A 57,279-nucleotide genomic window follows, 5' to 3' on the forward strand; every position below is an offset into this window, starting at 1 on the left:
CCCATCAGCTGCTGATGATCGCCCAAGGCTATGGCGAAGTTGAGCAGGCGCGCCGCGTGCTGCAACTGCCCCAGGAGGATCTGGCGGCAATGCTGGGCCTGTCGCGCCAGACCATCAACAGTCTGCTCAAGGCGCTGGAGCAACAGGGCATTATCGGCTTGAGTTACGGCGCCATCGAGATACGCGACCTCAATGGGCTGCGGCTGGCCGCGGGCCTATGAACCGCGATAGGTGGAGAAGCCGTAAGGGCTGAGCAGCAGCGGGATGTGGTAGTGCTGGTCGGCCTGCTTGACCTGGAAAATCACCGGCACCTCGGGGAAGAACGTCTCGCGGTTCGCCTTCTTGTAGTAATCGCCGGTCTTGAACACCACGCGGTACTCGCCCGGCTGCATGCTGCGGTTGGCCGGGAACAGCTCGGCGATGCGGCCTTGCTGGTTGGTCACACCTTCAGACAGCGACTGCCATTTATCGCCCACGTGCTGTTCCAGGGTCACGTTGACACCGGCGCTTGGCAGGCCGTTTTCCAGGTTGAGTACGTGCACGCTCAGGGGGTTGCCGTCGGCCAGGGCCAGGTTGCACAGGCCGCTCAGGCTCAGTGCGGCAAGGGTCATGCTCAAGGTTTTCATCGCGAAGTCCTTTTGAAGGAAGTGGAATCAAGGGGTGATTTTCAAGCCCAGTTGCTCGGCGGCCTGCACGGCGCAGGCTTCATCCTGCGCGGCGCCACCGGCACCGGCGATGCCGAGGGCACCGACCAGTTCTGCGTCGGCAAACAGCGGCACGCCACCGCCGAGCAACAGCAACTCGGGCACGCTGTTGAGGTTGGCGGCCTCGGGGTTATTACGCGCCCGTTCGGCAAACAGCCGGGTCGGGGTTTTTGTCGACAGCGCCGTGTACGCCTTGCGTTGGCTGGCGAGGCTGTTGTGCGGGCCGACACCGTCAGCGCGCAGGCCCAGCAACAGGTTGCCACCGCGGTCGAGGACGGTCAGCGCCGCGGTGCAGTGGGCCAGGCTGGCGTCGGCCAGTTGGCGAGCGGTGTGCAGATCCAGCTCGGCATGGCGTGGTAATTGTGGTGCCGCCTGGGCGACGGTGGCCACGGCGAGGCTCAGGAACAAGGCAGTGCGGTACATAGTGAGGACTCCAGAAAGCAGGCCCACACGGTAACCAGCGGACGCGGACAAAAGCCGCACAATTGGATGACAGGTTTGTAATCAAACTCAGGAGTTTGTGGTGGTTGTACCGGCCTCATCGCAGCGATGCGGCGACCCGACAAGCCAGCTCCCACAGGAGAATGGGTCACATCATGTGGGAGCTGGCTTGCCTGCGATGAGGCCCTTACAGCAAACACCGTACAACTACTGCAACCCCTCGCGAAACAGCCCCGGCGTCATCCCCGTCCAGCGCTTGAACGCACGATTGAAACTGCTGGTATCGGCAAACCCCAGCAAATGGCTGATCTCGGCCAGTGAGCACTGCGGGTCACGCAGGTGCAATAACGCCAGGTTTTGCCGGCACTCATTGAGCAAGGCGTCGAATCGACAGCCTTCATCGGCCAGATGCCGCTGCAAGCTGCGCAAGCTCAAGTGCAGCGCTTGGGCAATACGTTCGGCGCTTGGCTCGCCGTCCGGCAATTGCGCCTCGATGGCGGCGCGCACCTTGCGTTCCCAGGTCAACGGTTGCAGTTGGGCGAGGGTGCGCTTGAGCACGGTTTCGTTGTGTTCGGCCAGCTCCGGGTTGGCGTCGTCCAGATGGCTGTCGAAATCGCTGGCGGCGAATTCCAGGCGGTCTTCGTCGGCGGCAAACCATACCGGCGCGCGAAATACCCTGTGCCACGGCTCGGGGTCGGCGGGTTCCGTGCGCCGCAGGTAAACGGCCAATGGCGCATAGTCGCGCCCCAGGCGGTTGCGGCAGGTGCGTACGTAGATCGCCGCAAAGGCATCGATCGCTTCCGGCGCAGGCGCGGGGCTGCCTGGGGGTTGGAGCAGGCGAAAACGGTAGATGTCGCCGTGGCGGCTCAGCTCCAGGTCCAGGGCATCACTGACCACCTGGTGATAGCGCACGATGCGCTCGAACACCTCGCGCAAGCTGCCGCTGGCCACCAATGCGTAACCCAGCGCATGAAAGGTGGTGGGGCTGACAAACCGCGACACCCGCAGCCCGATCGCAGGGTCGCCACTGGCCTGTACCGCCAGCGCCCATAGGCGCGTGGTGGCCGACAACCGATAGCGGGCGTTGGGGTCGTCCATCTGCTGCGGGTCCAGCCCGGCTTCGGCGCACAGGGCGGCGCTGTCGAGGCCCAGGGCGTCGAGCTGCTTGCGCAGGGCACGGGTCCAGCTGGCGAGGGAAGTGGGTTCGGTCATGGCAATTGGCGCTTGTGGTCAACAGATTGGCGTGCGCGGCTAGCGTCCTGCGCTAGGGTTAGGTGCAGGATTCAGGCATCACTTCACAAGAGAATGGAAGCATGGACGGTACTTCTGCAAGCCCCCAGCCGTTGAACGCGCAACAGCGTTCGGCGCATATCCGCGAGGTCGTGATGGCCGAAGGCGTGCGCTTGCGCCAGCGGCACCCCTGGTTGTTGCATCAGGACGCGCTGGGCGCGGGCATCCTGGCCTTTGCCCTGCTGGGCATGTTCGGCTCGGCAGCGCTTTATATCAGCGGTCATATGGCCTGGTGGGTGTGTCTGCTGCTCAATGCCTTTTTCGCCTCGCTCACTCATGAGTTGGAACACGACCTGATCCACAGCATGTACTTTCGCAAGCAACGCGTGCCCCACAACCTGATGATGGGCCTGGTATGGCTGGCGCGGCCAAGCACCATCAACCCATGGATACGCCGGCACCTGCACCTCAACCATCACAAGGTCTCGGGCACCGAGGCCGACATGGAAGAGCGCGCGATCACCAATGGCGAACCCTGGGGCATCGCGCGGTTGCTGATGGTGGGGGACAACATGATGTCGGCCTTGATCCGTCTGTTGCGCGCCAAGACCTGGCCGCACAGGTTCAGTATCCTCAAGCGCGTGCTGCTGGTGTACGCACCGCTGGCCTTGCTGCATTGGGGCGCGTGGTACGTCTTCCTGGGCTTTCATGCCGCCAATGGGATTGCCAGTTTGATGGGCGCGCCCATTCAGTGGTCAGCCGGTACCTTGCAGGTGATGCAGGTGATCGATATCGCTGCGGTGGTGATCATCGGCCCGAACGTGTTGCGCACCTTCTGCCTGCACTTTGTCAGCTCCAACATGCATTACTACGGCGATGTGGAACTGGGCAATGTGATTCAGCAAACCCAAGTGCTGAACCCTTGGTGGCTGTGGCCGTTGCAGGCGTTCTGCTTCAACTTCGGCAGCACCCACGGCATCCATCACTTTGTGGTGAAAGAACCGTTCTACATCCGCCAGATGACCGCCAAGGTGGCGCACAAGGTCATGGCCGAGATGGGGGTGCGCTTCAATGATTTGGGCACCTTTGCCCGCGCCAACCGCTTCGAACGACGTGAGCAGGCACACAGCGATTTAGCTCACCTCAGCAGGCAATAAACGCCAGGGGCAAATCGCGAATCTGTTCGCGCACGGGTGGTTGGTAGTGGTCATCGCTGATCAGTTCGTGCAGCAGTTCTTCGCGCAGTTGGCGGAATTCAAAGCTGCTGCGCTGGCGTGGATGGGGCAGGGCGATGTCGACTATTTGCTTGATGCGCCCGGGCCTGGGCTCCATCACCACCACGCGGTCGGCGAGGAAAATCGCCTCTTCCACGTCATGGGTGACCAGCACCGTGGTGATCCTGGCGCGGGCACGAATCGCCAGCAGTTCGTCCTGCATCTGCTGGCGCGTCAGTGCATCCAGGGCGCCGAAGGGTTCGTCCAGCAACAGGATGCGCGGGCTGGCCACCAGGCCGCGGGCAATCGCCACCCGTTGCGCCATGCCGCCGGAGAGTTGGTGGGGGTAGGCGCGGGTGAAGTCAGTCAGGCCCACCAGCTCGATAAAATCACCGATGCGCCGCGTGCGTTCGGCTTCGCTCAGCGGCTCGTTGACCAGGCCCAGGCCGATGTTTTGCGCCACGGTCAGCCACGGGAACAGGCGGTGCTCCTGGAACACAATACCGCGTTCGCCGCCGATCCCGCTGACGGCGTTACCATCCACCTGGATCTCGCCGCGATACTGCGTATCGAGCCCCACCAGCAGGCGCAGCAGGGTGGACTTGCCGCAACCGCTGGCGCCGACAATCGCGACGAATTCCCCTTCGGCCACCTCCAGGTTGAATTCGCGGATGGCTTCCAGTTCGAAGCCATCGACGTCGAAGGACTTGCCCACGTGGTTGAAGCTGACAATTGGTGCGTTCATGCGTGTCTCCAGCGAGTGGCGCGGGTTTCGAGGCGTTGGCCGAACAGGTTGAGGGTGGCGCCGGTGAGGCCGACCAGCAGCATGCCGCTCATGATCAGGTCCATGCGCAGCAGCTGTTGGGCGCCGATCATCAGGCTGCCGATGCCGCCATTGGAGGGCATGAAATATTCGGCGCCGAGGGTGCCCATCCACGCGTAGATCAGGCTCAGGCGCAGGCCGGCGAAAATCCCCGACGCGGCACCCGGCAGCACCAGGCGGCGCAGGCGTTGCCAGAGGTTCAGCCGCAGCACCTGCGCGGCTTCGCGCAGCTGGGGTGACAGGTTGAGCACGCTGCGCTGGGTGGCAATAAACAACGGGAAGAAGGCGGCGAGGGCGATAAACACCCACTTGGCCAACTCACCCAGGCCGAACCAGGCGGTCAACAGTGGCACCCAGGCGAAAATGGCAATCTGGCGCAACGCGGACAAGGTTGGGCCGAGCAGTCGTTCACTGCGCCGCGACAACCCCAGCCACAAGCCCACGGCAAAGCCCAGGCTGCCGCCGAGCAACAAGCCGCCCAGGGCCCGTCCCAGGCTTTTGCCCAGGGCGGTGGTCAAGCTGCCATCCAGCACGCCGGCCAGGATGGTTTGCAGCACGGCCCAGGGGCTGACCAGAATGTTCGGGTCTACCCAGCCCTGTTGCGTCGCGGCCTGCCACAGCGCCAACAACAGCAAAGGTAACAACCAGGGCTGCAGGCGTTGCCAGCCTTCATAGCGTGGCCCGCGGCGGATCTGCGCGGTGGCGGGGTGGGGCCAGTGCACCCACTGGCGATCCAGCCAGCCGATGCCGCGGTCCATCACCACACCCAGCACGCCAATGACCACGATGCACACGAAGACGATATCGAGCATGAACAACTGGCGCGCCCACACCATCAGGTAGCCGATGCCTTCGCTGGAGGCCAGCAGCTCCACGGCCAGCAGGGAGGTCCAGCCGGCGGCCAGGGCCAGGCGTACGCCGGCCATAAACGCAGGCAGTGCGGCGGGCAGGACCAGGCGGCGGATCAGCAAGTGGCCAGGCAGGCGCAGCACCCGGGCAGCTTCGCGCAGGTTGGGCTGGGCATCGCGCACGCCCACCAGGGTATGCAGGGTCACGGGCACCACGATGGCCTTGACCAGCACCACCAGCTTGAGGGTTTCGCCAATGCCGAAAAACACCATGAACAGCGGGATCCAGGCCAGGGTCGGCACTTGCGCCAGCGCGCTGAACGTCGGGAACACCAAGCGCTCGGCGCGCGCACTGAAACCCAGGGACGCGCCGAGTATCGCGCCGGCACTGACACCGGCCAGCAGGCCCCAGAACAAGCGCTGCAAGCTGATCGCCAGATGGCTCCATAACTCGCCAGCGGCCAACTCCACCGCGCTGTTCCACACCAGGGCGGGGGTGGGCAGAATCTGCTCGCTCATCCAATGATTGCGGCTGGCCAGCCACCATAAGGCAAACAGCGTGAGCGGCAGCAGCCACGGCAATAAACGCTGGCCCAGCTGCGCCCAGCGCGGCGCGATGCCTTTAGACGGGGCCGCCAGCGGCAGGCTCAGAAGTGAAATCCGGGCCATGGAAGACCTCCGAATGCGTTATGTGATTTCGATCTTACAAAAGCGTGATCAAGATGATTGTGAGATAAGAAAAGTCATTTAAAGCCTCACGCCGCCACGCATCCAATGCATTCGAAGAATATTTTCGATGCTGTTTATGCATATGCCTCTGGAGGCTGCGGGTTAGCTTGCATATTTCTAAATGCTATTAAATTGTGAATTTATAGTATTTAAAGTTTTGTTCAGTCTATGCCTACTTTTTGCTCCCCAGGCGACCGTCGCCCACCAGGAGCTGCGCTTATGAAACTGCCCTTTAAACGTCTGATCAGCCTGTTCGCCGGCACCGCCCTGGCCGGGTTGGTGCATGCCGCCGACCTCAAGGAAATCCGCATCGCAGTGCCCGACCTCAGTGCCGGCAGCCAGCACAGCGGCGGTGGCATCACCGACGTGTTGCGTGAACAGCAGATCTTTGAAAAAGCCTTTGCCGACCAAGGCATCAAGATCCAGTGGAATTACTTCAAGGGCGCCGGTCCGGTGATCAATGAAGCGTTCGCCAACGGCCAGGTGGACCTGGCCTATCTGGGCGACCTGGCAGCGATCATCGGCCGCTCCAATGGCCTGGATACGCGGCTGCTCAGCGCCTCTGCACGGGGAGTGAAACACTACCTCGGCGTGGTGCCGGGCTCCGGCATCAAGACCTTGCAAGACCTCAAGGGCAAGCGCGTGGCGGTGTTCCGAGGCACGGCCAGCCAGTTGTCGTTCGACAGCGCATTGGCCAGCCAGGGCTTGAGCGAGAAGGACCTTAAGGTGATCAACCTGGACTTCAACGCGGCCGCTGCCGCCCTGGCCGCCAAGCAGATTGACGCCACCTGGGGCGGGTCCACCCTGACGGCGTTGCAGGCCAAAGGTTTGGCAGAAATACCGCTGACCACCAAGGACCTGGGCGATGCCGGCAGCATCCAGGCCGTGCTGGTGGGCAGCTCCAAATTCGTCGATGAACACCCAGACGCCGTGGCCACGTTGCTCAAGGCCCAGCAGCAAGCGGTGCAGTGGTTGACCGATGACAACAACAAACAGGCGTACATCGCACTGGTGTCAGGGCTGGCCAGTTACCCGCCGGTGATCCTCACCAATGATTTGAAAGACCAGAAACTCAGCGAAGTTTTCCCCTCCACGCTGGACCCGGTGTTCCTTGGCAAATTGCAGGATGCGGTGGACTTGGCGTCCAGGGAGAAGTTGATTCGCAAGTCGTTTCAGGTGAGTGATTGGGTGGCGCCTGGGCTGGTGGCGGCAGGGCTCTGAGCTTGTCGGTGCCTGGGCTATCGCTATCGCAGGCAAGCCAGCTCCCACACTTGAATGTGTTCAACGCTCAAATGTGGGAGCGGGCTTGCCTGCGATGAGGCCCTTCAAACCGCCACACTGACCTGCTGGCTATCCACCTCCACCAAGGTCTCGATCATCGCCTTCGCCGCCGGCGACAACCGCGACCCCGTGCGGCTGACGATCCCGCAGCGTGCGCTCAGGGTGTCCATGTGCTGCGGCAAGTTGCGCCAGTGCAGCAGCACCAGCGCCCCCCTGGCAATGTCCTCGGCAAAGGCTTCTTCAGTGCCGACGCCGATGGCATTGGTTTGCAGCACGATGCTCACCAGTGCCGGGAAGTGCTCGGTCTGAATACTGGGTGAAAAATCCATACGCCCACTCAGGTTCGCCAGCAGTTTGCGAATGCCTTGGGAGATCAGCGGCGCCGCCAGCGGGTAGTCGAACATATCGTTGGTGGACAGGCTGTCCTTGGCCAGCAAAGGGTGGCCGGGTCGGCAGAAAAACACCCCGCGTTTGGGGGTGAGTGCGCGGGTCTGGAAATTCGGGTCGGCCTCGAACTGACGGATGTCAGCGATAAAAAATTCGATCTCTTCACGGCTCAGGCGGCGGCTGAGGGTTTCCCAGTTATCCACCTGAAACGTGGTACGGATTTTCGGGTGGGCGTTGATAAACCGCGCCACGGCATCCGGCACCAGTTTCACCGCGGGCGCCGGACCGCAGCCGAAACGCAGGTCGCCGGCGTCCAGCTTGGTCATGCGCGTCACTTCACTGCTCAGCAGCGCTGCGCCATGCACCAGGCTCAGGGCGTGCTGCAACACCACCTGGCCTTCCGGCGTGGGGCGCAAGTCCTTGTGGCCACGGTCTACGAGCACGCAACCGAACTCCTGCTCCAGCCCCTGGATGCTGCGGCTGAACGCTGGTTGGGTGATGCCCATGGCGTCCGCGGCACGCACGAAACTGCGGTGTTCGTTGAGGGCGATGAAGTAGCGCAGTTGGCGAAGATCCATATGCTTTCCCGGCATTTTAAAAATAGGTCGAAGGCATTTGCGACCGAGCAAGCTGAGGTTTTAAATGCAAGCTCTTATTCCGTCAACGAAGAATTCATTCATTTGCTAGACCTAAATTGCATATGAATAGAGCGTTGCTGGAAGCGTCCCCCACCATTTCGCAGGCACATGAGGGTCATCACAATGAGCAACGCCGCATTAGCCGTTCAACCCATCGCCCACGCACTCGATATTCACCCGGTGGCCGGGCGAATCGGTGCCGAGATCCGTGGCATCAAACTGTCCGGTGAGCTGGATGCCGCCACCGTCGAAGCCATTCAGCAGGCGCTGGTGCAGTACAAGGTGATCTTCTTCCGCGAACAAACCCATCTTGATGACCAGAGCCAGGAAGCCTTTGCTCACCTGCTCGGCGAGCCGATTGCCCACCCGACGGTGCCGGTGCGGGACGGCACGCGGTTCTTGATGGAGTTGGATGGCACCCGTGGCCAGCGCGCCAATTCCTGGCACACCGACGTGACCTTTGTGGATGCCTACCCTAAGGCCTCGATCCTGCGTTCGGTGCTGGCGCCTGCTTCCGGCGGCGATACCGTATGGGCCAACACAGCCGCTGCCTACAACGACCTCAGCGTGGAGCTGCGCGCATTGGCTGACCACCTCTGGGCGGTGCACAGCAACGAATACGACTACGCCGCACGCAAGCCGGATGTGGCGGTTGAGAAGCTGGAGGAATACCGCAAGGTCTTCACCTCCACAGTGTATGAAACCGAACACCCGGTGGTGCGCGTGCACCCGGTCAGCGGTGAGAAAACGCTGCTGTTGGGGCACTTCGTCAAACGCCTGAAAGGCTACTCCCAGGCAGAGTCGGCGCAGCTGTTCAACCTGCTGCAAGGCCACGTCACCCGCCTGGAAAACACCGTGCGCTGGCGCTGGAACACCGGTGACGTGGCGATCTGGGATAACCGCGCCACCCAGCATTACGCGGTGGACGACTACGGCACCCAGGAGCGCATCGTGCGCCGGGTTACGCTCAAGGGGGATGTGCCGGTGGGGGTGCAGGGGCAATCAAGCAAAACCACTAAAGGTCTTTAATCTGAGTGAAGATTAAAAAATGTGGGAGCGGGCTTGCCCGCGAATGCGCAGTGTCAGTCGACGTATTCATCAACTGACCCACTGCATTCGCGAGCAAGCCCGCTCCCACATTTGGATTCGTGGTGTTTACCAGACTCCGATCTTCACCACTTTCTCTGCCTCTGGCTCACCATAACGAAACCATTGCCCACGCAGTTCAACCTCCGTGTGGCTGATGGTGGTGCGCCGCTTCAAACCGCGCAGCCAGTCGAACAGATAACCCAGGTGCGTCTCGCGTACCTCGGCATAGGCGGGATCGCTGCCCAGGTCGTGCAGTTCTTGCGGGTCGTTTTCCAGGTCGAACAGTTGCGGGCGAAAGCCGTCGTAGGCCAGGTACTTCCAGCGCTCGCTGCGCACCATGGTCATGCGGCAACGGTCGATGGGTTGCTCCAGGCGCTCACGAGCGGGAGCCTGGAAGGCGTAGTCGTATTCGGCAATGGCGTAGCGGCGCCAGCTGGGTTGCTCGCCCTGCAGCAATGGAATCAATGAGCGGCCTTCCAGGCGATGGTCGGCGGCGGGCAAGCCCAAGGCGTCGAGGAAGGTGGGCAGGGCGTCGATGGTTTCCACCAGGCGCTCGTCTACGGTGCCGCGGCTGATATCGGCGCTGGCACGCGGGTCGCGCACGATCAGCGGTACACCCACCGCAGGCTCCAGCAAGAATTCTTTTTCACCGAGGAAATGATCGCCGAGGAAGTCGCCGTGGTCGCTGGTGAACACGATCAGCGTGTCGTCCCAGCGGCCAGTGCTTTGCAGAAAATCGAACAGCCGCCCGAGTTGATCGTCGATCTGTTTGATCAGGCCCATGTAGGTCGGAATCACCGTGAGGCGCACCTCGTCACGGGAAAAATTCTGGCTCTCCTGGTGTTGGCGGAATGCCTGGTACACCGGGTGATCGCTGGTGTGCTCAGGTTGAATCGGTGCCTGTACATGCTCGGTACGGTACAGCGCGTGATAAGGCGCCGGCGCGATGTAGGGCCAGTGCGGCTTGATATACGACAGGTGCAGGCACCAGGGCTGTTCACCTTGTTCGTCGATAAAGTCGATGGCGCGGTCGGTGGTGTAGACGGTCTCCGAATGTTCTTCGGCCACACGTGCGGGTTTGCCGGCGTTGCGCATGTGCCAGCCGCTGAGCACTTCGCCGTTCTCACCTTCGGCGGCGTTGGCCCATTCATGCCAGGGGTTGCGGCCGCTGTAGCCGTGATCGCGCAAGTATTGGGTGTAGGGCGCGGACTCGCGCTTATCGTCGAAAAGCGGGCTGTCGGGGTAGATGCCGTCGTGACGCAGATACGCGTCGAAACCAACCTCATTGAGCGGCTCGGCCTGGGCACTGTCGGGGTTGATCTGCAGGCGCTGCAAGGCCTCAAGGTTCGGCGTGGCGTGGGTCTTGCCCACCAGTGCGGTGCGGATGCCGTGGGGGCGCAGGTAGTCGCCGATCGTCAGTTCTTCCAGGGGCAGCGGCACTGCGTTCCAGGCCACTTGATGGCTGCTGACATAACGCCCGGTGTAGGCCGACATGCGCGACGGGCCGCAGATGGTGCCTTGTGTATAGGCCCGACTGAAACGCACGCCGGCGGCGGCCAGGCGGTCGATATTCGGCGTGTGCAGATGGGCATGGCCGTAGCAGGACAGGTAGTCGCGGCGCAGTTGGTCGCACATGATGTAGAGCACGTTGCGCACGGGTTTGGCGTCAGACATAGGAATTTACCGAACGGAGGACAGGTGGGTTTTTTCGCCGTTCGAGGGGCGCTCTGGCAAGTGCATTTGGGGACTGGGTTCTATGCATTGAGTGCATGGGTGTGGCTGCTGGCGTCATCGCAGGCAAGCCAGCTCCCACAGTTGAAATGCATTCCCCTGTGGGAGCTGGCTTGCCTGCGATGACGGCCTGACAGCAGACCCATATCTACCTGGCACCCCGCGATCAAATGGTGGGAGCAGGCTTACCCGGCGAAGGACCTGATGTGAGCGGCCAGTTCTGCCAGCGCTTTATCATCTGCCCTCGCCGCGTCATGGGAGGAGACATAGCCTTCATAACGCTCAAAATATTTGTCCTGGGTCGAACTGATTTTTTTGAAGGCGCTATCTTCCCCGGTCCCGTGCATCGGGAATAATTTGGCGTGCAGATGATCGACGCCATAACCCTCCAGAATCATGCCTGTTCTAGCCACACCTTTTAGTGCTTTGTCCAAAAGCTTCGCCGTCTTTTTGGCTGCGATGACCAAGTCACACAGCACGGCGTCCGGTTCGGCAAACGCATAGCTGCCGTGATGGGTTTTGGGGATAACGACACTGAACCCCGGGGTGTTGGGAAATATGGAGAGAAAGGCCATGTGGGTCTGGTCTTCCCATAGGAGGTGGCAGGGTGCAGTACGGCGGGCAATGCTGCAAAAAATACAGTCCATCAAACGCGCTTCCTCGTGCGAGTCAAAAGGTAGACCCTCTTGTATGTGATCTTTGTTATCTAACGATGACTTCACTGACGTTGCGGGCCGCTGTTCACTGCTTAGTCAGACCGCAATATTTTCCAACGCATAAGCATCCTCGTCCCTCTCGTCAATCTCCTTGATCTGCTCAATCATCGCCTGCGCCAGCGGCGACAACCGATACCCTGCGCGGCTGACGATCCCGTAGCGGGTGTAGCGCTCCTCCAGGTTTTCGTCCAACCCCTCAATCTGCAAACACACCAGTTCGCCCCGCGCCATGTGCAGCACATCGCTGTTGGCGCTGACGATGCCAATGGCGTCCGAGCGCAGTACCACGCCCATCAGGCTGTAACCGTTTTCGCATTCCACATTGGGCTGGTAATCCGGCCGGCCGCTGAGGTCGACGATGACTTTGCGCAGGTTCGGCGGGCGGATGGTCACTGCCAGCGGGTAGCTCATCAGTTCGGCGGCGCTGACGCTGTTGCGTGCGGCCAGGGGATGCCCGGCGCGGCAGCAGAAGTGCCAACGGCGCGGGCGCAGGCGGTGGGTGTGGTAGTCGGGGTTGGCTTCGAAGTGGCGGGTGTCGGCGACGAAGAATTCGAACTCTTCGCTGAGCAGCCGCTTGCCCAGGCTTTGCCAGTCATCCACTTGGAACTGCACGCGGGCCTTGGGGTAGCGCCCGATAAAACTGCCGATGGCACGTGGGACTAACCCAGCTGCCGGCGCGGGGCCGCAACCGAAACGCAGTTCACCGGCTTCCAGGCCGTTGAACTGGCTGATTTCATTGGCCAGTTGTTGTGCGCCGCTGACCAGGCGCCGTGCATGTTCGAGCAGCACCTGGCCTTGCTTGGTGGGCGCCAGGTCTTTGCGGCCACGGTCGACCAGTTGGCAGCCGGCACTGTGTTCCAGGGCCTGGATGCTGCGGCTGAACGCCGACTGCGACAGGTTCACCGCCGTTGCTGCCGCGACGAAACTGCGCTGTTCGGCGAGCGCGATGAAGTGGCGAAGCTGGCGCAGGTCGATATGCATTTTTCACATCAAAAATATCCGGGAAATGCATTGGCTATGCATTAGGTCGACTCCTTATAAAGGCTATCTCTTATGCAGTAAATGTTCGTAAAAACATAAATAAATAACCTTTAGGAATATGAGGCGACGAGTATTCCGGGGTTTTGGAGCCGCTTATGAGTCTGTTCAAGTCCTTGCCCCTGGCTGTTCTAGTGGCCGGTAGCAGCAGTTGGTCGCCGGCCCAGGCCGCTGAAACACCCGCGCCTGCCGGCAAGGGCGAAAGCGCCAGTGGCCAACTGGAAACTGTCACGGTCACTGCCCGGCGGCGTACCGAAAGTGCCCAGGCCGTGCCGACGCCCATGAGCGTGCTCGGCGGCCAGGCCCTGGAAACCCAGCGGGTGTACCGCATCCAGGATTTGCAGCAACTGGTGCCCAGCGTCAACGTCGCCTATATGCATGCGCGCCAGTCCAGCGTGTCGATCCGCGGCCTGGGCAACAACCCGGCCAGCGATGGCCTGGAAGGCAGCGTGGGGCTGTATATCGACAACGTCTACCTCGGGCGCCCGGGCATGGCGGTGTTCGACCTGATGGACATTGAGCAGCTTGAGGTTTTGCGCGGCCCCCAGGGCACGTTGTTCGGCAAGAACACCACCGCTGGCGTGATCAATATCAGTACGCGCGCGCCGAGTTTTACTCCCGAGCGCAGCATCGAAACTTCCCTGGGCGAGGACGGTTATTTCCAGACCAAGGGCACGATTTCCGGCCCGCTCACCGAGGACTTGGCAGGGCGTTTCTCGGCCTATCGCACGCGCAGCGACGGCGATATCAAGAACGAGTACGACGGCCATGATCTTAACGGTGGTTCGCGCCAAGGCTTTCGCGGGCAACTGCTGTACAAGCCCAACGAAGCGTTCAACCTGCGCTGGATCGGTGACTACAACGAAGAGGATTCCAGCGCCGGCACCCGCGTGCTGTACAGCACCGGCCCGACCATCAATGGCACCAACCTGTATCAATCCCGGGCCAGCGCGGCGGGCGCAACTTTGGTGGACGGCACCCATCGCAAGGTCAACCTCGACAACGACCAGCACGTCACGGTGTTCCAGGGCGGTACGTCGCTGGAAGCCAATTGGACGCTGCCCAGCGACTTCACCCTGACCTCGGTGAGTGCTTATCGCTGGTGGAATTTCACCCCGCGCAACGATGATGGCCTCAACGTACCGGCGTCGTATAACGCCGGGGTTTCGGTGGAAGATAAGCAGTGGTCTCAGGAGTTCCGCCTCGCGTCGCCCAGCGGTGGTTTCTTCGATTACGTGCTCGGCGCTTACTACTTCGGCTCCGACCTGGATAACAAATCCTTTGCCTACTACGGGCCCAAGGCCGATATCTGGAACGGCACACCTGCCGGTGCGTTGAGCAACGTGAGCAGTGTGGGCAACGGGCATATCCGCACCGACAGCTTCGCGCTGTTCGCCCAAGGCACCTGGCACCTGACCGAACGCCTGGATTTCACCGCCGGCCTGCGTGGCACCTACGAAGAGAAAAACGCCTGGGTCACGCGCAATGCGCCCGTCGGTGGCGCGGCGGTCAGCGGGGCTGCTGCCACGGCGCGGCGCGGGCGTACCGGGGCCTATGACTCGGGCGACCTGTCGCAATACAGCGCCACGCCGTCGGGGCTGCTCAACCTCAGTTATCACTTCAATGAAAACCTGCTGGGCTACGCGACGCTGTCCCATGGCGAGAAGTCCGGCGGTGTGAACCTGGCGGTGGGGTCTGCGCCGACGGCCGGAGCCGACTCGTTGCTGATCGGCACCGAGCGCGCCAACAACGCCGAGCTAGGCTTCAAGAGCACGTTGTGGGACCGCCGCCTGCAGCTCAATGCCAACCTGTTCTGGACCCAGGTCAACGGCTACCAGACCAACGCCTACGACCAGGACAACCGCGTGCAGTACCTGACCAACGCCGGCTCGGTACGCTCGCGGGGCGTGGAAGTCGAAAGCACCCTGGTGCCGATCAAGGGCCTGACCCTGAACATCAACGGCTCCTTCAATGACGTGACGTACCTGTCTTACAAGGACGCGCCGTGCCCGCCGGAAACCAGCCTGCGTCCCGGTGCGCCGGCATCCTGCGACCTGAGCGGCCATCAGGTAGTGGGCGCCTCCAAGTGGATCGCCAACGCCAACGGCGAGTACAAGTGGAACCTGGCGAACGGCTTCGAACCCTATGTCACCGCCAGTTACGCGTTCCGTTCCAAGGCGGTGGGCACGGTGGAAGATTCCGACTACGGGCAGATCCCGGCGTATGCGGTGGTCAACCTGTCTACCGGTTTGCGCGGCGACTATGACCAAGGGCAGTGGGATGTGTCGCTGTGGCTGAAAAACGCCTTCGACAAAACCTACTACACCACCCTGTGGACCGGTGGTAACGGCGGTTACGAGGGCCTGTTGGGCACGCCGCGCACCCTAGGCGTGACTGGGCGCTACGACTTCTAGGTCGGTGCGATAGGTGGCCGGGCTGAACACCCGCGTCACCAGCAGCATCGCCACCACCGTCACCGTCAGCACCACCCAGGCACTGACAAAGTTGCCGGTAAGCTCGCGCAGCCAGCCGGTCAGCCACGGCGAAATCGCATTGATCAAAAAGCCCACGCCTTGCACGAACGCCGCCAGTTGCCCGGCTTGGCGTGGGTCGCGATGGTGGTCGAGGGTCAGCAGCAAGCTCAGGGCAAAGCACGCCCCTAACCCGAAGCCGCACAAGGCCACCCACAGGTGGGGATATTCCTGCGGCGCAATGATCAGGCCCAGGTAGCCGATGGTTTGCGCCAGCAGGCTGATGCTGAGCAATGGGCGGCGGTCGATACCGCGTTGCGCCAGCACTGGCATCAACAGAGCGGCCGTCACCTGAAAAATCGTCATGAACGCCAGCAATGACCCGCTGGGCAGCACGCCCCAACCCAGTTGCTGATAGTAGGCGGGCAGCCACGCGACCATGCTCATGTAGCCGCAGTTGACCAGGCCGAAATACAGCGCCAGCAGCCAGGCGCGGCGGTTACGCAACCCTTTGAACGCAGGGGCCTGCTGTGGGTTTCGCGCCGCGCCCAGCGGCAGCCAGGCCCACAGCAACAACGCCCCCAGCGCCGGCAAGAGCCACACACCCAGGCCTGCTTGCCATTGCTGGAAATGCGTGGCCACCACCGGACTGAGCAGCGCCGCCAGGCCGCCACCGGCCATCAGCGAGGCCGAATACACGCCCATCGCCACCGGCACGCGGTGACGGAATTCGCGCTTGATCATCGCCGGCACCAGCGCCTGGATCAGCGCCACGCCCGCACCGCCGAGCAGCGCGGTAACCAGCAGTGCCGAAGCCTGGCCCATCAGCCAGCGCGCCAGGCACGCCAGCAAAATCATCAACAAGCCCAGGGCGATGCCGCGACGCTCGCCCAAGCGCGCCTCCACGCGCACGCCCACCAGTGCCACCAACCCCATGCAGATCACCGGCAGGCTGGTGAGCAGGGCGCTGCTCTGAAAGCTCAGGCCGGTGGCCTGGCGAATCTCGCCGAGCAGCGGGCTGATGGAACTGAGGATGGGGCGCAGGTTCAGGCCGAGCACCACCAGCAGGCCCCATCCGGCGAGGGATTTATTCAGGGTCATGCAGGGTTTTCCACTGGTGATACAGCGCAGTCATTGCGGCGTCGGGCAGGTGCTGGATGGGCAGGCGTTGCGCGCCGATAGGCAGGCCCACCTGTTGGCTGATGGCTGCGGTCGACAGGCCGTACGGCTCGGCCATTTCGTTGCTGGCGGCAAACACTACGCGTTCTACACCGCACTGGTACAGGGCGCTCAAGCACATTGGGCAAGGCTGTCCGCTGGCATAGATCACGCACCCCTCCAGGCGCGCACCCAGTTGTCGACTCGCTGCGCGGATCGCCAGCAGCTCAGCGTGGGCGGTGGGGTCCTGGGTCAGGTGGATCTCATTCACGGCTTCCACCAGCACCTCATTGTTGCGCGTCAGCACCGCGCCGAAGGGGCGGCCGCCTTGGGTGACGTTGGCACGGGCCAAGGCAATAGCGCGTTGCAGGTGTGCTTGATCGTTGGTCATACATGGCCCCCGGATGCGATGAAAGGTGTGAAGTATGGGCAGTCAGCAAGGTATTCTGAAATTAAATATAAACATGCCAATCAGTGGCAAACACAATGGTGATGACGTTGTTCGATCCCGTGTTGTTGCGCAGCTTTGTCGCCGTGGTGGACTGCGGCAATTTCACCCGCGCCGCCGAGCGACTGCACTTGACCCAGTCCACCGTCAGCCAACAAATCCGCCGCCTGGAAGACGCAGTGGCGTGTCAGTTACTCGACCGCGACCAGCGCCGGGTGGTGGCCACCGCCGAGGGTGAGCGCCTGCTCGCGTATGCGCGCCGCATCCTCGCGCTGCACGAAGAAGCCGCCGATGTGCTGATCAACCAGCAAAGCGACGGCGTGTTGCGCCTCGGCGTGCCGGAGGACTTTGCCGCCGAGCGCCTGATGCCGCTGCTTTCGGCATTTGTCGTTGCTTATCCACGGGTGCGACTGGAAGTCACCAGCGGGCTGGGCCCTGAATTGCAGCGCCAGTACCGGGGCGGTGAGTTCGATGTGTTGCTGGTCAAGCAGATGGGCGACAGCGACGACTGTGTGGTGTCGTGGCCGGAGCCCTTGTACTGGGTCGACAGCCTGAGCACTCCGGCCCTGGGCCGCGACCCGCTGCCGCTGGTGGCTTTCCCCGTAGGCGGCCTGTATCGCAACGACATGCTGCACCATCTGGAACGGGCCGGCTGGCGTTGGCGCATCGGCTATTCCAGCGCCAGCCTGGCCAGCGTTTGTTCGGCGGTGGCGGCAGGCTTGGGCATCAGTTTATTGCCCGAACGGGTATTGCAACCGGGCCATCGCATACTCGGCCCAGAGAGTGGCTTGCCGCCTGTTCATGGCGTGCGATTGGCCCTGTATGGCCGCAGTGGTCTGGGCGCAGCGGGCCAGAGTTTGCTGGGTGAATTGCTGGCCTTGTGCAGTGGAAACCCGCACTGAGCCCATACCTTTGCCGAATATTTTGTATGCCTTTAAGGCATTGAAAGACAACGGCTTGAAGCCAGGCCACGGGCCACGTGGCTTTGGCGTGATCGGCTGTTTTGTTTATGTGTTTTTGTTCTATGTATAACTTTAAAGATTACTTTAAGAGATAAGTGTCTGGCCCCGATGATTCAGCCCACGACGGGCCTTCGCTGGCCCGTCGGTTTTTCAAAACCGTAGGGAGTGAATCAATGGGCAATGTCCAGACCGCCGCCAGTGCACCCGAGGCGCAGTGGCGCCCGGCACCGAGTGGTGAGTTGGTCGACCTTGGCCGGCCGCATCACGCGCCGTTGGGGCAATTGCGCCTGCAGAAGACCCCGAAGCGTTTTTCCAGCCGCCGCGAGGGGGTTTTGCTCGGGTTGCTGGTGTTGGCGCTGCACGGTGCAGTGATCTATTGGGTGAGCCAGAAACCCACGCCGGTGCTGCCGATTGTGCCGCCGGAAATTCCACCGATGACCATCGAATTTTCCCAGCCGGCGCCGCCGGTGGTTGAACCGCCACCGCCTGTACCGCCACCACCGCCTCCGCCTGTGGTCGAACCACCGCCGCCGGTGGTGGATGAGTTGGCGGCCAAGCCGGCGCCGCCCAAACCCGTTGCGAAACCCAAACCCAAGCCCGTGCCTAAACCTGAGCCTAAGCCGGCCCCCAAGGCCGTCGAGCAGCCACCTGCACCACCGACGCCAGCGCCACCTGCACCGCCCGCACCCGCGGCGCCAGCGCCGGTGACGCCTGCTTCGGCCAACGCCGCGTACCTGAAGAACCCGGCGCCGGAATACCCGTCACTGGCTCAGCGTCGCGGTTGGGAAGGTACGGTGTTGCTGCGGGTGCAGGTGCTGGCCAGTGGTAAACCGGGTGAGATCCAGGTGCAAAAAAGCAGTGGTCGCCAGCAGTTGGATGACGCGGCATTGGCGGCGGTGAAGCGCTGGAGTTTCGTGCCTGCCAAGCAGGGCGATGTGGCCCAGAACGGCTGGGTGAGCGTGCCCATCGATTTCAAGATTCATTAATTATTCAGCGGCGCAGAGGGAAAACATCATGGCATTGGCATCTCCACTTGAATCCATCGAAAGCGCGGTGATCTGGCTGCTGGTGGCCTTTTCGGTCGCCACCTGGGGCCTGGCCTTGCTCAAGGGCGTGCAGTTCGGTCGCCTCAAGGCCCAGGATCGCAAGTTTCACAAACAGTTCTGGGCGGCATCGAGCCTCGACTCGGCCGCCGAACTCGCCGAAACCCAGCCTGGCGCCGCCGCCCGTGTAGCCCAGGCCGGCTATGCCGCGATCCAGGTGGGCGATACCCCCCACGCTGCGGATTTGAGCCAGGCGATCAATCACCAGGACCGCCTCGAACGCGCCCTGCGCCAGCAAATCGTGCGTGAGCGTCGCTCCCTGGAAACCGGCCTGGCTGTGGTCGCCAGTATCGGCAGCACCTCGCCGTTTATCGGCCTGTTTGGCACCGTGTGGGGGATCATGGAAGCGCTCAAGGGGATCAGTGCTGCCGGGTCCGCCAGCCTGGAAACCGTGGCGGGGCCCATCGGCGCGGCACTGGTGGCGACCGGCGTGGGGATCGCCGTCGCGGTGCCTGCTGTGCTGGTTTACAACTACTTCCTGCGTCGCCTGAAGCTGACGGCGGCAGACCTGGATGACTTTGCCCACGACTTCTACAGCCTGGCGCAGAAAAACGCGTTCCGCGTGCTGCTGCACCCGACGTTGGCCAAGGCCAACGCCGGCAGCCCGCAGAAAGTGAAGGAGGCATCCTGAATGGCCTTCTCCACGCAAGACAGCGATGAGGTGCTGAGCGAGATCAATGTCACGCCGCTGGTGGATGTGATGCTGGTGCTGCTGGTGGTGTTTATCGTCACCGCGCCGCTATTGACCAACTCCATCCCCATCAACCTGCCCAAAACCCAGGCCGTAGCGCCGGTTGAGCAGAAAGACCCGTTGGTGGTGAGCATCGACGGCGCGGGCAAACTGTTTATCAACAAGGACGCAATCCAGCCGGACCTGTTGGAATTCAACCTGCAGGCGGCCAAGGCCAAGGACCCCGACGTGCGGGTGCAATTGCAGGCCGACGATGGAGTGAACTACGGCGAAGTGGCGCGAGCCATGGCGTCGATCGAGCGCGCAGGCATTACCAAATTGTCGGTGATTACTGCACGTTAGTTTCAAAGAGCCGCGACACGTTTTTGGGCCGTTTCCTTGGCAGGGTGCGGCCCTTTTTTTATTGGAAGGGTATAGCGTTAGTAAAGGAAAAGAATTCACACGTTTTTAAATGTTTCTGAGCGTGCAATTCATGACCGTATGATTATTCTGGCTGGCGCATGGAAAGTTTCGATAAATGGAGAATTTATAGAATGGTACGTTTTCCGATTCGTTTGGTAGATACATTCGTCAGCCCGCAACAACCGGTTTCTCAGCCCGATGAAAAAAAACCTGTCGCTTTTTCTGGGCCGTCCGATAGGCCTGGCCCACGGCATCCGTTAGGGCAAAGTTTATCTTTGAATCGCGCCGGTTATCAGCACATTAACGCACCCAATGCCGGGCCCAAGGTATTGAAGCCAAATCCTGTAATAGATGCTTATATCAGTACGCATGCGTCTGATTTTATGTCTCCTGAAAAAGAGATTGCCACTATTTTGTCCGCGAAGATAAAACAACAGTGGGGCATTGAAGTTGATCCTGATAAAACGTATCTGGTGACGTTCAAGGATAATGGCGATGACGAAAAGGATGTTGTGGAAAAAATAACGCTGACCCAGGCGGCTTTGAAAAACAGGCAAGATGTTACGATTGAAGATAATGAGGGCTGGTTTCGAAAAATCGCCAAATATTTTTCGCCGGCAGTGTATGTTTACAACAAAATTGACGGCTGGGTGCAGGAAGCAGGCAGTCGCCAAGCTATTTACCGGGAACCGAGTTCTCCGGGCTCTGCGCTCTACAGTGCGGCCACTGAGGTGCCCATTCCGGTTGAAGATTTCAAAGCCTTGGTCTGGGATACAGACCGCACCCAACTTTACAAGAATACGCTTGATGGATTTTGGGACAAACACAGCGCCTCGTATGCATCGTTGAGTAAAATATCCTTTGTTAAAGCGATCAATCTACAGCGTCTGGAAGGAACACTTGGACCGGTTGAGGCGGCACTCGCTCAGCGTGCGTTGGGGGCGGTTGCGCAAAAGGATTGGTCCGAGCTGACGGTTCAGGATTTTACCAAGCCTGCCGTCAAGGATCCGAATCTGGAGATCGGCTTGCTGAGCATCAATGGCTTGCAGTCGACCGACTTGATGTGTGTGACCGATCGGAAAACCCAGCTGACGTTGCTATACATCCCTGGCAATTCCTCACCCATTCATCGGTTCGATAATCCGCAGCAAATGAAAACGTGGCTGGCGGGGCAGGCGTCAGACCCCGTTAAGCGCGAATCGCTGCTGACGCACTTTTCTCTCAAGGATCAAGCTGACAAGTCGTTTTCAGACGGTGTACGTCAGTCTCTGGAAGGGATGGGAAATTGGTCGGACGCGCAGGCGTCGGGTAATGCTTTCCTTAAAGGGCTCAACGGCTGGGTGCCGGACCGGTTTATCACAGTGGATCAGCTGCAGGGCGACCCTTTCGAAGCAGTCAAGGTTCGACAAAAGGCCCGGTCTTATTCGGACGCGGATAATGCGATCGTCAGTGATGGGGACTACACCAAGAACAAAGTGCTGCAAGGGGTGGAAGAGGCCACCAAAGTCGCCATGTTCATGACGCCCCTGGCCCTGGTCATGCCGGAAGTCGCAATAGGCCTGGATGTTTTCTTCCTGGCAGCCGGGGGCGCCGAGGCCGGTATTGGTATTGATGATGCCATCAAAGGAAAATCGACCGGTGCGGACCGAATTGTTTTTGGGGTATTGAACGCTGCTCCGCCGTTAGCCACTCATGCGGGGGCGCCGCTGGCGAAAGTGATAACAGAAAGGTTTGCCAGCGGGGGCGTCGCAGCCGGAGCGGATGCTGCAGCCCAGGCCTCTACTCAAGTGACTGAACAAGGGCGCCCATTCTTCAATCCGCCACGGCGAATCAATGGGCAGATTGGTTATCCGATGAGCCCTGTTTCGCCCCCGAAACTCCATGAGGCGTTCACAGTCCCCATGGACGATGTCCATCAAATGGTCTCGAAAGACTACATGATTTTCGTCGATCGATACGGCACTAAAGTGACGTATGACGTAGAGGCCCGCCTATGGCGTGGGGTCAGCGAAAACGGTCGAGTGAATGACGTGTTTTATTGGCGTAAAGGCCAAGAAAACTGGATGAGTGGTACAAAAGCTGAAGCGATCGAAGGGAATAAAAATGCACCGGCTTCAATGATAAATAAGACATTGAAGTTACCGAGACTGCCATCGTTACCCTCCGGCGCCACTGAGGTGCCCAAGGTTATCCACTATTTTTGGGCTGGCAATGAGATGCCAGAGAACTTGCTCAACAATATTGTTGAGAACTCCAGGAAAAGTCCGGGCTATAAGTCGATCGTTCATGTAGATGCCAATAATGCGAGTGTTTTTCAAAAGATAAAGTCTGCATTGGATCACAAAGTAGGCGGTCTGGAAGTGCATGATTTGCAGGCAGATGAGGCTTTCAGGGAGCTGAAGGCTGGCAAGTATGGGGAAATGTATCAGTACTTTCGTGCCGGCCAAGGGCAAAATCTAGCGGCCTCATCGGATGTGATGCGCGTTGCATTGCTTAAGAAGTACGGTGGAATATATCTGGATGCGGACGATACACTGACTTTCAATGTGGGAAACGTCACGTTGAAAGCCACACCGAACGATATCCTGATGAATTCGCCAGTGACTTATGAACCAGCAGACTTCAGTGGTTTCAATACCAGTAATTTCGCCAGTCATGCCGATAATCCTTTGCTGGATGAAATCCTGGAAGAGGCCTATGAGCGCTATAAGGCCAATGAGGAGTGGTTGAAAAGTAATCGTGCTTTCCTGAGTGACAGTTCGACAGCCGCCGAACAGCACGCTTATAAAGAATACGAGAAGAAAATTTTTGAAATCACCGGGCCGAAAATGTTTGGGGATGTATTGGCACAAAAGGAGTATGGGTTTTTCGCGGTAGTTGAAGAGGTGACAGAACTGTTGAACGCTTGTCTTTTACTTCCCAAGGACTATGGTGCCAACTATATGAGCGCGCGAGATTATTACATGCCGATGAATCATAAGTTCGGGGTCTCCATTGGCTCAGAGCAGTCTATGCATCATTCTCGCTGATTGGTAAAACAAACCTGGTGTCGATTGCAGTCGCTGAGGAGCGGGTTTATCCGCCTCAGCGACTGGCTTCAGTGACGGCGATCGCCTTGGATGAGGATAACGTGACCTGATGTCGGAAATGCAATTTGGTTATTAATAAATTCCTTTTTATTCCTTATTTGATTGTTGGGTCGCCCCTATACTGGTCAGCAACGTTAAACGCTGCAGGAGGGCACACCCATGCACAGCGAGTCGATTCGTTATCTGATCGTGCCGGGCTGGCAAGGATCGCCAGAAGATCATTGGCAAACCCATTGGCAGAACAGCCTGCCCAACAGCGCCCGCGTGGAACAGGCCGATTGGCTGACACCGCGTCGCGAGGATTGGGTCGCCGCACTGGCCGAGGCCATCGCTGCCGACAGCACGCCGGTCATCCTGATCGCTCATAGCTTGGGTTGCATCACCGTGGCCCACTGGGCCGCCACTGCCCCCGTGCACTTCTTGCGGCAGGTACGCGGCGCGTTGCTGGTGGCACCGGCGGATGTCGAGCGCCCTGCGTGTGCCCCTGCACTGCGCAATTTCGCACCTATTCCAACTGACCTGCTGCCATTTCCCAGCCAGGTGGTCAGCTCCGACAACGACAGTGCCGTGAGCGCCCCCAGGGCTCTGGAACTGGCGCGTCAGTGGGGCGCCGAAGCCGGCATCTTGGCGGGCGCCGGGCATATCAATGTGAAGTCCGGCCACCGCCGCTGGGAGCAAGGGTTTGCTTACCTCTACCGCCTGCAACATCGCCTCGAGCACCATGCTCGGCGCAGCGCCTAATATTTTTTCAACGCCCCGTCCCTGTGTGGATTGGGGCGGGAGCCTGCCATGAGTCTGCATGAAACCTTCGGCCAGCCGCTGCTGACCTTTCCAGATGCTGAAAAAAGCCCGTTGAGCATCCGCGCCAAGGCGCTGGTGTTCGTCGACCCACGCTCACGCCAACTGCGTGAAGAGTTGGAAAGCCTTGCGCCACGCGCCTTACCCGTATTGATTCGAGGAGAAACCGGCAGCGGTAAAGAGTTGCTGGCGCGGCACATCCACCGTGGCAGTGACCGTACAGGCCTGTTTGTCTCGGTCAACTGTGGTGCCATCAGCCCCACCTATGCGGATGCCGAGTTGTTTGGCTATGCCGCCGGCAGTCACAGTGGCGCGGCGAGCAGCCGCGCGGGCTGGTTTGGCTCGGCCAATGGCGGCACCTTGTACCTGGATGAAATTGGTGACTTGCCGCTGCCGATCCAGGTGAAATTGCTCGCGGCCCTGGAAAACCACGAAGTCACCCGCGTCGGTGCCCACCAGCCCAGCCCGGTGGATGTGCGCCTGGTGGCCGCGACCAGCATCGACCTGGCCCAGGCCGTGGCCGTGGGCAAGTTTCATGAGCGTCTGTTCCATTATTTGAGTGAGGGCCGGTTGGACCTGCCGGCGTTGCGCGAGCGGGTGGGGGATATCTTGTCTCTGGCCGAATATTTCCTCGGCATCTACAGCCAGCGCCTGGACCTTCCGGTGCCACTGATCAGCGACGCCGCCCAGCAGGTGCTGGAACACCACACGTGGCCGGGCAATACGCGAGAATTGGAAAACGTCATTCACTTTGCCTTGCTGGTGAGCAGCGGCGATGAAATCTTGCCCGAGCATTTGAACCTACCGACGGCAGGCTCACCGCTGGAGCAAGTACGACGAATTTTGGCCAGCGCCAGCCCGGCCGAGACGGAATCGGTGCGTAAATTCCTGTATGAACAAAATGGAATATCAACGTGAATAAAAGATATTGTTCGGGAATAAAAAATCTAGGTATTGTCCCTTCCACGCCGCGATAGCACTTCGCTGGCACCTCACATAAAAACGGTCGTTAGAAGGACATTGCATGAAAAAGGTTCTGTTGTTTACCGCTCTGGCGGCTGCCCTGACTGCTGGCTTTGCCCAGGCCAACGAGAAACTGGTGGTGGCCGCTACGCCGATCCCGCACGCCGAAATCCTCGAGCTGATCAAGCCGACCCTGGCCAAGGAAGGTGTGGACCTGCAGATCAAAGTCTTTACCGACTACGTACAGCCGAACGTGCAGGTCGCTGAGAAACGCCTGGACGCCAACTATTTCCAGACCCTGCCGTACCTGGAAAACTTCAACAAGGGCAAGGGCACCAACCTGATTACCGTGGTGGGCGTGCACGTTGAACCCTTCGGCGGCTATTCGAAAAAGATCAAGAAAATCGAAGATCTGAAAGACGGCGCCACCGTGGCTATCCCGAACGAAGGCTCCAACAGCGGCCGCGCTTTGTTGTTGCTGCAAAAGGCTGGTGTGATCACCCTCAAAGACCCGACAAACGCCCTGGCCACGCCGAAAGACATCGCCAGCAACCCGAAGAACCTGAAGTTCAAAGAGCTGGAATCGGCCCTGCTGCCACGGGTGCTGGACCAGGTTGACCTCGACCTGATCAACACCAACTACGCCCTGGAAGCTGGCCTGAACCCGGCCAAAGACGCGCTGATCATCGAAGACGCCAAGTCGCCGTACGTGAACTTCCTGGTGGCGCGCCCGGACAACAAGGACAGCGATGCTATCCAGAAGTTGGCCAAGGCCCTGACCAGCCCGGAAGTCAAAGCTTTCATCGAGAAGAAGTACAACGGCGCGGTGGTGCCAGCGTTCTGATGTAAGCCAAAACCCCCTTCAAGGTTTCAACGCCGACGGCTACTCCAGCGTCGGCGTTTTTTTATCTGAAATACAGTCAAAACTGTGGGAGCTGGCTTGCTCGTTCCCACGCTCCGCGTGGGAACGTCTCCTGTGACGCTCTGCGTCACGACTTTAGAGCGGACGCAGAGCGTCCTGGGCTGCCTTCCCACGCAGAGCGTGGGAACGATCGACAGCTCCCACAGAGGTTAGGTTTTTGGGTGATATCAATATGCTATTTCGGTATTTAAACTTTGATTTTTATACCTTTAAAGTTCGCGCTAGCTGACGTTATCCACGTCGGCACGGACTGCGCTCGCGGCATTACCCATGCGGCGATATGGACTGCACATGACCTTCGATTTCGCTTTTATCCTCAGCACCCTGCCGGCGTTTCTCAAGGCCGTGGGTGTGACGCTGCAAGTCGGCCTGATCGCCATTGCCACGTCCTTGCTGGTGGCGCTGATCAACGCTGCGCTGCTGGTGTTTCGTACGCCTTACCTGTCGCGCCTGGTGGCGCTCTATGTGGAGCTGGCGCGTAACACGCCGCTGTTGATCCAACTGTTCTTCGTCTACTTCGCGCTGCCGGCCCTGGGTTTCAATATTTCCGGGTTCTGGGCGGCGATCATCACCATGACCTTTCTGGGCGGCGCCTACCTCACCGAGGTGCTGCGCGCCGGTGTGGAAGCGGTGCCGCAAGCGCAAATCGAGTCGGGCAAGTCCATTGGCCTGTCCGACTGGCAACTGTTGCGCCATGTGATCCTGCCCCAGGCCGGCATCCTCAGCCTGCCGGCGCTGTTCGCCAACTTCATTTTTCTGCTCAAGGAAACCACCGTGGTGTCGGCGGTGGCGGTGCCGGAGATTCTCTATACCACCAAGAGCTATATCGCCCTCTACTATAAAACCTACGAAATGCTCGCTGTGCTGACGCTGATTTGCGTGCTGTTGTTCTTGCCGTTGTCGCTGTTGCTCAGCCGCCTGGAAAGGAGGCTCCAACATGGCCAGTTCGGGTCTTGAGTTGCTCTGGGTGTCGTTGCCGCAACTGGGCAAGGGCGCTGCGCAAACCCTGTCAATTTCGTTTTTGAGCATCGCCTTCAGTACGGTTGGCGGCGTGCTCTACGGCGTGCTGCGCACTTTGAATAACAAGGCGATCAACGGCGTGTTGCGGGTCTACCTGGAACTGTTCCGCGCCATTCCGGTGCTGGTGTGGTTGTACCTGCTGTTTTTTGGCGTGCCGATCTTCTTCGGCCTGAGCATCCCGAGTTTCTGGTGCGCGGTGCTGGTGCTGTCGTTGTGGGGCGCCAGCGAGGTGGGCGAAGTGGTGCGTGGCGCGCTGCATTCGCTGCCCCGTGGCCAACGCGAAGCAGGCTTGTCGATTGGCCTGTCCGGCCCACAGTTGTACGGCTACGTACTGCTGCCCCAGGCCCTCAAGCGCATGACGCCGCCGACCATCAACGTGTACACGCGCATCATCAAGACCAGCTCCCTGGCGGTGCTGATCGGCGTGGTGGATGTGATCAAGGTTGGCCAGCAAATCATCGAGCGCACCTACGAGTCGGTATTGATCTACGGTGCGCTGTTCCTGTTTTTCTTCTTTATCTGCTACCCGTTGTCGGCCGCCTCCAAGCTGCTGGAACGGCGCTGGGCCCAAGCATGAGTGCATTGATCGAGTTCCAGGGTTTCAACAAATTCTTCGGCGAGGCGCAGGTGCTCAAGGGCATCGACCTGAGCGTGCAGCGCGGCGAAGTGGTGGTGATCTTAGGCCCCAGCGGCTGTGGCAAAAGCACCCTGTTGCGCTGCCTCAATGGGCTGGAAGTCGCGCACAGCGGCAGCCTGCGCTTTGCTGGCAAAGAGCTGCTGGATAAAACCACCGACTGGCGCCAGGTACGCCAGGACATTGGCATGGTGTTCCAGAGCTACCACCTGTTCCCGCACATGAGCGTGCTCGACAACATCCTGCTCGGCCCGCTGAAAGTGCAAAAGCGCGACCCGCGTGAAGCCCGTGAGCAGGCGGAAAAATTGCTGGAGCGCGTGGGCCTTGCCGACAAGCGCGACGCCTTCCCACGCCAGCTTTCCGGTGGCCAGCAACAACGCATCGCCATCGTCCGCTCGTTGTGCATGAACCCTCAGGTCATGCTGTTTGACGAAGTCACCGCGGCCCTCGACCCGGAGATGGTCAAGGAAGTGCTGGAAGTGATCCAGGACTTGGCCCGCGATGGCATGACCCTGCTGATCGTCACCCACGAAATGGCCTTCGCCCGCGCCGTCGCCGACCGCGTGGTGTTCATGGAGACCGGTCGCATCCTCGAACACAACACCCCCGAGGCATTCTTTACGAACCCGCAGACCGCACGCGCGCAGCAGTTCCTGGAGAAGTTCTCCTTTGTTTCAACATTGCCCAAAAAGATCAAGGAACTGGAGCTGATATGAAAAAGTTACTGCTGCCACTGTTTGCCGTCGCCTTGCTGGCCGGCTGCGATAAAAAGGCCGAAGAGCCGGTAAAACCTGCGGCTGTGAGCTACATCGACAAAATCAAAGCGCGGGACAAGCTGATTGTCGGCGTGTTTACCGATAAACCGCCATTCGGCTTTGTGGACGAAGCGGGTCGTTATGTCGGCTTCGATACCGACATCGGCCGGCAATTCGCCAAGGACCTGCTGGGCGATGAAAACAAGGTGGAGTTTGTCGCCGTGGAACCGGCCAGCCGCATTCCCTTCCTGCAAAGCGACAAGGTCGACCTGATTCTCGCCAACATGACCGTGACGCCTGAACGCAAGGAAGCAGTGGACTTCACCAACCCCAACCTGAAAGTGGCGGTGCAGGCTCTGGTGCCGAATGACAGCGCCGTCAAAAGCCTGGATGACCTGGCAACCCGCACGACCATCGTCACCACCGGCACCACGGCGGATATCTGGCTGACCAAGAACCATCCGGACTGGAAGCTGCTCAAGTTCGAGAAGAACTCCGAGTCGCTGCAGGCGCTGTCGGCTGGCCGTGGGGATGCCTATGCGCAAGACAACCTGGTGCTGTTCAGTTGGGCCAAGCAGAACCCTGGCTACCGCGTGCTGGAAGAGAAGCTCGGTGATGAAGCACCCATTGCCCCGGCGGTGAAGAAGGGCAATATCGAGCTGCGTGACTGGGTGAACGCTGAGCTGGCGAAGTTGGGGGAGGAGAAATTCCTGCTCAAGCTTTATGACCAATATGTGCGTAAAGAGCTGAGCGATGACACCAAGCCTGAGAGTGTGATTGTTGAAGGCGGTAAGTGGCAGGGCTGAGATAGCTATCGCAGGCAAGCCAGCTCCCACCTTTGAATGTATTCACACATCAAAATGTGGGAGGGGGCTTGCCCCCGGTGAGGCCAGTGCAGTCACCGCCTACTCCGGCCAATGCCAGGCCGGCGCATCCAGCATCCCTTGCCCCACAATTCGCGTTTCCCCCAACACCTTCTCCAACACAATCGAGTTACACCCCTCATCCTGCTGCAACGCCGCAATCAAGCGGCTGGCATGGCTCACCACCCATACCTGGCACTGCTTCGACGCCTGGATAATCAAGCGGGCCAGTGCCGGCAACAGGTCCGGATGCAAGCTGGTCTCCGGCTCGTTCAGCACCATCATGGTCGGTGGCCGAGGGGTCAGCAGCGCGGCGATCAGCAGCAGGTAGCGCAGGGTGCCGTCCGACAGCTCCGCCGCCGACAACGGTCGCAGCAAGCCTTCCTGATAGAACTCGATGGCAAAGCGTCCGCCCTGCAACGGTTCAATGTGCAGACGCGCGCCCGGGAATGCATCGCTCACGGCGCGTTGCAGCGCCTCGGGATCGCCAATCTCGCGGATGGTCTGCAACGCGGCCGCCAGATCGCGGCCGTCGTGGTGCAACACCGGCGTGCGCGTGCCCAACTGTGGCTGGCGCACTGGCGCGTCCACGTCGCTGCGAAAGTGATCGTAAAAGCGCCAGCCACGAATGCTTTCACGCAACAGCAGCACTTCCGGCGAGCCACGCAGGCTGCCGACCTGATCGAACAGGCTGTGGTAGTTCGGTGTGTGATGCGCCAGCACATCCCACGCACGGCCTTCGCGGGCACGCACCATCGGCCCTGAGCGCTGCACCAGCAGGCTGGCCGGACGGTAGACGTGGCCGGCCCAGATGCACTCCTTTTTTACTTCGGGGTCCAGTTTGAAGGCCGAGAGGGTTTTTTCGGGTAAGCCCAAAGAGATCGCGTAGCTGAAATCCTCTGCGGCAAACCCCAGGCGCAGGCGTTTGACGCCCTGGCGCACAGTAGATTCGACCGGTACTTCGCCATTGCGCATGCGCCGGCTGATGGTTTCCGGCCCGGCCCAGAAGGTCGAATCCAGCCCGCCTTCGCGGGCCAGCGCATTGATCACCCCGCCCTGGGCGGTTTCGGCCAATAGGCGCAGGGCGCGATACAGGTTGGATTTGCCGCTGCCATTGGGCCCGGTCACCAGGTTCAGCCGGTCCAGGGGCACCACCAATTTGTTGATCGAGCGGTAATTGGCCACCGCGAGGGTTTTAAGCATGTGTAATTAGTCAGCATGGGAACCATTGGAGTATGGGATCCTCCATGCAGATAAGGAACCCTGATCTAAGCTCACAGTCGCATACACACTTGAACGTCGGCATCACGCAAAAGGAGCCTGCATGGGCGGTCGCACCTCGACATTTATTTTCAGCCTTGGCCTCCTGGCGCTGCTCAGCGGCTGTGGCCAGGACAAAGCCGAGCCCAAGCAGCATTCGCGGGTATTCGTGCAAACCGTGCAGTCAGCGGATTTTGCCGCGGCGGTCACGCTGACCGGCGATATCCAGGCGCGCGTGCAAACCGATCTGTCCTTTCGCGTGGGTGGCAAGATCATCCAGCGCATGGTTGACGTAGGCGACCGCGTCACGGCCAGGCAAGTCTTGGCCAAGCTCGACCCCAAGGACCTGCAAACCAACGTCGATTCGGCCCAGGCCCAGGTTGTGGCCGAGCAGGCGCGGGTCAAGCAGACCGCCGCCGCCTTCGTGCGCCAGGAAAAACTCTTGCCCAAAGGCTATACCAGCCGCAGCGAATACGACGCCGCCCAGGCCGCGCTGCGCAGCAGTCAAAGTGCCCTGGCCGCTGCCCAGGCGCAGTTGGCCAATGCACGCGAACAGTTGGGCTACACCGCGTTGATCGCCGATGCCCCGGGGATCATCACGGCGCGCCAGGCCGAAGTCGGCCAAGTGGTACAAGCCACCGTGCCGATCTTCAGCCTGGCCCGCGATGGCGAGCGTGACGCCGTGTTCAACGTGTATGAGTCCCTGCTGGTGGAGCCGCCCCCCGACGCGCCGATTACGGTGAGCCTGCTGGACAACCCGAGCATCAAGGCCGTGGGCAAAGTCCGCGAAGTCACGCCCGCCGTGGCCGCCAATACCGGCACCGTCCAAGTGAAGATCGCCCTGCAAAGCCTGCCCAAGGGTATGGAGCTGGGGTCGGTGGTGAGTGCCACCGCCAATGGCCCGGCCAAGGCGAGCATCGAGCTGCCTTGGTCGGCCCTGACCAAAGACCTCAGCGAGCCGGCCGTGTGGCTGGTGGACGGTGAAGGCAAGGTGCAGTTGCACAAGGTCACCGTGGCGCGCTACCTCACCGGCAAAGTGATCATCGGCGAGGGTCTCAAAGGCGGTGAAAAAGTCGTGATAGCCGGTGGGCAATTGCTGCACCCCGGCATGGTCGTCGAGATCGCCCAACCCGGAGCGCAGCCATGAAGCAATTGACGCTCATTGTCGCCGCCAGCCTGTTGCTGATGGCCTGCTCCAAGGAAGAGGCGCCGCCCGAACCCTTACGCCCGGTGCTGTCCATGGAAGTGAGGGCCGAAGACCAGGAAAACCTGGGTCGTTTCGCCGGCACCATCCAGGCCCGCTATGAAAGCAACCTGGGTTTCCGTGTGCCCGGCCGCATCGCCCGTCGCGCCGTGGATGTCGGCGCCGAGGTGGAGAAGGGCGCCTTGCTCGCCGTGCTTGACCCCACCGACCAGCAGAACCAATTACGCGCTGCCCAGGGCGACCTGGCGCGCGTACAGGCGCAGTTCATCAACGCCCAGGCCAACGCTCGGCGGCAACAGGAACTGTTCAACCGTGGCGTCGGCGCCCAGGCTCAGCTGGATGTGGCCCAGACCGACCTGAAAACCACCCAGGCGACCCTTGACCAGGCCCGTGCCTCGGTCAACCAGGCCAAGGACCAACTCAACTACGCCGAACTGCGCACCGACCATGCCGGCATCGTCACTGCCTGGAACGCTGAGGCCGGCCAAGTGGTCAGCGCCGGCCAGCAGGTGGTGACCCTGGCCCGTCCGGACATCAAGGAAGCGGTGATCGACCTGCCCGCCGGCCTGGCTGAACGCTTGCCTGCCGATGTGGTGTTCCTGGTCGCCGGGCAACTGGACCCCAGCGTGCACACCACCGCCGTGGTGCGTGAGATCGAGCCTCAGGCCCAAAGCGCCACGCGCACCCGTCGCGCACGCCTGAGCCTGGCCGAAACCCCGCCCGCGTTCCGCCTGGGCACGGCAATCAGCGTGACGTTGAGCACCGCCATCGCCCCGCGTATCGAACTGCCCCTGAGCGCCTTGCAGGAAGTGGACGGCAAGACCCGTATCTGGCTGCTCGACACCCAGAGCCAGACCGTGCAACCCCGCGAGGTCACGGTTATCAGCCGTGATACCCGCAGCGCCTTGCTCAATGGCAGCGTCAAACCCGGCGAGCGCATTGTCACCGCCGGCGTGAACAGCCTGAAACCTGGGCAAAAAGTCAAAATCGACGAGGACAGCCCGCGATGAAAGGGAGCTTCAACTTATCCGACTGGGCCCTCAAGCATCAGTCCTTCGTCTGGTACCTGATGTTCGTCGCACTGCTGATGGGCGTGTTCTCGTACATGAACCTGGGCCGTGAAGAAGACCCGTCGTTCACCATCAAGACCATGGTGATCCAGACCCGCTGGCCGGGCGCGACCCAGGAAGAAACCCTCAAGCAGGTCACCGACCGTATCGAGAAAAAACTCGAGGAACTCGACTCTCTCGACTATGTGAAAAGCTACACCCGGCCCGGCGAGTCCACGGTGTTCGTGTTCCTCAAGGACACCACCAGTGCCAAGGCCATCCCGGAGATCTGGTACCAGGTCCGCAAAAAGATCGATGACATTCGTGGGACCTTCCCCCAGGGCTTGCAGGGGCCATCGTTCAACGATGAGTTCGGTGACGTGTTCGGCTCGGTGTATGCCTTTACCGGCGATGGCCTGTCGATGCGCCAGTTGCGTGACTACGTGGAACAGGTGCGCGCCGAAATCCGCTCGGTGCCAGGGCTGGGCAAGGTCGAGATGATCGGCCAGCAGGACGAAGTGATTTACCTGAATTTCTCCACGCGCAAACTCGCGGCCCTGGGGATTGATCAGCGCCAGGTCGTACAAAGCCTGCAATCGCAAAACGCCGTGACCCCCGCCGGGGTGATCGAGGCCGGGCCGGAACGCATCTCCGTGCGCACCTCCGGGCAGTTCGCCTCGGAGAAAGACCTGGCCAACGTCAACCTGCGCCTCAATGACCGTTTCTACCGGCTGGCGGATATTGCCGACATCAGCCGTGGTTATGTGGACCCGGCGCGGCCGATGTTTCGCTTCAACGGCAAACCGGCGATTGGCTTGGCCATCGCCATGCAGAAGGGCGGCAATATCCAGTCGTTCGGTAAGGCCCTGCACGGGCGCATGGACGAGCTGACCGCCGACCTGCCGGTGGGCGTCGGCGTGCACAAGGTGTCCGACCAGGCCGAAGTGGTGGAAGAGGCGGTCGGCGGCTTCACCAGCGCATTGTTCGAGGCGGTGATCATCGTGCTGGTGGTGAGCTTTATCAGCCTCGGCATGCGCGCCGGGTTGGTGGTGGCGTGCTCGATTCCGTTGGTGCTGGCGCTGGTATTCGTGTTCATGGAATACAGCGGCATCACCATGCAGCGCGTGTCGCTGGGCGCGTTGATCATCGCCCTCGGCCTGCTGGTGGATGACGCGATGATCACCGTGGAGATGATGATCACGCGCCTGGAAAAAGGCGAAACCAAGGAACAGGCGGCGACTTACGCCTATACCTCCACGGCGTTCCCGATGCTCACCGGCACGCTGGTGACCGTGGCCGGTTTCGTACCGATTGGCCTCAACGCCAGTTCGGCAGGCGAGTACACCTTTACCCTGTTCGCGGTGATTGCCGTGGCGATGCTGGTGTCGTGGGTCGTGGCGGTGCTGTTTGCGCCGGTGATCGGCGTGCATATTCTCAGCGCCAATGTGAAACCGCATAACGCCGAGCCAGGGCGCATTGGCCGTGCCTTCAATGGCGGCATGCTGTGGGCCATGCGCAACCGCTGGTGGGCGATTGGCATCACCGTGGCGCTGTTCGTGGCCTCGGTATTTTCCATGCAATTTGTGCAGAACCAGTTCTTCCCGTCGTCGGACCGTCCGGAAATTCTCGTCGACCTGAACCTGCCGCAAAACGCCTCGATCAACGAGACGCGCAAGGCGGTAGACCGCCTCGAAGCGATCATCAAGGACGACCCGGATATCGCCCGTTGGAGCACCTACATCGGCCAGGGCGCGATTCGTTTCTACCTGCCGCTGGACCAGCAGTTGGAAAACCCCTACTACGCGCAGCTGGTGATTGTGAGCAAGGGCCTGGAAGAGCGTGGCGCCCTGATCGCTCGATTGCAGAAACGCTTGCGCGATGATTTTGTCGGTATCGGCAGCTACGTGCAGCCGCTGGAAATGGGCCCGCCGGTCGGGCGGCCGATCCAGTACCGCGTCTCTGGTAAAGACACCGACCAGGTGCGCAAGCACGCCATTGAACTGGCGACCTTGCTGGATCAGAACACCCACCTGGGCGAGATCATCTACGACTGGAACGAGCCGGGCAAAGTGCTGCGCGTCGACATCGCCCAGGACAAGGCGCGGCAACTGGGGCTTTCGTCGGAAGACGTGGCGCAGTTGATGAACAGCGTGGTCAGCGGCGCGGCGGTGACCCAGGTGCACGACGATATCTACCTGATCAACGTGGTCGGCCGCGCCGAGGACGCCGAGCGCGGTACGCCGGAAACCTTGCAGAACCTGCAGATCGTTACGCCCAATGGCACCTCGATTCCATTGCTGGCCTTTGCCACGGTGCGTTACGAACTGGAGCAGCCGCTGGTGTGGCGTCGTGACCGCAAGCCGACGATTACCATCAAGGCCGCGGTGCGCGATGAGATGCAGCCGACCGACCTGGTCAAGCAGTTGGCGCCGACCATCGAGAAATTCAACGAAGGCTTGCCGGTGGGCTACAAAGTCGCCACCGGCGGTACCGTGGAAGAAAGTGGCAAGGCCCAGGGCCCGATTGCCAGCGTGGTGCCGTTGATGTTGTTCCTGATGGCCACGTTCCTGATGATTCAGTTGCACAGCGTGCAGAAGATGTTCCTGGTGGCCAGCGTTGCGCCACTGGGGCTGATCGGCGTGGTGCTGGCGTTGATCCCCACGGGCACGCCCATGGGCTTTGTGGCGATCCTGGGGATCCTGGCGCTGATCGGCATCATCATCCGCAACTCGGTGATTCTGGTCACACAGATCCACGAGTACGAAGAGGCCGGCTACACGCCGTGGGACGCGGTGGTGGAAGCGACCGAACACCGGCGTCGGCCGATTCTGCTGACGGCCGCCGCCGCGAGCCTGGGCATGATCCCGATTGCGCGGGAAGTGTTCTGGGGGCCGATGGCCTACGCGATGATTGGCGGGATCATCATTGCGACGTTGCTGACGTTGCTGTTTCTGCCGGCGCTGTATGTGGCCTGGTACAAGATCCGCGAGCCGAAACACGAACGTCAGCCACAACAGGATTAACACTGAGAGAGGGGGCTGCCGGTTAAGCGCAAACCCCCTGTGGGAGCGGGCTTGCCCGCGAAGGCGGTGTATCAGTCGCTGCATCTGTGACTCAACTGTCGCTTTCGCAGGCAAGCCAGCTCCCACATTTGGATCTTCATTCTAGTTGAGACTGTGTGAAGTTTCTGAAAAATCCCCATGTCGTCCTGGCTCGCTACTGCATGTTGTACCCTCTGGTCCTCATTCCAAACCCAGGTCGATCCTCATGCAGTGCCTGCGTTTCACCTTGCTGTTTTGCGCGTTGCTCCTTGCACCGTCTGCCTTCGCCGCCACCGTACTGGAAAATGCCTTGTGGCGCGTCGAACTCGACCCCGCCACCCTGGCGCTGCGCGTGACACCCGCAGGCCAGGCTTCGGTGCAGGCGTCCAGCGGTGTGGCCTCGCATGCCGTCAGCCAATTGCAGAACACGCCTGATCAAGCCACTTGGCAATGGGACAACGGCGCCTATCGCCTGACCGCCCGCCTGCAACAGCGCGACCTGGCCTTGACCATCAACGCCCGCGAGCCCGGTGAGCTGGCCCTGCTGCGTCAGCCTGCCGAGGCCATGGGGCGAGGGTTGATCTGGCCCTTGGCCGAGGGGCATTACGTGCCTGCCGGCAATGCCATCTGGAAGACGTTTCTGCTGGAGCGGGGCGAGTTCAATACCACCCAAGACCTGAGCCTGCCGCTGTGGGGCGTGGATCACGGTGGCTTCACCTTGAGCTGGCTGTTGACCAACCCCTACAACAACCGCCTGCAATGGCAAGCCGACGGCAACGGCCTGGCGCTCTGCGCGGCCCATGAATTCACCTCGCTGGCGCCTGATGCGCCGATGACGCTGCGGCTGTACCTGGGCGATGCCGACCCATTGGCTGGTGCCAAGCGCTACCGCCAGTGGCTGGTGGAGCAGGGCCGCTATGAGCCGTTGGCGGACAAACTGCGGCAAACACCCGAAGCCCAGAAACTGCTGGGCGCCAGCCATGTGTACCTCTGGGACAACGGCCTGCTGGCTTTGGGCGATGTGCGTGATTGGCCAAGACTGATCCAACGGCTGCGCAGCCATGAACTCAAGAGCCTGATGGACAAAGAGAGCGCACAGCTGCTGGCGCAGTCCGCTGCACTGAATCGCTATGAACAAACCGTGCTCCTGCGCGGCCTCAACGCGGCGATCAACACCAAGGCCCGGCAGGCCTGGCAAGTGCAAGAGCCAGATATGACCCGCCTTGCCGCCCGTTATGGTGAGCTGCGCAGTGAACTGGCCGTGGACTTTGCGGGAGCCTTGAGTGACAGCCCGCAGACCTGGGGCAGTAGCACCATTCAAACCCTGCGCGACGCCGGGCTGCAGCGTCTGCTGCTGACCTTGGGCGAAGGTTGGGAGGGTGGCCTCTGGCATCCCGAAGCGATTCGCGCGGGGGTGGAAGCCGGTTTTCTGATGGCGCCTTACGACTCCTACGAAACGGCCCTGTCCTCCACCGAAAACCCCGATTGGACCACTGCCCACCTGGGCGCCAAGGCCTACCGCGACTGCGCGATCGTGTTGAAAGACGGCAAGCTGAAAACCGGTTTCCAGAAGTCCGGCCACTACACGGATCCACGTTGTGTGCGGCCGCTGCTGGAGGCACGGGTGAAGGCAGTACACGCCAAGGCTGGCTTCAATGCCTGGTTTCTCGATGCCTACGCCACCAGCATGTTGTTCGACAGCTATCGCAGCAACGCCAGCATGACTCAGGCACAAAACGCCGAAGGCAATATCGATGCTTCCCGCTGGATCAACACCGTGCCGAAGCTGGTCACAGGCTCCGAAGACGGCAACGCGATCACTGCCCAAGGCATCCTGTTTGCCCACGGCATGCAGACCCCGGTGATCGGCTGGGGTGACCGCGAGATGACCCAGGACCCGCAGTCGCCGTACTTCGTAGGCAACTGGTACCCCACGGAGCAACCGGCGGTGTTCTTCAAATCGGTGCCGTTGAAGGAGCCGTTTCGCGCGCTGTATTTCGAACCGACGATGCGCGTGCCGTTGTATCAGGCGGTGTTCCATGGCTCGGTGATCACCACCCATCATTGGCTGTTCGACAGCCTCAAACTGAGCAATGTGCAGGGCGACAATGAGCTGACCCAACTGCTCTACAACGTGCCGCCGCTGTACCACCTCAGTGCGGCGACGCTCAAGGCGCGGCTGCCGATTATTCAGCGCCAGGACCGTTTTTTCCGGCCGTTGCACCAGCGCCTGGCAACCCAGGAAATGACGGATTTCCGCTGGCTGACGGTGGACAAGCAGCTGCAGCAAACCACCTTCGCAGACGGGACGCGGCTGGTGGCGAATTTCTCGGCGGTGGATAAACAGGGGTATGCCGGGCGCAGTGTGACGGTGCTTGTGGAGGGGGAGGAGCCGGTGGTGTATCAGGTGAAATAACGCTGCCCGTTACGGCGCCATCGCGGGCAAGCCCGGCTCCCACAGGGTAATGCATTCCAAAGGTGGGAGCCGGTGGTGTATCAGGTGAAATAACGCTGCCCGTTACGGCGTCATCGCGGGCAAGCCCGGCTCCCACAGGGTAATGCATTCCAAAGGTGGGAGCCGGTGGTGTATCAGGTGAAATAACGCTGCCCGTTACGGCGCCATCGCGGGCAAGCCCGGCTCCCACAAGGGAATGCATTCCAAAGGTGGGAGCCGGTGGTGTATCAGGTGAAATAACGCTGCCCGTTACGGCGTCATCGCGGGCAAGCCCGGCTCCCACAAGGGAATGCATTCCAAAGGTGGGAGCTGGCTTGCCTGCGATGAGGCAGGTACAGGCGATGCAGCACTAAATCTTACGCCATACACTCGCCAACCAAGGCTGCTGTTCCCGCGGCAACCCGGCCGGCCGGTAGTAGTGCTCCAACTCTTCAAACCCGGCTGCGGTCAGCAAGGCCCGCCAGGCCTGCAGATCGTGATAAGAGCCATACCGCGGCCCATTCCAGCCCTCCTGGTTCTCGCCCCGAGGGTTCGAGCTGAACAGCACGCCCCCAGGCTTCAACGCGCCGTGCAGCTCTTTGAGCACTCGGGGCAACTCCTGCTTGGGAATATGAAACAGCACCGCATTGGCAAACACGCCATCGAAGCGGTCGGCGGGCAGGTCCAGCTTGAAAAAGTCCTGCTGCAGCACCTCACAGCCGCTGTCTTCGCGGGCCATCTGCGCAAAACGTTCGGAGCCATCCAGGCCCACGGCGATATGCCCCATGCGCGTAAACGTCTGCAAATCCCGCCCTGGCCCACAGCCGAAATCCAGCACAGTGAACGGCGGCGTGCCCTGGATATGCCGCAGCAGCGCGTCGACGTTCTGGCTCACATCGTGATCGCGGGTGCCTTCACGGAAGTCTTCGGCCACCTTGTTGTAATGGCCCAGGGTGGTGGAGGTGATCTGGTTGAGGTCGTCGGGAGCAAGTTTCATGGCATGGCGCACGGCTGCGGCTGAGGTGGCTGGACTATACCCCGGCCCACTCTTGAGTTGAAAACCGTGTATCCGCTGTAGGGCACTTCACGGCAGTCGCAGTGCGCGCATCCGACAGACCGCCACGGGAAATTATGGGTAAGATTTGGCCCTCATTTGCAGAGGGTTATACATCCATGGAAGAGGAAAAACGTCCCACCGTTGGCAACCACACCGCGCCGAACAAGGTCGACCAATACGCCACGAGATTGAGCAATGGGCTGTTCTGGCTCAATGAGCGTGCCTGGCCGCTGACGGTGGGGATTCTCTCGGTGGCAGGCCTATACCTGTACCAGTACATCCAGATGGAAAAGGTGCCGCTGAGTATCTTGTCGGCGTCGGCGTTCACCGCATTGCCAGCGATGTTCGCCATGTTGGTATTTGTGATCGGCATGATGGGTGCATCGATCCTGGTGCCCACGTTCATCTTGTTCACACGCCTGAACGGCACAGGTGTGCGTCTGAGTGATCAACTCAATCTCAGCCCGCAGTCGCCGCAAGAGACGGCCCAGCACAGGAGGTTACTGGGACATTGGGCGGCCAGCCTGTTGGTGATGTTTGTGTTCTGGATGTCCGCCGTATACCTGTCCGTGAACGCCGAAAGTGGGTTTTTGCTGACGTTCAGTTGGATCGTAGCGATCATGGCGGCGGTAGTGGCCTATGTCGGCATCATCATTCGTGCGCGCCCCGCCCATGTTGCTCTGCGTGAGTTGTCCGGCGAGTTCTGGCTGGCCAGTGCTGGCGCCGGGGCCATTCAAATGGTGGTCATTCTGATGGTGACGGTGCCGGTCTCCCGCGCCTTCAGCGAGTACTCCGACAGCGCCGTGTTCTTTGCGCCGTTCATGGCCGCCGAAATGGCCGTGTTGTTCCTGATCCAGGGAAGTGCCGCCTGCCTGGTGGTGCGTATGCGCGTCCAGAAAAACCCGGTGGCGTTCGCCTCATTGGTGGCCTTTGCGCTCATCGTTTTACTCGGGCTGATCCCGGCGAGTGGGGCCAAGTTGGGCGGCCTGCCGCTGCAAGGATCCGCCTCGGGAGGGCGCGTTTGTACCTTGATGACCTGGACGGCGCAGGCCCAGGTTCCCGGCGCGCTGGTAGACGCCGACAACCCCAAGCGCAGCGTAAAACTGCGAGTGATGGCCGACTCGGATGGCAGCTATATCGTGCGGCCCTGGCAGGCCAAGGAAAAAACCATCACCTTCGTGCCCCGTGCCAGTGTTGCCCAACTGGATGAGTGCCCGTGACGTCAGCGCTTGTTCAACGCCCGCGCCAACCTATCCCCACTCAGTTGGATCACCGCCACCAGCACCACAAGCAACACAATCACGGTGAGCATGATCTGCGTATCGAAGCGCTGGTAGCCATAGCGGTAGGCAATATCGCCCAGGCCACCGGCGCCGATTGCTCCGGCCATGGCCGATGAATTGATCATGGTCACCAGGGTGATCGTGAAGCCGCCGACGATGCCGGGCAACGCCTCTGGCAACAGCACATGCCAGATGATGTGCCAACGGCGGCAACCCATGGCCTGCGCGGCTTCTATCAGGCCATGGTCGACCTCGCGCAGGCTCACTTCAGCGATGCGTGCAAAGAACGGCGTGGCGGCGATGGTCAGCGGTACCACTGCCGCCCAGACGCCATAGGTGGTGCCGACGATCAGGCGCGTGAACGGGATGAGCGCCACCATCAGGATCAGAAACGGAATGGAGCGGAACAGATTCACGAACGCTCCCAGCACGCGGTTAAGCGCCGGTGCCTGGTAGATGCCGCCCTTGTCACTGGTGACCAGGAACACCGCCAGCGGAATGCCCACCAGCAGCGCGATCAGCGATGACACCCCCACCATCAACAAGGTGTCGATGGCCCCCTGCACTAAACGATCAAACCACATAGCCCAGCACCTCCACCTGTTGTGCCCAGTTGGCCGCGCGTTTGCGCAGTTCTTCGGCGTTGTGCGGCGATCCATTCACCGCCAGCAGCAGTTGCCCCAAGGCATGCCCCTGGATGCGTTCCACGCCCCCTTGTAGTAAACGCACACGGCCGCCGAGGGCACTGAACAGCGCCGCGAGGTCTGGCTCCAGGGTGTCGCTGCCGGTGAACTGCAGGCGCAGCACCAGTGCGGCGTCGGCCGAGGCGGGCGTGGGTTGCAGGCGGCGTTGCAACTCTGGCGGCAAGCCGTGTTGCAGCGGTGCGAGCAGGGTCTTGCTGACCTCATGTTGCGGATCGCCAAACACCTGCCACACCGGGCCTTGCTCGACGATACGCCCGTGCTCCAGCACCACTACGCGGTGGCAGATGTCGCGGATCACCGCCATCTCATGGGTGATCAGCACGATGGTCAGGCCCAGGCGCTGGTTGATCTCGCGCAGCAGGCCGAGGATCGACTGGGTAGTTTCCGGGTCGAGGGCCGAGGTGGCTTCGTCGCACAGCAGAATCTCGGGGTCGTGCACCAGCGCGCGGGCGATGCCGACGCGCTGCTTTTGCCCGCCGGACAGCTGCGCCGGGTACGCCTTGTGTTTGTCTTGCAGGCCTACCAGCTCCAGCAGTTCATGCACCTTTCGCGCGCGTTGTGCCTGGGGCACACCGGCGACCTTGAGCGGCAACTCGACGTTCTGCCACACGGTCTTGGCCGACATCAGGTTGAAGTGCTGGAAGATCATGCCGATGCGTCGCCGCAGCGCCACCAGGTGGTCTTCATCGAAGCTGCCGATGTCCACCTGGTCGATCTGCACCCGTCCGCTGCTGGGTTGTTCCAGGCGATTGATAGTGCGGATCAGCGACGACTTGCCGGCGCCGCTGCGGCCGATGATGCCGAACACTTCGCCCCGCTGGATCGCCAGGTCAATGCCTTGCAGCGCATGCACCGTGCCGTCATAGGTTTTGCCCAGGTTGATGAACCGCACATGGGCGCGGTTCAAGTCCGGGTGCAGTTCAGTCTGTTCCGCGTGGCTGGGCGCAGGGGCCAGATCGTGCAATCGGGCGTTGGCGGCACTCATGGTTTAGCTTCCCAGCCAACCTGATAGAGCTTGCCGAGGGACTTGTCCAAGGCTGCACGCACCACTGGCGAGTGCTGGTAGATATCGACGAACTTGATCACCCGTGGGTCGGTTTTGCTCTTGGGCTGGATGACGAACTGAATCACGTATTCCGGATGATCGAGGCCGTCGAACAGCAGTGCCGACTCGGCATCGAAGGTCTTGGACAGGCGGATGTACGCCGGGTAGCCCTGCACCAGATCGGCGTCGTCATAGGCGCGCACCAGTTGCACCGCTTCCACTTGCAGGATCTTGATGTTTTTCGGGTTGGCGACGATGTCTTCTTCGGTGGCCTTGTAGCCCACACCCGGTTTGAGGGTGATCAGCCCGGCCTTGGCCAGCAGTTGCAGGCCGCGCCCGCTGTTGATCGGGTCGTTGGCAATCGCCACGCTGGCGCCTGCGGGCAGCTCGTTGAAGCTTTTGTATTTTTTCGAATACAGCCCGACGTTGTTGATGATGCCCGGCGCGTACGGCACCAGGTCAAACCCGGCGGCGGCCTTGGCGTTCTCCAGGAAGGGAATGTGCTGAAAGTAGTTCACGTCGATATCGCCGGCGGCGAGGCTGACGTTGGGCGCGATCCAGTCGGTGAACTCCACCAGTTCGACCTTCAGGCCCTGCTTGCCGGCCTCTTCTACGGCGGCTTCCAGCGGAATGGCGAAGGCGGCGGTGGTGCCGATTTTCAGCGGGGCGTCGGCGGCGAATACCGCCGAGCTGAATAAGCCGAAGGCCAGGGCCAGTGCTTTGACTGGGTTGTTTAAGAATGTCTTTTTCATAGTGGTTTTCCAGTCATAAGGTCTTAGGTAGCGAGATCGTTCCCACGCTCCGCGTGGTAATGCAGCCAGGGACGCTCCGCGTCCCCAAAGCGAACGCAGAGCGTCCAAGAGGCATTCCCCCGCGGAGCGTGGGAACGATCAAACAACGTGGCGGTAGGTAGAGCCGGTGTGTTGGTTGGGTAAGCGAGCCGTGTCGTGAAAGACTTTTTCCCGCAGCGTTCCCTGCGCATATTCCGTCTTGTACGAGCCCCGTCGTTGTAACTCCGGTATCACCAGCTCAATGAAATCCACATAGCTCTCCGGCGTCACAATGCGCGTCAGGTTGAAACCATCCAGCCCGGTTTCGCTGATCCAGGATTCCAGCTCATCGGCCACCTGTTCAGGCGAGCCCACCAGGGTGATATAGCGCCCGCCCAAGGCGTGCTGGTCGAGCAATTTGCGCCGGGTCCAGTCGTTGTTCTGCAGGTTCTGGGTGGCCGACTGGATCGCGTTGCTCTTGACGTACTGGATCGGTTCGTCCAACGCGTACTGGGCAAAATCAATCCCGGTCGAGGCCGAGAAGTGCGCCACGCCGGCTTCCGCGCTGGCGTAGCTGAGGTACTCGGCGTGCTTGTTCCAGGCCAACGCTTCAGTGGCGCCCACAATGACGTTCAGGCCCATGAACACCTTGATGTCGTCCGGGTTGCGCCCAGCCTCCACTGCGCTGGCGCGCACCTTGTCCACCTGGCGCTTGGTCGCGGCCTTGTTCTGCCCGCTGATAAACACGCACTCGGCATGCCGCCCGGCGAACAGCAAGCCGCGCTCGGAACTGCCGGCCTGGAACAGCACCGGCGTGCGCTGCGGCGAGGGCTCGCACAGGTGGTAACCCTCCACCTGATAGAACTCGCCGTGGTGCTCTACCTTGTGCACCTTGCCCGGTTGCGCATACACCCGCGCTTGGCGATCGTTGTGCACCGCGTCGTCTTCCCAGCTGCCTTCCCAGAGCTTGTACAACACCTGCAGGTATTCATCGGCCTGGTCGTAGCGCCGGTCATGCTCGACCTGTTCGGTAAGGCCCATGGCCTTGGCGGCGCTGTCGAGGTAGCCGGTGACAATGTTCCAACCCACCCGGCCACGGCTCAGGTGATCCAGCGTCGACATGCGCCGGGCGAACAGGTACGGCGGCTCATAGGTGAGGTTGGCGGTAAGGCCGAAGCCAAGGTGCTGGGTAACGGCGGCCATGGCCGACACCAGCAGCAACGGGTCGTTGACCGGTAACTGGATCGACTCCTGGAGCGGCACGTCGATGGAGTCCTGATACACGTCATACACGCCGACGATATCAGCGATGAACAAACCGTCGAACAACCCGCGCTCCAGGATCTTCGCCAGTTCAGTCCAGTATTCGAGGGTCTTGTATTCGGTCGAGTTGTCCCGTGGATGAGTCCACAAACCGTGATTGATGTGCCCGATGCAGTTCATGTTGAAAGCATTGAGCAGGATCTTTTTTTTGCTCATCAGATGGTCCCCCGCAGCGGCGGGTTTTCATCGTTGAGGTAGTAGTTGCCAACCGCATGGTATTTCCAGCGCACCGGGTCGTGCAGGGTGTGCACCCGGGCGTTGCGCCAGTGGCGGTCCAGGCCGTGTTCGGCCAGGGTCGCCTGGCTGCCGGCCAGTTCGAACAGGGTGCTGCCGGCCGCCAGGGAGATCTCGGTGCTCAGGGCGCGTACTTCGGCGACGGCGATGGAGGCTGCGGCGATGGTCTGGGCATTGCTGTCGGCCTGGGCGCGGTCGAGGAATTCACCCGAGCGTTCCAGCAAGGCTTCGGCGGCGTGCAGGCGGCTGCTCAGGTGGCCGAAGCTCTTGAGTGTCAGCGGGTCTTCGGTGGCCTTGTCGTTGCCGGCGTCGATCCATGGGCGGGTCTTGGTGCGCACAAAATGCAAGGCGTCCTCAAAGGCCGCGCGGGCGATGCCGGTGTCGATGGCTGCGTGGAGGATCTGCGCCAGCGGGCCGACGGTGGTCGGGCGTTCGAAAGCGCTCTGGAACGGCACCACGTCTTGCGCCGCGACCCACACGTTGTCGAACACTACCGAGCCGCTGCCGGTGGTGCGCTGGCCGAAGCCGCTCCAGTCATCGATCACCGTCAGCCCCTCGCTGTCACGCGGTACGAAGGCCAGTTGCTGCACGCCATTTGCATCCACCACCGAGGTGGGGATGCGCTGGGCGTAGATCGCGCCGGTGGCGTAGAACTTGCGCCCGTTGATGCGAAAACCATCGCCGTCGCGGGTGAGGCTGGTAATGCGGTCATGGGCGGTCTTGGTGCCCAGCTCCGCCAAGGCGTTGCCAAAGCGTTGGCCGGCCAATACCTCGGCGTACAGGCGTTGCTGCTGTTCGGGGCTGCCGTTCACCCGCAGTACTTCGAGGGCATAGAAATGGTTTTGCGGAATCTGGCCCAACGAGCCATCGGCCTGGGCGATCAGTGCGATGACCTTGGCCAGGGTGACGTTGGACACGCCCGCGCCACCGTAGGCCTTGGGCACGCTGATGCCCCACAGGCCAGAGCGGGAAAACCCGTCCAGCTCGGGCAGCGGCAGGCGGCGTTCGCGGTCGCGTTGGGCGCTGTCGCGGCGCAAGTCTTCAGCAAGATCGCTGGCGACAATAAGCGCTTGTTCGTCGCTGGTGATGACCGCGACGGGGTGAGAAAGGGTCATGAGTTTCTCCAGAAGCTCGTGGAAAAAGTGTTCTGGTTGGTTAAATCCACGAATGACGAGCCGGCAAGGTGCCGTTGAGCCGATAGGCGCCGATGGCGTGGTACTTCCAGCGCACCGGGTCGTGCAGGGTGTGAACCCGGGCGTTGCGCCAGTGACGGTCAAGGTTGAATTCGGCCAGGGTGGCGCGGCTGCCCGCCAGTTCGAAGAGCTTCTCGGTGACTTGTAACGCCACTTCGGTGGTCAGCACCTTGGCTTCGGCCACGGCAATCGAGGCGTGGGCGGCGGATTGCGCGGTGATCGGCGCGGCGCTGACCTGGTCAAGCACCTGGCCTGCCTTGCGCAGCAGGGCTTCGGCGGCGTGCAGTTCGATCTTCAGCTTGCCGATATCGGCGATCACATACAGGTCGTCGCTGGCTCGCTCGACCTTGGCGTCGATCCACGGGCGCGAACGCTCACGCACGAAGGCGATGGCATCGTCGAGGGCGCCCCGGGCGATGCCGGCGTCGATGGCGGCCTGGATCAGTTGCGACACGGCCCCTTGGATATTCGGGCTTTCGCCCAGGCGCCAGTTGTCGATGACCAGGTCCGGGTCCACCGCTACGCGATCAAGCAGCACGGTGCCGCTGGCGGTGGTACGTTGGCCAAAGCCGGACCAGTCATCAACGATGCGCAGCCCTTCGCTGCCGCGACGTACAAAAGCCATGACCTGCTTGCCGTCATCGTTCAGGGCCTTGATTGCCACCCAGTGAGCGAACAGGGCGCCTGTGGAGTAGAACTTCTGGCCGCTGAGCACGTAACCGTCGCCTTCGGCCGTGAGGCGCGCCTTGAGCTCCAGAGTATTTTTGGTGCCGCGTTCCGGGCCGCCGTTGCCGATGCGCCAGCCGTCGAGCACGCTCTGGAACAGCTGCTTTTTCTGACGCTCGGTGGCGGTGCCCTGCAATACGTGCAAGATGCCGAAATGGTTCTGCGGGATCTGCCCGAGTGCCGGGTCGGCCGCGCTGATGATCGCGAAGACTTCGGCCAGGGTCACAAACGACACCTGGGGGCCGCCGTATTCGCGGGGAATGGAAATACTGCCCAAGCCGCTGCGGGTGAACTGTTCGAGCTGCGCCCAGGGCAGTTTGCGTTGCTGGTCGCGCTGGGCGGCCTGCGCACGCGCAGCCTGGGCCAGCTCGTGGGCGGCGCTCAGCGCCTGGGCGTCGTTGCGCAGCACCGTGGCGGGCAACAGCAGGGGAGCTACGTCCACATCACTCTGGGGGGATGTTAGAGCTAAGTTAGACATCAGCGCCGCTCCTTGGCTGCACGCAATGCCCTGGCGTTGCGCACCGGGGTAATTCTGACCATACCGACCTCGCATTCAATGAAATAAACAGAAAAATCAGGAATGTCCGGTGGTCCGGTGCATATACCCTAAGCGTGTTAATTATTTAAATAAACTAACTTTTAGGAATATGCATAGAAGGGCTGTCACCCCGGTTCACAGGGTGAACCGAAGCGACGCGGTTGATAGCCTGGCGCGGGCGAGGCTGGGCGGGGCGGTGTGCAGGCGGCGATGCGCAGCGTGCGGGCGGGCGCCCAGCGGGAGTTGTTACCCACGCGATCGAGAATGCAGTAGGTGACCTCCAACCGGCAGTCGTCGCCGGCTTCGACAATCACGTGGGGCGGCACCCACACCTGCACCGCCAGGCCGACGCTTTGAGCCTGAATGCGGGGCAGGTCCAGGCGTACATCGCCCCAGCGCAAGGTGATGGCATCGCCCGTGCTCATGTTCAGGTAAGGCTCGATGGTCAGCGGAATACCGCGCCTTACCTGGCTGCTGTTGACGCCATGGCGGCGGATCGTCTCGGGCAGGTTCACGGGCGCCAGGTTCTGGTTTTCATCGCCGCCTTCAGGGTTCAGGCGCGGCGAAGGCTGACCGCCGGGGTAGTTGGTCTTGACCCGCACCAGGGTCACCGCCGAGCGCATCGGGCCATGGCCGATCTGCAAGACCTGGTAGTGGACGCGTGCCGGTCCGTCCTGCACAAAACTCTGCGGTACGCACAGGTGGGTGCACGTGCCGATCTTGCACGCCGTCACCTTGCGCGAGGCGGCGAAGCAGTTGTTCCAGAACAGTTCGATCAGGTCGCCTTCTTCCATGCTCGGGTAGGGTGAAATGTCGACCTGCAAGTGGGCGGAGGCCAGGGCGCTGATGCCGTTTCCAATAGCCTGGGGCAGCCTTGGGGCACGGAGCGTGGCCGAGGTTTGAGCGTGTGTCATAAGTAATCTCCTTGGTGCAGCCAGCAGCAATCGTTCCGAAACCTCGACGAACAGGCGCAAGGGGGGTCGAAAGGCACGATTCAGTCAGTAGCCGGGATAGGATCCAATCCTCAAGGCGCTAGATAAGAGGGTTGGCCAAGGAGCGTCAATGGAGGCAAAGGGCTAAACGGTGGGTTTGGCGAGATTCAGACGGGTCTGACGGGGAGGGGGATTTCAAGAGGCAGGCGGCGGGGTCTTTTACGGGGTGGAATGGCGACTCCCTGTAGGGCCTCGCTTATGTGGGAGCTGGCGTGCCTGCGATAGGATCACCCCGGTTGGACTGCTACACCGAGGCGCTTGCATCGCAGGCAAGCCAGCTCCCACACAGAACATCAGTGGGCGAGGAATTTGCTCAGGAACTGCTTGGTACGTTCTTCCCTGGGGTTGGCAAACAGCGCCTTGGCTTCGCCCTGTTCGACGATCACGCCCTTGTCGAAAAAGATCACCCGGTTGGCCACATCACGGGCAAAGCTCATCTCGTGCGTGACGATGACCATGGTGCGGTTTTCTTCGGCCAGGCTGCGAATGGTCGCCAATACTTCACCCACCAGTTCCGGGTCGAGGGCCGAGGTGGGTTCGTCGAACAGGATCACCTCCGGCTCCATGGCCAATGCGCGGGCAATCGCCACACGCTGTTGCTGGCCGCCGGACAGCCGCCTTGGGTAGGACGCTTCCTTGCCCGCCAGGCCGACCCTGGCCAACAGCTTGCGCCCCAGTTCGGCCGCCGCTTCCCGTGGCATCTTCTTGACCACGATGGGGCCTTCGATGACGTTTTCCAGCGCGGTGCGGTGGGGGAACAGGTTGAAGTTCTGGAACACAAAGCCCACATGCTGGCGCAGGCGTCGCACCAGGCCCTGTTGCTGGTTGAGCGGCCTGCTGCTGTCGATCTCGATGTCACCGACCTTGATACGGCCGCTGGTGGGTTCTTCGAGGAAGTTCAGGCAGCGCAGGAAGGTGGTCTTGCCGGAACCGCTGGGGCCGATGATGGCGACCACTTCGCCTTCCTTGACCTCCAGGTCGATGCCGTTGAGCACCACCTGACCATTGAATTGTTTGGTCAGTTTTTCAACCACGATCATGCTTCAAGACTCCAGGTCATGCCGGTTGACCCGGTCTTCCAGACGATTTTGCAGATGCGCCAGGATGCTCGCCAGGATCCAGTAGATCAGGGCCGCGGACAGATACATGGTGAAAATTTCGAAGGTACGCGCCGACACCAGTTGGGCCTGGCGGAACAGCTCGGGCACCTGGATGGTGGCGGCCAGCGCCGTGTCCTTGACCAGTGAAATAAAGCTGTTGCCCAAAGGCGGCAACGCCGTGCGCATCGCCTGGGGCAGGATGGCCCGGCGCAACGTCTGCGCACGGGTCATGCCGATACTGGCAGCAGCTTCCCACTGGCCACGCTCGATGGAGGCGATGGCGGCCCGCAGGATTTCACACGCATAGGCAGCCATGTTCAGCGAAAAGCCGATCATGGCAGCAGGGATAGGGTCCAGCTCGATGCCCACTTGCGGCAAGCCGTAGTAGATCAGGAACAGCTGCACCAGCAACGGCGTGCCACGAAAGAACGACACGTAGACCCGGGCCGTCCAACTCAGCAACTTGAAGCGCGAGAGGCGCATCAAGGCCAGGCCGAAGCCCAGCAACAGGCCGAAAAACATCCCGCCGAGGCTGAGGATTACCGTGTAGTACGCGCCCTTGAGCAGAAAGGGCGCGGAGTCCAGCGCGAGTTGGAAACCTGCTTCCATTATTGAGTGACGTCAGCGTTGAAGTACTTCTCGGACAGCGTCTTCAAGGTGCCGTCGGCGCGCAGTTTGTCCAGAGCCTTGTTGACTGCGTCGAGCAATTCAGGCTCGCCTTTGCGCAGGGCGATACCGGATTCCTGACGGGAGAAGGCGTCACCGGCAGCGGCGGTGTCGGGGGCCTTCTTGGCGTATTCCAGCGCGGCCAGGCGGTCGATCAGGATGGCGTCGATGCGGCCGATGCGCAGATCCTGGAACTTGGTCGGGTCGTCGTTGTAGGTCTTGATAATAGCTTTAGGCTGGTTGTCCTTGAGCCATTGTTCGTAGTTGGTGCCCAGACCCACACCCACTTTCTTGCCGGCCAGGTCGTCGGCTTTCTTGATCGAGTCGACGTTCTTTTTCAGCACCAGCGCCTGGATGCCGGACACGGTGTAAGGCTTGGAGAAATCGTATTTTTTCTTACGCTCTTCGGAAATGGTCACCTGGTTGACCACGGCGTCCAGGCGCTTGGATTCCAGCGCGGCAAGGATGCCGTCCCATGGCGTGGCTTGCAGCTTGACCTTGACGCCCAGCTCCTTGGCCAGTGCCTCGGACAATTCCACTTCGAAACCGCTGAGCTTGCCGCTTTCATCGACAAAGCTGAACGGTGGGTAGGTGCCTTCCAGGCCGATCTTGATCTCGCCGGCCTTTTTGATGGTGTTCAACTGCTCGCCGGCAACCGCCTGGCCCAGCCAGCCAGCGCCAAGCGCCAGGCCCAAAGTGCCAACCAACAGCGTGCGACGAAATGCGGAAATAGTCATGGAGAGCCCCTGTGTTTTTATGGTGAGCGAAGCAGGTGACGCGGTAGTCGTATCCTGCCCTAAAGTGCGAAGCGCGTCTTCGCCTTCGGCGCGATGATAAAGCGGGTTTTTAAGTCTTGAAAATAATAAAAATACAATTTCATATTCTTTTTGGAAATATGCGCGGCTTGTGTGGCAGCTGGCTTGCCTGCGATTGCAGTGTGTCAGTGCCAAGTTTCTGGCTGACCCACCGCAATCGCAGGCAAGCCAGCTCCCACATCGACCGTATTCAATCAGTTGAAAACTGAGTCATAAGCAAACAATGCCGGCGCGCCACCGGTATGCAGGAAAATGATCGGCCCCTCTTCAAAGCGCTGGCGCCCGATGCCGTCCAGCAAACCGGCCATGGCCTTGCCGGTATACACCGGGTCCAGCAACAGACCTTCCTGGCTGGCCAAAAGTTTGATCGCCGAGAGGGTGCCAGCGTTTGGCTCGCCATAACGCGGCCCGAAATACTCGTCCCACAGGGTGACCTTGAAGGCTTGCGGAATAGCCACGCCGAGCAACTCGGCAGTGCGCTCGGCCAAGCCCTGCACCTTGGGCAATTGCGCTTGCTCGGTACGCGACACCGTGATGCCGATCACCGGCAATTGCGGCAGTGCTTCGCTCAAGGCCAGGGCCAGGCCGCTGTGGGTGCCGGCACTGCCAGAGGCAAGCACCACGGCGGCAAATTCAATGCCGCTGTCTTCAATCTGCGCGGCCAACTCCAGCCCGGCGCGCACGTAGCCCAGCGCGCCGAGTGCATTGGAACCGCCGATAGGCACCAGGTACGGCTTCTTGCCGTTACTGCGCAGGCGGTCGGCGAGGGCGTTGAGTTGGTCGTCGGCGTTGTCGAGGTTTTCCACCAACTCCACTTTGGCGTCGAACAACTCCAGCAGCAGGCGATTGCCGTTGCCCAGGTAGTTGGGGTCGTCGGTGCCGGTAGGATTCTCCAGCAGGGCAACACAGCCGAGGCCGAGCTTGGCAGCCAGCGCGGCGGTCTGGCGAACATGGTTGGACTGGATCGCGCCGGCGGTGACCAAGGTATCGGCGCCCTGGGCGATGGCGTCGGCGGCCAGGTATTCGAGTTTGCGCAGCTTGTTGCCGCCCATGGCCAGCGGCGTGGTGTCATCGCGTTTGACGTAGATGTCCCTGCCCAGCCAAGCCGACAGCCGCTCGAGTTTTTCCAGGGCCGTGGCACTGCCCAGTAGTTCCAGACGGTTAAAACGGTCGAGCTGTTGTTTGATCATGGGTACGCACGGTGGCTGAGTGATGGGGGGACTATAGGCAGGCACTTTTCATCGGGCAACCGTCAATCGCTTATGACGAAAGGTTCTTATGTTCACACCATTGGTTCTTAAGAGCTGCCTGGGTGCATACCGTAAAGTGATGGCCATTTCGTCAGGAGTGAATACCGTGAGTGAGCGTTCCAGTCATTGGCAATTGCAGACCATCGTCAGCCAGCTGCGCGGCGCCCGCGACCAGTGGCGAACGCGCAATGGGCGCTTGAGTGGCGAGCATGGTGGCCGCGAGTTGCCGTCCCGCGAGGCGGTGGCACAGATTCTTGAGGCCTTGTGCGGCGCCCTGTTTCCGATGCGCCTGGGCCCGGCGGACCTGCGCGAAGAAAGCGAAGACTTCTACGTGGGCCACACGCTCGACGTCGCGCTCAACGCCTTGCTCGCCCAGGCGCGCCTGGAGTTACGCTATGCCGCGCGCCAGAGCGGTGAGGACGACAGCGAAGTCAACGCCCACGCCATTCGCCTGATCCAGGATTTCGCCCTGGCCTTGCCATCCTTGCGCAGCCTGCTGGACACCGACGTACTGGCCGCCTACCACGGCGACCCGGCCGCACGCAGTGTGGATGAGGTGCTGTTGTGCTACCCGGGCATCCTGGCGGTGATCCACCATCGCCTGGCCCATCACCTGTACCGTGCCGGCCTGCCGCTGTTGGCGCGGATCAGTGCAGAAATCGCCCACTCGGCCACCGGCATTGATATCCACCCCGGCGCACAGATCGGCCCGAGTTTCTTTATCGATCACGGCACAGGCGTGGTGATTGGCGAGACGGCGATCATCGGCGAGCGCGTGCGCATCTACCAGGCCGTGACACTGGGCGCCAAACGCTTTCCGGCGGATGAAGATGGGCAATTGCAGAAAGGCCACCCGCGTCACCCTATTGTTGAAGATGATGTGGTGATTTACGCCGGGGCGACGATCCTGGGGCGGATCACCATTGGCCAGGGTTCGACCATTGGCGGCAATGTGTGGCTGACCCGCAGCGTGCCGGCCGGGGCGAATATCACCCAGGCGAATTTGCAGCATGATGATGGGGCGCAGAAGTAATACCTGAGCCAAACGCCGGTCAGTGTGGGAGCTGGCTTGCCTGCGATAGCGGTGTATCAGTCAACAGATGGGTGGCTGACCCAGCGCTATCGCAGGCAAGCCAGCTCCCACATTTCGAATGTATTTCAACGTGGGGTCGCTGAACGATTTGCCTTCTTCATCCGTCATACCAATCCCTGAGCTAGTGTAGGAAACACCTACCACTCAGCCTTGCGATTAGTCCCAGACCGCCTATTCATGTTTAACTTGAACGTTCGTTCAAGTTAAACCGGTGGTTCGCTGCCCGCTCACAACAGGAGGCTTACCTTTGCTGAGTCCGTTTTTTACAGCCATATCCCGCAACCTTGAGGTGCATCGTTCATGAGTGCATCGTCCACCCCTTCCAGCGGCATGGTGCGCATGAATGCGCCCGTTTTCTATTTTGCCGCCACCGTCATCCTGCTGTTTGGCATCACGGTCATCGCTATCCCGCAACAGGCCGGTGCCTGGCTGCTGGCGGCGCAAAACTGGGCGGCCAACACGGTCGGCTGGTACTACATGCTGGCGATGACCCTGTATCTGGTCTTCGTGGTGGTCACCGCGCTATCGGGCTACGGCAAGATAAAACTCGGTGCCGACCACGACGAGCCCGAATTCAGTTACCTGTCCTGGGCCGGCATGTTGTTCGCCGCCGGGATCAGCATCACGCTGTTTTTCTTCTGTGTCTCGGAGCCGCTGACGCACCTGGTGCAGCCGCCCCAAGGCGAAGCAATGAACGCCGATGCGGCGCGCCAGGCCATGCAGGTGTTGTTCCTGCACTGGGGCCTGCATGGCTGGGGCGTGTTCGCGTTTGTCGGCATGGCCCTGGCCTATTTCGCCTACCGGCATAACCTGCCGCTGGCATTGCGCTCGGCGCTGTACCCGCTGATCGGCAAGCGCATCAATGGCCCTATCGGTTATGCGGTGGATGGCTTTGGCATCATTGCCACGGTGTTCGGCCTGGGCGCCGACATGGGCTTTGGCGTACTGCACCTCAACTCTGGCCTGGACTACCTGTTTGGCATTGCCCATACCCAGTGGATCCAGGTGGGCCTGATCACCCTGATGATGGGCGCGGCGATCATCGTGGCCGTGGCCGGCGTCGACAAGGGCGTGCGGGTGATGTCCGACATCAACATGCTGCTGGCCTGTGCGCTGCTGCTGTTCGTGTTGTTCGCCGGGCCTACCCAGCACCTGCTCAACACCCTGATCCAGAACATCGGTGACTATTTGGGCGCGTTGCCCACCAAGAGTTTTGATGTGTACGCCTACAACGAGCCGAGCGACTGGCTGGGCGGCTGGACGGTGTTCTACTGGGCCTGGTGGATCGCATGGTCGCCGTTCGTGGGCCTGTTTATCGCGCGCATTTCCCGTGGCCGCACCATCCGCGAATTCGTGTTTGGCGTGCTGCTGATTCCGCTGGGCTTCACCCTGGCGTGGATGTCGATTTTCGGTAACAGCGCCATCGACCAGGTGCTCAACCATGGCATGGCTGCACTGGGCCAGTCGGCTATCGATGACCCATCGATGAGCCTCTACCTGCTGCTGGAAACCTACCCGTGGAGCAAGACCGTGATCGCGGTCACGGTGTTCATCAGCTTTGTATTCTTCGTGACCTCGGCTGACTCCGGCACTGTGGTGCTCTCCACCCTCTCGTCCAAAGGCGGCAACGCGGATGAAGACGGGCCGAAGTGGCTGCGTGTGTTCTGGGGCGCGATGACCGCCCTGGTCACCAGTGCGTTGCTGTTCGCTGGCAGTATCGACTCGCTCAAGTCTGCGGTGGTACTGACCTCGCTGCCGTTCTCGCTGATCCTGCTGCTGATGATGTGGGGGCTGCACAAGGCGTTCTACCTGGAGTCGCAAAAGCAGATCGCGCAGTTGCATTCCCTGGCGCCGATATCGGCTTCACGCAAAGGTCGAGGCGGCTGGCGCCAGCGCTTGAGCCAGGCCGTGCATTTTCCGTCGCGTGACGAGGTGTACCGTTTCCTCGACACCACGGTGCGCCCCGCGATTGAAGAAGTGACCGCCGTGTTTGTCGAGAAGGGCCTTACGGTGGTGACCCAGCCCGACCCGTCCAACGACAGTGTCAGCCTCGAAATCGGCCATGGCGAAGAACGTCCGTTCATCTACCAGGTGCAGATGCGTGGCTACTTCACGCCGTCGTTCGCCTTGGGCGGCATCGGTAAGAAAGAGATCAACAACCGCCGCTACTATCGGGCCGAAGTGCACTTGAGTGAGGGCAGCCAGGACTATGACCTGGTGGGCTACACCAAGGAGCAGATCATCAATGACATCCTCGACCAGTACGAGCGCCATCTGCAGTTCTTGCACATGGTGCGCTGATAGCGTTCCTCTCAAGTAGGTCTTTGCTGTAAAAGGAAGAGGCAGACTTAAGCGATTCAGCTGCTTAAAAGGCCCGGGAATATGCTTATTCCCGGGCCTTATTTGCCCTAGATCAAGAGAGGATTCGATGACGTACATTGCTGCCGAAAACCGCTATGAATCTATTCCCTATCGCCGCGTAGGCCGCAGTGGATTGGTGCTACCAGCCCTGTCACTGGGGTTGTGGCACAACTTTGGCGACAGCACCCCGATCGACACCCAGCGCGCGTTGCTGCGCACGGCGTTCGACCTGGGCATCAACCACTTCGACCTGGCTAACAACTACGGCCCGCCCTATGGCAGCGCCGAGATCAACTTCGGCCGTTTGCTGCGCGAAGACTTCAAGCATTACCGCGACGAATTAATCATTTCCAGCAAAGCCGGTTGGGACATGTGGCCCGGTCCTTACGGCCAGGGTGGTGGTTCGCGCAAATACGTGTTGGCCAGCCTGGACCAGAGCCTGCAACGCCTGGGCGTCGATTATGTGGATATCTTCTATTCGCACCGTTTCGACCCCGATACGCCGCTGGAAGAGACCGCCAGCGCCCTTGCCACCGCCGTGCAGCAAGGCAAGGCGTTGTACATCGGTATCTCGTCTTACTCCGGGGTAAAAACCCGCGAAATGGCGGCGCTGCTCAAAGAGTGGAAAGTGCCGCTGTTGATCCACCAGCCGGCCTATAACCTGCTCAACCGTTGGGTGGAAAAAGACCTGCTGGAGACCACTGAAGAACTCGGCGCCGGGGTGATCGCTTTCACGCCGCTGGCCCAGGGTTTGTTGACCGATAAATACCTCAATGGCGTACCGGCCGATGCTCGGGTGAACCGTCCGGGTGGTGGCTCGTTGCAGGCCCAGCACCTGTCCGAAGCCAACATCGCCCATGTACGCGGCCTGAATGAAATCGCCAAGCGCCGTGGCCAGAGCCTGGCCCAGTTGGCGTTGGCGTGGACATTACGTGATCCACGGGTAACCAGTGCGCTGATCGGCGCAAGCCGGCCGGAACAGATTATCGAGAACGTCGGGGCGTTGAAGAACTTGAGCTTCAGTGCGCAAGAACTGGCGGAGATTGATCGGTTTGCGCAGGAAGGTGGGATCAACCTGTGGGAAAAACCGTCCACTGCTGAATAACCTTACACCACTGGTTGATCGTTCCCACGCTCTGCGTGGGAATGCAGCCCCGGACGCTCGGCGTCCGCTTTAAAGTCGTGACGCAGAGCGTCACAGGAGGCGTTCCCACGCAGAGCGTGGGAACGATCTGTCGCCAAGCGTTAGAACGGCACATCCCCAAGAATCGTCGCCCGGTGCATCACCCGCCGCTGCGGCCGGTAGTCATCCACGGCGTAATGCTGGGTGACGCGGTTATCCCAGAACGCAACGTCATTTTCCTGCCAGCGCCAGCGGATGGTGAATTCCGGGCGGGTGGCGTGGGCGAACAGCAGCTTGAGAATGGCCTCGCTTTCGGCCGGTTCCAGTTCATTGATTCGGGTGGTGAATCCGTCGCTGACGAACAGCGATTTACGCCCACTCACCGGATGTGTGCGCACGACTGGGTGCGATAGCGGCGGGTTTTTCTTGCGGGTTGCTTCCCAGCGCGCAAGGTCTTCGGCGGTGTTGCCAAAGCGCTCCAGCGGGAACGACTTGGTGAAATCGTGTGTGGCGGTGAGGCCATCGAGCATGCGCTTTAACGGCTCGGACAGTGCCTCATACGCCGCAATGCCACTGGCCCACAAGGTATCGCCGCCAAACGCCGGCAGCAGCTTGGCACTGAGCACCGCGCCCAGGGCCGGCGTGGGCAGGAAGGTCACGTCGGTATGCCAAACGGCGTTGTCACGCACGTCGGTGACCGCGGTGTCGAGGATCAGCACTTGCGGCTGTTCCGGCACGTTGGGATAGATCGGATGGATGTGCAGGTCGCCAAAATTGGCCGCGAAGCGTGCCTGTTGCTGCGGGGTGATCGGCTGGTCGCGGAAGAACAGCACCGAATAGTCGAGCAACGCCTGTTCAATGGCGTCGCGC

Annotated in this window: 50 protein-coding genes (2 of these 50 only partly in view); 25 read left to right on the forward strand and 25 right to left on the reverse strand. The window is 61.0% G+C overall.

The window, feature by feature from the left end; translation table 11 throughout:
* On the forward strand, positions 1–221 hold the final stretch of the coding sequence (locus tag AB4P90_RS01940; RefSeq protein ID WP_395605601.1) for a Crp/Fnr family transcriptional regulator. It extends 466 nt beyond the left edge of the window; the window shows 221 of its 687 coding nt (coding positions 467–687); its start codon lies beyond the left edge, outside the window; its stop codon occupies positions 219–221.
* Here the strand turns inward: AB4P90_RS01940 and uraH are convergent.
* From uraH to AB4P90_RS01955, 3 genes are all read right to left on the reverse strand, one after another.
* Complete coding sequence (gene uraH / locus AB4P90_RS01945) at positions 216–626, reverse strand: hydroxyisourate hydrolase (protein WP_014716425.1); 411 nt, start codon at positions 624–626, stop codon at positions 216–218. The two genes, AB4P90_RS01940 and uraH, sit on opposite strands and share 6 nt — an antisense overlap.
* Positions 627–653: 27 nt before the next feature.
* Complete coding sequence (locus tag AB4P90_RS01950) at positions 654–1,127, reverse strand: heme-binding protein (RefSeq protein WP_019819906.1); 474 nt, start codon at positions 1,125–1,127, stop codon at positions 654–656.
* 225 nt (positions 1,128–1,352) lie between these two features.
* Positions 1,353–2,357, reverse strand: coding sequence for an AraC family transcriptional regulator (locus tag AB4P90_RS01955; protein WP_395605602.1), 1,005 nt, complete (start codon positions 2,355–2,357; stop codon positions 1,353–1,355).
* 101 nt (positions 2,358–2,458) lie between these two features.
* On the opposite strand from AB4P90_RS01955, the gene AB4P90_RS01960 reads away from it, so the two are divergent.
* Positions 2,459–3,532 (forward strand): fatty acid desaturase, encoded by a 1,074-nt coding sequence (locus tag AB4P90_RS01960; RefSeq protein WP_038448451.1) that lies wholly within the window; start codon positions 2,459–2,461, stop codon positions 3,530–3,532.
* Here AB4P90_RS01960 and AB4P90_RS01965 read toward each other — a convergent pair.
* Together AB4P90_RS01965 and AB4P90_RS01970 are read right to left on the reverse strand one after the other, a co-directional pair.
* On the reverse strand, positions 3,519–4,334 hold the full coding sequence (locus AB4P90_RS01965; RefSeq protein ID WP_395605603.1) for an ABC transporter ATP-binding protein: 816 nt from the start codon (positions 4,332–4,334) through the stop codon (positions 3,519–3,521). The genes AB4P90_RS01960 and AB4P90_RS01965 overlap by 14 nt on opposite strands.
* Positions 4,331–5,929 (reverse strand): ABC transporter permease, encoded by a 1,599-nt coding sequence (locus AB4P90_RS01970; RefSeq protein WP_395605604.1) that lies wholly within the window; start codon positions 5,927–5,929, stop codon positions 4,331–4,333. Before AB4P90_RS01970 ends, AB4P90_RS01965 begins: the two co-directional genes overlap by 4 nt.
* A 279-nt stretch (positions 5,930–6,208) precedes the next feature.
* On the opposite strand from AB4P90_RS01970, the gene AB4P90_RS01975 reads away from it, so the two are divergent.
* On the forward strand, positions 6,209–7,210 hold the full coding sequence (locus AB4P90_RS01975) for an ABC transporter substrate-binding protein (RefSeq protein ID WP_020302215.1): 1,002 nt from the start codon (positions 6,209–6,211) through the stop codon (positions 7,208–7,210).
* Positions 7,211–7,314: 104 nt separating this feature from the next.
* On the opposite strand, the gene AB4P90_RS01980 is transcribed toward AB4P90_RS01975, so the two are convergent.
* Entirely contained in the window at positions 7,315–8,235 is a 921-nt protein-coding gene (locus AB4P90_RS01980; RefSeq protein WP_003187586.1) for a LysR family transcriptional regulator, read from the reverse strand.
* 183 nt (positions 8,236–8,418) lie between these two features.
* Here AB4P90_RS01980 and AB4P90_RS01985 point away from each other — a divergent pair, with 183 nt between their 5' ends.
* Positions 8,419–9,324, forward strand: coding sequence for a TauD/TfdA family dioxygenase (locus tag AB4P90_RS01985; protein WP_003187589.1), 906 nt, complete (start codon positions 8,419–8,421; stop codon positions 9,322–9,324).
* A gap of 126 nt (positions 9,325–9,450) precedes the next feature.
* Here the strand turns inward: AB4P90_RS01985 and AB4P90_RS01990 are convergent, their stop codons facing one another.
* The 3 genes from AB4P90_RS01990 to AB4P90_RS02000 all read right to left on the reverse strand — a co-directional run bounded on the left by AB4P90_RS01990 (position 9,451) and on the right by AB4P90_RS02000 (position 12,812).
* A complete protein-coding gene (locus AB4P90_RS01990) occupies positions 9,451–11,058 on the reverse strand; it encodes an alkaline phosphatase family protein (protein ID WP_395605605.1) in 1,608 nt (535 codons plus the stop codon).
* Positions 11,059–11,300: 242 nt separating this feature from the next.
* A complete protein-coding gene (locus tag AB4P90_RS01995) occupies positions 11,301–11,762 on the reverse strand; it encodes an HIT family protein (RefSeq protein WP_395606077.1) in 462 nt (153 codons plus the stop codon).
* Positions 11,763–11,867: 105 nt separating this feature from the next.
* Positions 11,868–12,812: a LysR family transcriptional regulator gene (locus AB4P90_RS02000; RefSeq protein ID WP_073844017.1), complete on the reverse strand. Its 945-nt coding sequence runs from the start codon at positions 12,810–12,812 to the stop codon at positions 11,868–11,870.
* Positions 12,813–12,967: 155 nt separating this feature from the next.
* Between AB4P90_RS02000 and AB4P90_RS02005 the strand changes: the two genes are divergently transcribed.
* Positions 12,968–15,283, forward strand: a complete 2,316-nt coding sequence (locus tag AB4P90_RS02005; protein WP_395605606.1) for a TonB-dependent receptor — start codon at positions 12,968–12,970, stop codon at positions 15,281–15,283.
* Here the strand turns inward: AB4P90_RS02005 and AB4P90_RS02010 are convergent.
* Complete coding sequence (locus AB4P90_RS02010) at positions 15,254–16,441, reverse strand: CynX/NimT family MFS transporter (RefSeq protein ID WP_014716436.1); 1,188 nt, start codon at positions 16,439–16,441, stop codon at positions 15,254–15,256. The two genes, AB4P90_RS02005 and AB4P90_RS02010, sit on opposite strands and share 30 nt — an antisense overlap.
* The gene (locus tag AB4P90_RS02015; protein WP_395605607.1) at positions 16,428–16,889 is read right to left on the reverse strand and encodes a nucleoside deaminase; all 462 of its coding nucleotides are present in this window, start codon (positions 16,887–16,889) and stop codon (positions 16,428–16,430) included. The genes AB4P90_RS02010 and AB4P90_RS02015 overlap by 14 nt, the downstream gene beginning before the upstream one ends.
* A gap of 107 nt (positions 16,890–16,996) precedes the next feature.
* Here AB4P90_RS02015 and AB4P90_RS02020 point away from each other — a divergent pair, with 107 nt between their 5' ends.
* From AB4P90_RS02020 to AB4P90_RS02075, 12 genes are all read left to right on the forward strand, one after another.
* The gene (locus AB4P90_RS02020; RefSeq protein ID WP_060768084.1) at positions 16,997–17,848 is read left to right on the forward strand and encodes a LysR substrate-binding domain-containing protein; all 852 of its coding nucleotides are present in this window, start codon (positions 16,997–16,999) and stop codon (positions 17,846–17,848) included.
* A gap of 233 nt (positions 17,849–18,081) precedes the next feature.
* Complete coding sequence (locus tag AB4P90_RS02025; RefSeq protein WP_060767871.1) at positions 18,082–18,894, forward strand: energy transducer TonB; 813 nt, start codon at positions 18,082–18,084, stop codon at positions 18,892–18,894.
* Positions 18,895–18,919: 25 nt separating this feature from the next.
* Positions 18,920–19,642, forward strand: a complete 723-nt coding sequence (locus tag AB4P90_RS02030; protein ID WP_130175329.1) for a MotA/TolQ/ExbB proton channel family protein — start codon at positions 18,920–18,922, stop codon at positions 19,640–19,642.
* Positions 19,643–20,044: a biopolymer transporter ExbD gene (locus AB4P90_RS02035; protein WP_014716440.1), complete on the forward strand. Its 402-nt coding sequence runs from the start codon at positions 19,643–19,645 to the stop codon at positions 20,042–20,044.
* A gap of 158 nt (positions 20,045–20,202) precedes the next feature.
* A complete protein-coding gene (locus AB4P90_RS02040) occupies positions 20,203–23,133 on the forward strand; it encodes a glycosyltransferase family 32 protein (RefSeq protein WP_234451973.1) in 2,931 nt (976 codons plus the stop codon).
* A gap of 219 nt (positions 23,134–23,352) precedes the next feature.
* Positions 23,353–23,934, forward strand: coding sequence for an alpha/beta hydrolase (locus tag AB4P90_RS02045; protein ID WP_014716442.1), 582 nt, complete (start codon positions 23,353–23,355; stop codon positions 23,932–23,934).
* 48 nt (positions 23,935–23,982) lie between these two features.
* On the forward strand, positions 23,983–24,909 hold the full coding sequence (locus tag AB4P90_RS02050; protein WP_014716443.1) for a sigma 54-interacting transcriptional regulator: 927 nt from the start codon (positions 23,983–23,985) through the stop codon (positions 24,907–24,909).
* Between the two features lie 106 nt (positions 24,910–25,015).
* Positions 25,016–25,798: a MetQ/NlpA family ABC transporter substrate-binding protein gene (locus tag AB4P90_RS02055; protein ID WP_003187613.1), complete on the forward strand. Its 783-nt coding sequence runs from the start codon at positions 25,016–25,018 to the stop codon at positions 25,796–25,798.
* A gap of 369 nt (positions 25,799–26,167) precedes the next feature.
* A complete protein-coding gene (locus AB4P90_RS02060; protein ID WP_014716444.1) occupies positions 26,168–26,833 on the forward strand; it encodes an amino acid ABC transporter permease in 666 nt (221 codons plus the stop codon).
* Complete coding sequence (locus tag AB4P90_RS02065; protein ID WP_201913867.1) at positions 26,814–27,473, forward strand: amino acid ABC transporter permease; 660 nt, start codon at positions 26,814–26,816, stop codon at positions 27,471–27,473. The genes AB4P90_RS02060 and AB4P90_RS02065 overlap by 20 nt, the downstream gene beginning before the upstream one ends.
* Positions 27,470–28,246 carry an amino acid ABC transporter ATP-binding protein gene (locus tag AB4P90_RS02070; RefSeq protein WP_395605608.1) on the forward strand — a complete coding sequence of 259 codons (777 nt, stop codon included), beginning with the start codon at positions 27,470–27,472 and terminating at the stop codon, positions 28,244–28,246. Before AB4P90_RS02065 ends, AB4P90_RS02070 begins: the two co-directional genes overlap by 4 nt.
* Positions 28,243–29,091, forward strand: coding sequence for a transporter substrate-binding domain-containing protein (locus AB4P90_RS02075; RefSeq protein WP_020302225.1), 849 nt, complete (start codon positions 28,243–28,245; stop codon positions 29,089–29,091). The genes AB4P90_RS02070 and AB4P90_RS02075 overlap by 4 nt, the downstream gene beginning before the upstream one ends.
* A gap of 99 nt (positions 29,092–29,190) precedes the next feature.
* Here the strand turns inward: AB4P90_RS02075 and AB4P90_RS02080 are convergent, their stop codons facing one another.
* Positions 29,191–30,351 carry an AAA family ATPase gene (locus AB4P90_RS02080; protein ID WP_020302226.1) on the reverse strand — a complete coding sequence of 387 codons (1,161 nt, stop codon included), beginning with the start codon at positions 30,349–30,351 and terminating at the stop codon, positions 29,191–29,193.
* Between the two features lie 121 nt (positions 30,352–30,472).
* On the opposite strand from AB4P90_RS02080, the gene AB4P90_RS02085 reads away from it, so the two are divergent.
* From AB4P90_RS02085 to AB4P90_RS02100, 4 genes are all read left to right on the forward strand, one after another.
* Entirely contained in the window at positions 30,473–31,555 is a 1,083-nt protein-coding gene (locus AB4P90_RS02085) for an efflux RND transporter periplasmic adaptor subunit (protein ID WP_014716449.1), read from the forward strand.
* Positions 31,552–32,622, forward strand: coding sequence for an efflux RND transporter periplasmic adaptor subunit (locus AB4P90_RS02090; protein WP_395605609.1), 1,071 nt, complete (start codon positions 31,552–31,554; stop codon positions 32,620–32,622). The genes AB4P90_RS02085 and AB4P90_RS02090 overlap by 4 nt, the downstream gene beginning before the upstream one ends.
* A complete protein-coding gene (locus AB4P90_RS02095) occupies positions 32,619–35,684 on the forward strand; it encodes an efflux RND transporter permease subunit (protein ID WP_201491911.1) in 3,066 nt (1,021 codons plus the stop codon). The genes AB4P90_RS02090 and AB4P90_RS02095 overlap by 4 nt, the downstream gene beginning before the upstream one ends.
* Before the next feature lie 244 nt (positions 35,685–35,928).
* Positions 35,929–38,118, forward strand: coding sequence for a glycoside hydrolase (locus tag AB4P90_RS02100; RefSeq protein ID WP_395605610.1), 2,190 nt, complete (start codon positions 35,929–35,931; stop codon positions 38,116–38,118).
* Between the two features lie 388 nt (positions 38,119–38,506).
* Here the strand turns inward: AB4P90_RS02100 and AB4P90_RS02105 are convergent, their stop codons facing one another.
* A complete protein-coding gene (locus AB4P90_RS02105; RefSeq protein ID WP_395605611.1) occupies positions 38,507–39,133 on the reverse strand; it encodes a class I SAM-dependent methyltransferase in 627 nt (208 codons plus the stop codon).
* A 176-nt stretch (positions 39,134–39,309) separates the two neighbouring features.
* Here AB4P90_RS02105 and AB4P90_RS02110 point away from each other — a divergent pair, with 176 nt between their 5' ends.
* Complete coding sequence (locus AB4P90_RS02110; RefSeq protein ID WP_339232128.1) at positions 39,310–40,413, forward strand: hypothetical protein; 1,104 nt, start codon at positions 39,310–39,312, stop codon at positions 40,411–40,413.
* 2 nt (positions 40,414–40,415) lie between these two features.
* On the opposite strand, the gene AB4P90_RS02115 is transcribed toward AB4P90_RS02110, so the two are convergent.
* From AB4P90_RS02115 to AB4P90_RS02165, 11 genes are all read right to left on the reverse strand, one after another.
* Positions 40,416–41,060 (reverse strand): methionine ABC transporter permease, encoded by a 645-nt coding sequence (locus AB4P90_RS02115; RefSeq protein ID WP_320748956.1) that lies wholly within the window; start codon positions 41,058–41,060, stop codon positions 40,416–40,418.
* Complete coding sequence (locus AB4P90_RS02120) at positions 41,050–42,165, reverse strand: methionine ABC transporter ATP-binding protein (RefSeq protein WP_395605612.1); 1,116 nt, start codon at positions 42,163–42,165, stop codon at positions 41,050–41,052. Before AB4P90_RS02120 ends, AB4P90_RS02115 begins: the two co-directional genes overlap by 11 nt.
* Positions 42,162–42,977 carry a MetQ/NlpA family ABC transporter substrate-binding protein gene (locus AB4P90_RS02125; protein ID WP_038448479.1) on the reverse strand — a complete coding sequence of 272 codons (816 nt, stop codon included), beginning with the start codon at positions 42,975–42,977 and terminating at the stop codon, positions 42,162–42,164. The genes AB4P90_RS02120 and AB4P90_RS02125 overlap by 4 nt, the downstream gene beginning before the upstream one ends.
* Positions 42,978–43,115: 138 nt before the next feature.
* Positions 43,116–44,474, reverse strand: coding sequence for an LLM class flavin-dependent oxidoreductase (locus tag AB4P90_RS02130; RefSeq protein ID WP_032901775.1), 1,359 nt, complete (start codon positions 44,472–44,474; stop codon positions 43,116–43,118).
* Positions 44,474–45,667, reverse strand: a complete 1,194-nt coding sequence (locus tag AB4P90_RS02135) for an SfnB family sulfur acquisition oxidoreductase (protein WP_395605613.1) — start codon at positions 45,665–45,667, stop codon at positions 44,474–44,476. Before AB4P90_RS02135 ends, AB4P90_RS02130 begins: the two co-directional genes overlap by 1 nt.
* Positions 45,668–45,707: 40 nt before the next feature.
* Entirely contained in the window at positions 45,708–46,949 is a 1,242-nt protein-coding gene (locus AB4P90_RS02140; RefSeq protein WP_019819871.1) for an SfnB family sulfur acquisition oxidoreductase, read from the reverse strand.
* A 185-nt stretch (positions 46,950–47,134) separates the two neighbouring features.
* Entirely contained in the window at positions 47,135–47,923 is a 789-nt protein-coding gene (locus AB4P90_RS02145; protein WP_060767880.1) for a hypothetical protein, read from the reverse strand.
* Between the two features lie 371 nt (positions 47,924–48,294).
* Positions 48,295–49,041, reverse strand: a complete 747-nt coding sequence (gene tcyN, locus AB4P90_RS02150) for an L-cystine ABC transporter ATP-binding protein TcyN (RefSeq protein ID WP_014716461.1) — start codon at positions 49,039–49,041, stop codon at positions 48,295–48,297.
* A 3-nt stretch (positions 49,042–49,044) separates the two neighbouring features.
* Complete coding sequence (gene tcyL / locus AB4P90_RS02155) at positions 49,045–49,710, reverse strand: cystine ABC transporter permease (RefSeq protein ID WP_003187646.1); 666 nt, start codon at positions 49,708–49,710, stop codon at positions 49,045–49,047.
* Positions 49,710–50,504: a cystine ABC transporter substrate-binding protein gene (gene tcyJ / locus AB4P90_RS02160; protein ID WP_014716462.1), complete on the reverse strand. Its 795-nt coding sequence runs from the start codon at positions 50,502–50,504 to the stop codon at positions 49,710–49,712. Before tcyJ ends, tcyL begins: the two co-directional genes overlap by 1 nt.
* Positions 50,505–50,776: 272 nt before the next feature.
* Positions 50,777–51,772: a D-cysteine desulfhydrase gene (locus AB4P90_RS02165; RefSeq protein WP_014716463.1), complete on the reverse strand. Its 996-nt coding sequence runs from the start codon at positions 51,770–51,772 to the stop codon at positions 50,777–50,779.
* A gap of 166 nt (positions 51,773–51,938) precedes the next feature.
* Between AB4P90_RS02165 and epsC the strand changes: the two genes are divergently transcribed.
* From epsC to mgrA, 3 genes are all read left to right on the forward strand, one after another.
* Positions 51,939–52,865 (forward strand): serine O-acetyltransferase EpsC, encoded by a 927-nt coding sequence (epsC, locus tag AB4P90_RS02170; protein WP_014716464.1) that lies wholly within the window; start codon positions 51,939–51,941, stop codon positions 52,863–52,865.
* Positions 52,866–53,264: 399 nt separating this feature from the next.
* Positions 53,265–55,226 carry a choline transporter BetT gene (gene betT / locus AB4P90_RS02175; protein WP_169856569.1) on the forward strand — a complete coding sequence of 654 codons (1,962 nt, stop codon included), beginning with the start codon at positions 53,265–53,267 and terminating at the stop codon, positions 55,224–55,226.
* 127 nt (positions 55,227–55,353) lie between these two features.
* Complete coding sequence (mgrA, locus tag AB4P90_RS02180) at positions 55,354–56,391, forward strand: L-glyceraldehyde 3-phosphate reductase (RefSeq protein WP_014716465.1); 1,038 nt, start codon at positions 55,354–55,356, stop codon at positions 56,389–56,391.
* A 140-nt stretch (positions 56,392–56,531) separates the two neighbouring features.
* On the opposite strand, the gene tauD is transcribed toward mgrA, so the two are convergent.
* A protein-coding gene (gene tauD / locus AB4P90_RS02185) for a taurine dioxygenase (RefSeq protein ID WP_020302426.1) crosses the window boundary here: on the reverse strand, positions 56,532–57,279 show its 3' portion. It continues 89 nt past the right edge of the window; only the last 748 of its 837 coding nucleotides appear in the window; the start codon falls outside the window, past its right edge — the gene reads right to left on this strand; it ends in the stop codon at positions 56,532–56,534.

The sequence above is a fragment of the Pseudomonas sp. B16120 genome (assembly GCF_044218845.1).
Lineage (GTDB): Bacteria > Pseudomonadota > Gammaproteobacteria > Pseudomonadales > Pseudomonadaceae > Aquipseudomonas > Aquipseudomonas paracarnis.

Bases quoted from the DNA above. Each gene is read 5' to 3' on its own strand.
- uraH (WP_014716425.1), bottom strand. From the start codon at position 626: ATGAAAACCTTGAGCATGACCCTTGCCGCACTGAGCCTGAGCGGCCTG.
- AB4P90_RS01950 (WP_019819906.1), bottom strand. From the start codon at position 1,127: ATGTACCGCACTGCCTTGTTCCTGAGCCTCGCCGTGGCCACCGTCGCC.
- AB4P90_RS01955 (WP_395605602.1), bottom strand. From the start codon at position 2,357: ATGACCGAACCCACTTCCCTCGCCAGCTGGACCCGTGCCCTGCGCAAG.
- AB4P90_RS01960 (WP_038448451.1), top strand. From the start codon at position 2,459: ATGGACGGTACTTCTGCAAGCCCCCAGCCGTTGAACGCGCAACAGCGT.
- AB4P90_RS01965 (WP_395605603.1), bottom strand. From the start codon at position 4,334: ATGAACGCACCAATTGTCAGCTTCAACCACGTGGGCAAGTCCTTCGAC.
- AB4P90_RS01970 (WP_395605604.1), bottom strand. From the start codon at position 5,929: ATGGCCCGGATTTCACTTCTGAGCCTGCCGCTGGCGGCCCCGTCTAAA.
- AB4P90_RS01975 (WP_020302215.1), top strand. From the start codon at position 6,209: ATGAAACTGCCCTTTAAACGTCTGATCAGCCTGTTCGCCGGCACCGCC.
- AB4P90_RS01980 (WP_003187586.1), bottom strand. From the start codon at position 8,235: ATGGATCTTCGCCAACTGCGCTACTTCATCGCCCTCAACGAACACCGC.
- AB4P90_RS01985 (WP_003187589.1), top strand. From the start codon at position 8,419: ATGAGCAACGCCGCATTAGCCGTTCAACCCATCGCCCACGCACTCGAT.
- AB4P90_RS01990 (WP_395605605.1), bottom strand. From the start codon at position 11,058: ATGTCTGACGCCAAACCCGTGCGCAACGTGCTCTACATCATGTGCGAC.
- AB4P90_RS01995 (WP_395606077.1), bottom strand. From the start codon at position 11,762: ATGGACTGTATTTTTTGCAGCATTGCCCGCCGTACTGCACCCTGCCAC.
- AB4P90_RS02000 (WP_073844017.1), bottom strand. From the start codon at position 12,812: ATGCATATCGACCTGCGCCAGCTTCGCCACTTCATCGCGCTCGCCGAA.
- AB4P90_RS02005 (WP_395605606.1), top strand. From the start codon at position 12,968: ATGAGTCTGTTCAAGTCCTTGCCCCTGGCTGTTCTAGTGGCCGGTAGC.
- AB4P90_RS02010 (WP_014716436.1), bottom strand. From the start codon at position 16,441: ATGACCCTGAATAAATCCCTCGCCGGATGGGGCCTGCTGGTGGTGCTC.
- AB4P90_RS02015 (WP_395605607.1), bottom strand. From the start codon at position 16,889: ATGACCAACGATCAAGCACACCTGCAACGCGCTATTGCCTTGGCCCGT.
- AB4P90_RS02025 (WP_060767871.1), top strand. From the start codon at position 18,082: ATGGGCAATGTCCAGACCGCCGCCAGTGCACCCGAGGCGCAGTGGCGC.
- AB4P90_RS02035 (WP_014716440.1), top strand. From the start codon at position 19,643: ATGGCCTTCTCCACGCAAGACAGCGATGAGGTGCTGAGCGAGATCAAT.
- AB4P90_RS02040 (WP_234451973.1), top strand. From the start codon at position 20,203: ATGGAAAGTTTCGATAAATGGAGAATTTATAGAATGGTACGTTTTCCG.
- AB4P90_RS02045 (WP_014716442.1), top strand. From the start codon at position 23,353: ATGCACAGCGAGTCGATTCGTTATCTGATCGTGCCGGGCTGGCAAGGA.
- AB4P90_RS02050 (WP_014716443.1), top strand. From the start codon at position 23,983: ATGAGTCTGCATGAAACCTTCGGCCAGCCGCTGCTGACCTTTCCAGAT.
- AB4P90_RS02055 (WP_003187613.1), top strand. From the start codon at position 25,016: ATGAAAAAGGTTCTGTTGTTTACCGCTCTGGCGGCTGCCCTGACTGCT.
- AB4P90_RS02060 (WP_014716444.1), top strand. From the start codon at position 26,168: ATGACCTTCGATTTCGCTTTTATCCTCAGCACCCTGCCGGCGTTTCTC.
- AB4P90_RS02065 (WP_201913867.1), top strand. From the start codon at position 26,814: ATGGCCAGTTCGGGTCTTGAGTTGCTCTGGGTGTCGTTGCCGCAACTG.
- AB4P90_RS02070 (WP_395605608.1), top strand. From the start codon at position 27,470: ATGAGTGCATTGATCGAGTTCCAGGGTTTCAACAAATTCTTCGGCGAG.
- AB4P90_RS02075 (WP_020302225.1), top strand. From the start codon at position 28,243: ATGAAAAAGTTACTGCTGCCACTGTTTGCCGTCGCCTTGCTGGCCGGC.
- AB4P90_RS02080 (WP_020302226.1), bottom strand. From the start codon at position 30,351: ATGCTTAAAACCCTCGCGGTGGCCAATTACCGCTCGATCAACAAATTG.
- AB4P90_RS02085 (WP_014716449.1), top strand. From the start codon at position 30,473: ATGGGCGGTCGCACCTCGACATTTATTTTCAGCCTTGGCCTCCTGGCG.
- AB4P90_RS02090 (WP_395605609.1), top strand. From the start codon at position 31,552: ATGAAGCAATTGACGCTCATTGTCGCCGCCAGCCTGTTGCTGATGGCC.
- AB4P90_RS02095 (WP_201491911.1), top strand. From the start codon at position 32,619: ATGAAAGGGAGCTTCAACTTATCCGACTGGGCCCTCAAGCATCAGTCC.
- AB4P90_RS02100 (WP_395605610.1), top strand. From the start codon at position 35,929: ATGCAGTGCCTGCGTTTCACCTTGCTGTTTTGCGCGTTGCTCCTTGCA.
- AB4P90_RS02105 (WP_395605611.1), bottom strand. From the start codon at position 39,133: ATGAAACTTGCTCCCGACGACCTCAACCAGATCACCTCCACCACCCTG.
- AB4P90_RS02110 (WP_339232128.1), top strand. From the start codon at position 39,310: ATGGAAGAGGAAAAACGTCCCACCGTTGGCAACCACACCGCGCCGAAC.
- AB4P90_RS02115 (WP_320748956.1), bottom strand. From the start codon at position 41,060: ATGTGGTTTGATCGTTTAGTGCAGGGGGCCATCGACACCTTGTTGATG.
- AB4P90_RS02120 (WP_395605612.1), bottom strand. From the start codon at position 42,165: ATGAGTGCCGCCAACGCCCGATTGCACGATCTGGCCCCTGCGCCCAGC.
- AB4P90_RS02125 (WP_038448479.1), bottom strand. From the start codon at position 42,977: ATGAAAAAGACATTCTTAAACAACCCAGTCAAAGCACTGGCCCTGGCC.
- AB4P90_RS02130 (WP_032901775.1), bottom strand. From the start codon at position 44,474: ATGAGCAAAAAAAAGATCCTGCTCAATGCTTTCAACATGAACTGCATC.
- AB4P90_RS02135 (WP_395605613.1), bottom strand. From the start codon at position 45,667: ATGACCCTTTCTCACCCCGTCGCGGTCATCACCAGCGACGAACAAGCG.
- AB4P90_RS02140 (WP_019819871.1), bottom strand. From the start codon at position 46,949: ATGTCTAACTTAGCTCTAACATCCCCCCAGAGTGATGTGGACGTAGCT.
- AB4P90_RS02145 (WP_060767880.1), bottom strand. From the start codon at position 47,923: ATGACACACGCTCAAACCTCGGCCACGCTCCGTGCCCCAAGGCTGCCC.
- tcyN (WP_014716461.1), bottom strand. From the start codon at position 49,041: ATGATCGTGGTTGAAAAACTGACCAAACAATTCAATGGTCAGGTGGTG.
- tcyL (WP_003187646.1), bottom strand. From the start codon at position 49,710: ATGGAAGCAGGTTTCCAACTCGCGCTGGACTCCGCGCCCTTTCTGCTC.
- tcyJ (WP_014716462.1), bottom strand. From the start codon at position 50,504: ATGACTATTTCCGCATTTCGTCGCACGCTGTTGGTTGGCACTTTGGGC.
- AB4P90_RS02165 (WP_014716463.1), bottom strand. From the start codon at position 51,772: ATGATCAAACAACAGCTCGACCGTTTTAACCGTCTGGAACTACTGGGC.
- betT (WP_169856569.1), top strand. From the start codon at position 53,265: ATGAATGCGCCCGTTTTCTATTTTGCCGCCACCGTCATCCTGCTGTTT.
- mgrA (WP_014716465.1), top strand. From the start codon at position 55,354: ATGACGTACATTGCTGCCGAAAACCGCTATGAATCTATTCCCTATCGC.